Below are 55,758 nucleotides of genomic sequence, written 5' to 3' on the forward strand. Positions count from 1 at the left end.
CCGGGTCCGACGAGTATCAGGTCCGAAGCTTAAAGAACGCTTAAGCGCCCTGTTTGGCAGCGGCGACCTGGGCCGCGACCTCGGCGGCAAAGTCGTCCACCTTTTTCTCGATGCCTTCGCCGACCACGTACAGCGTGAACGATTTGACCGTGGTGCCGCGCTCTTTCAGCATCTGCTCGACCGTCTGCTTGTCATTCTTGACGAACGCCTGGTTGTACAGCGAGACCTCCTTGAGGAACTTCTGCACGCCGCCCTCGACCCGTTTGGCAACAATTTCGGCCGACTGCACGGGCTTGCCAGCGGCTTCTGCCGTCTTCTTGTCTTCTTCGGCCTTGGCGGCCGCTACCGAGCGCTCCCTGGCCACCAGCTCGGCGGGCACATCGGCGCTGGACAGGGCCACCGGCTTCATGGCCGCCACATGCATGGCAACGTCCTTGGCCGCGGCCTCATCGCCCTCGAACTCCACCACCACGCCGATGCGCGTGCCGTGCACGTAGGAGGCCAGCCTGGCGCCCGAAGCAAAGCGCTTGAAACGGCGAAAGCTCATGTTCTCGCCGATCTTGCCGATCAGCCCCTTGCGTACATCTTCCAGCGTCGGGCCAAAGCCGTCCTGGCTGTAGGCCAGCGCGCCCAGGGCCGTCACGTCAGCCGGATTGTTTTTGGCGATCAGTTCGACCGCGGCCCGGGTCAGCGCCAGAAAGCTGTCGTTCTTGGTCACGAAGTCGGTTTCGCAATTGACTTCGAGCAAGGCCCCCGTGGTGCCCTCGATAAAGCTGGCGACCACGCCTTCGGCCGTGATGCGGGCGGCGGCCTTGCCGGCCTTGTTGCCGAGCTTGACGCGCAGCAGCTCTTCGGCCTTTTCCATGTTGCCTTCGGCCTCCGTCAGCGCCTTCTTGCACTCCATCATCGGTGCGTCGGTCTTGCCGCGCAGTTCAGCCACCATGCTTGCGGTAATTGCAGCCATTTGTTTCTCCGTCACTTCAGTTCAATTCAATTAACAAGGGAGTTAAAAAAAAGGGGGCCATGAAGCCCCACTTTTTCCGCGTCGGTTCGCGTCAGGGGGCGCGCTTCAGGCCGCCGTTTCGTTCACTTCCACAAACTCGTCGCCGCTCTCGGCCGATACCGCCTTCACCATGTCGGTCATGACGTTGGCACGACCTTCCAGGATCGCGTCCGCGATGCCGCGGGCATACAACTGCACCGCCTTGGAGGAGTCGTCGTTACCGGGGATCACGTAGTCGATGCCCACCGGCGAGTGGTTGGAATCCACCACGCCAATCAGCGGGATGCCGAGCTTCTTGGCTTCGGCAATGGCAATCTTGTGATAGCCGACGTCGATCACGAAGATCGCGTCCGGCAGGGCCGTCATGTCCTGAATGCCGCCGATGTCTTTTTCGAGCTTTTCCATCTCGCGGGCAAACATGAGCTGCTCTTTCTTGCTCATGGCGTCCAGGCCACCTTCCTGCTGGGCCTTCATGTCCTTCAGGCGCTTGATGGAGGTCTTGACCGTCTTGAAGTTGGTCAGCATGCCGCCGAGCCAGCGCTGGTCGACATAGGGCACGCCGGCGCGCTTGGCTTCCGTCGCGACGATGTCGCGGGCCTGGCGCTTGGTGCCGACCATCAGGATCGTGCCGCGGTTGGCGGACAGCTGGCGCACAAACTTGGCCGCCTCCTCGAACATCGGCAGCGATTTTTCGAGGTTGATGATGTGGATCTTGTTGCGATGGCCGAAGATATACGGGGCCATCTTCGGGTTCCAGAAGCGCGTTTGGTGACCGAAATGGACACCGGCTTCCAGCATTTCACGCATGGTGACGGACATAATGAACTCCAAAGGTTGGGTCTAAAATCCAGTCCGCTATTGCAACTCCGGGATTGATCCCGAAGGCCGCAATACCTTTCGCAGCGAATCCGCTGCAAACACCTTATTCGAACTGGTTTGCGATTTGCCTCGCCAAGCAGCTATCAACCACTCAGCGAAACCCAAAGATTCTAGCATACGGACCCCTTGACGCCATGCTCGCCGACCTCCACACCACCCTGCAACACATCCGCTCCGGCCAGACCAGCGCGAGCGCGGAAATTGAAAAATCCATTGCCGCCGCCCGGTCCCCCGCCTGCGACCACGCGTTCCTCAAAACCATGTTCGACGAGGCCCGGGGCGTGGTCGCCGATGTCGATAGCCGGCACCAGCCGCTGGCCGGCCTCGCCGTCTCGGTCAAGGACCTCTTTGACATCGCAGGGCAGACCACGGCCGCCGGATCGGCCGTGCTGGCCGACGCGCCGGCCGCCGTTGCGGACTGCCCCGCCGTGGCGCGCCTGAAGGCGGCCGGCGCCGCCCTGATAGGCCGCACCAACATGGTGGAATTCGCGTTTTCGGGTATGGGGATCAACCCGCATTTCGGCACCCCGGCGGCATGGGACGGACGCTTCGACCAGCCTGCGGGCGGCGCGGCCTCGCCGGCCCGCATTCCCGGTGGCTCCTCCTCGGGCGCCGCCGTGTCGGTCGCGACCGGGGCTGCGTTTATCGGTCTGGGGTCCGACACCGGCGGCTCGATCCGCATCCCGGCCGCGCTGAACGGCATCGTGGGCTTCAAGAACACCGCGCGGCTGGTCCCCACGGACGGCGCCCTGCCCCTGTCCACTACGCTGGACACTGCCTGCGCCATGACGCGCTCGGTGCAGGGCGCCATGCTCGCGCACCAGATCCTGGCGGCGCGGCGCATCATCCGCAGCAACGCTCCGCTCTCGAGTTACCGCCTGGCAGTGGTCACAACGGGCATGCTGGATACGCTCGACGCCACCGTGGCGCGCGCGTTTGCACGCACGCTGCAGGTGCTGCGCGCGGCCGGCGCCCGCATCGAAGAGATTCCGCTGACCGCCATTCGCGATCTCGGCGCGCTCCAGTCCACGGGCGGTTTCTCCGCGGCGGAAAGCTACAGCTGGCACCGGCCCCTGCTGGAACGCCACGCGGCCGGTTACGACCCGCGCGTAGCGACCCGCATCCAGCGCGGCGCGGCCATGAAGGCGTACGAATACATCGACCTGATGCAGGCCAGGGGCCGCTGGATTGCCGGTGTGGAAGCCGCGCTGCAAGGCTTTGATGCCGTGCTGTCACCGACCGTGCCCATCGTGGCGCCCTTGATCGCCGACGTGGCCCCAGCCCTTGGGCTGGACGCGGCACAGGATGCGGCGCGCGACGCTGAGTTCTTCCGCGTCAACGCCCTGCTGCTGCGCAATACCAGCGTGGTCAACATGCTCGACGGCTGCGCCATTTCGATTCCATGCCACGCCGCCGACGAGTTGCCCGTGGGTCTGATGCTGTGGCACGGCGCGCTGCGCGACGACACGGTGCTGAATCTTGCCCTGCAGGCCGAGCAGGCGCTTCAATAAGCATAGCGCATTGCCAATGCCCTTCATGGGCTGGAGGCACTTTTCATGCTGAATCTTGCGGGCCGGCGAGCGGCCGGCTCAAGCCCGGTGCGGCGCACGGCCTGGCGCTGACCGCGGCCGCCTTGGTGCTGCTGCAGCGCCGGCTCCGGTAAAGCCCGCGCCTGGCCACTCGTATATCCTCGGCACCTGTCTGGCGGGCCGCAGCCCGCTTTTTTAACGACCCCCATCCATGAAAATCGCGATCATCGGCGCCGGCATCATCGGCGTCACCACGGCCTATGAGCTGGCCGCCGACGGCCATGAAGTGACCGTCTTCGAGCGACACGCCGCCGCCGCCGAGGAAGCCAGCTTTGCCACCGCCGGCATGGTCGCGCCCGGCTCCGTGACGCCGTGGGCCGCGCCGGGCATGCCGGCCAAGGTCTTGCGCTCGCTGCTGAGCCGCCACGCCGCGGTCCGAATCGGCCGGCCGCTCTCGGCCGGCGACCTGGCCTGGATATGGAAGTGGCGGCGTGCCTGCAAACTGGAGACCTATCTGGCGAATCGCGCGCGCCTGCAGCGGCTGGCTTTTTACAGCTCCGAGCGGCTGCGCCAGCTGAGCGCCGACCTGCCCCTGGAGTACGAACGCAGCGAGGGCTACCTGATGCTGCTGCGCTCCGGCAAAGACCTGCAGCTGGCGCAGCCCGCACTACAGGTGATCCGCGACGCGGGTGTGGCCTTCCGGGAAATCGACGCGGCAGAAGCACGCCGGATCGAGCCCGCGCTCAACGCCGACACCGCGCTGGCAGGCGCCATCCACCTGCCGCGTGACGAAGTGGGCAACTGCCGCCAGTTCGCGATGGGGCTCAAGATCGGGGCCCAGTTGCTGGGCGCCCGCTTTCTGTCCAACACCACGGTCACCCGCATCGGACGGTCCGTACCCGCGACGCTTTATGTCGCAGGCGAGGCCAGGCGCAGGCGCTTTGATGCGCTCGTGCTGTGCGCCGGCGTGGCCTCGGCGTCACTGCTCAAACCGCTGGGCCTGTCGGTCCCCATCGCGCCGGTGTATGGCTATTCGATCAGCGCGCACATCCGCGAGCCGCTCAATGCACCGCTCAGCGCCGTCATGGACGAGCGCTACCAGGTCGCCATCACGCGCCTGGGCCAGCGCGTGCGCGTGGCCGGCGGCGCCGAGATCGGCGGCGCGCCCGGCCACAAGCGCGCCGCCTCGCTGCAGACGCTGTACAAGGTGCTGCACGACTGGTTTCCCGGCGCCGCCCAGTTGTCCAATGGCGTGCAGGAATGGAAGGGCGCACGCCCCATGCTGCCCGACGGGCCGCCCGTGCTCGGCGCCAGCGGTGTGCCGGGCCTGTGGCTGAACATCGGCCACGGCGCCAGCGGCTGGGCGCTGAGCTGCGGCAGTGCACGTGTCGTGGCCGATCTGATCGCCGGCCGCGCGCCTGCCATCGATCTCGAAGGGCTGGGGGTCGAGCGCCTGTTGCGCTGACGCGCCGGCCGGTGCACGCACGGCCCGAACTTGCTTGGGGCGGCGCTTCGCGGCCTTGGGCACAATCGGCCCATGCTTCGCATCACCCCCGATCACCCGCACCCGCTGTTCGACATCGCCGCGACCCGTCGCCTTGAACAGGCGGCCACGGCGACGTTGCCGCCGCACACGCTGATGCAGCGCGCCGGACTCGCCACGGCCCGGCTGGCGCTGGCGCTGGCGCCGCATGCGCGCACCGTCTGGATCGCCTGCGGGCCGGGCAACAACGGCGGCGACGGGCTGGAGGCTGCCGCGCAGCTGCAACGCTGGGGCAAACAACCCGTGGTGACCTGGCTGGGCGATGAGGCCAGGGCCCCGGCAGACAGCCTGGCCGCGCTGGCGCGGGCGCGGCAGGCGGGCGTGGTGCTGGCCACCGCGCCGCCCACCGACCTCACGCGCCAGGACCTGTGCATCGATGCCTTGCTCGGCATCGGCAGCACCCGGGCGCCCGAGGGTCGCATGGCCGAGTGGATCGCCCGGTTCAGCCGCGGCGCCGCGCCCGTGCTGGCCGTCGATGTGCCGTCCGGGATGAATGCCGACACGGGCACGTTTGCTACAAACTCAATAGCAGAATCTTCACGTTCCATAAGGGATTCAGATGGTTTTAATGCTCAGCACACGCTGAGTCTGCTGTCATTGAAACCGGGCCTGTTCACCGCCCACGGGCGCGACGCCGCAGGCCAGGTCTGGTTTCACGACCTGGGCGTGGACAGCGCCGCACAGACCCCCGCCGCCGTGTTGCAGGGGCCGCCGCTGGACGGCCCGCGCGCGCACGCCACGCACAAGGGCAGCTACGGCGACGTTGCCGTCATCGGCGGCGCACCCGGCATGGCGGGCGCGGCGCTGCTGGCGGCCAGCGCCGCCTTGCACGGCGGTGCGGGCCGCGTCTTCGTGGCGCTGCTGGACCCGCAAGCCATGGCGGTCGATACGAGTCAGCCGGAACTCATGCTGCGCCGCGCCACGTCGCTCGACCTGGCCTCCATGACGGCGGTCTGCGGCTGTGGTGGCGGAGACGCGGTGCGCCACCTTCTTCCCAAGGTATTCTCGACCGCAGCCCATGCCGTGATTGATGCAGACGCTCTCAATTCAATAGCAACCGACACGCAGTTGCAAACGCTGTTGCGCGCGCGGACCGGGCGTGATGGCGGCGCCCGCGCGACGGTGCTGACGCCACACCCGCTGGAGGCCGCGCGGCTGCTGGGTGCCAGCGCGGCCCAGGTGCAAGCCGACCGCTTGGGCGCCGCGCGGCAACTGGTGGAACGCTTCGGCTGCGTGGTTGTGCTCAAGGGCTCGGGCACGGTGATCGCGGCGCCGGGACAGATTGCAGCGATCAACCCCACCGGCAACGCGCGGCTGGCCACCGCGGGCACCGGCGATGTGCTGGCCGGCATGATCGGCGCGCGGCTGGCGGCCGGCCGGCCGGCGTTCCAGGCCGCGTGTGAAGCCGTCTACCAGCACGGGCTGGCCGCCGACCGCTGGCCCGAGGACCGCGCCCTGACGGCCGGGGAACTCGCCGCGGCGGCCGGCCATTAGCTTGTCTGCCGCGCCCGGGGAACGGCGATCAGCCGCGCCCGGCAAACGGCATCTTGGTCGCCATGACGGTGTGGAACATCACGTTCGCGGTCAAAGGCAGACTGGCCATGTAGACCACGGACTGCCCCACGATGCCCACGTCCATCAGCGGCTCGACGGCGATCTCGCCATTGGCCTGCAGGATGCCGCTCGCCATGCGCTCGGCCATCTCGGTGGCGGCGTTGCCGATGTCGATCTGGCCCACTGCAATGTCGTACTTGCGCCCGTCCAGCGACGCGGTCTTGGTCAGGCCCGCCACGCCATGTTTGGTGGCCGTGTAGGCAATCGAATTCGGGCGCGGCGTGGTGGCCGAGATCGAACCGTTGTTGATGATGCGCCCGCCCCGGGGGATTTGCGCCTTCATGGTGCGAAAGGCCGCCTGGATGCACAGGAACATGCCTGTGAGGTTGATGTCCACCACGTTCTGCCACTGCGCCAGCGTCAGGTCTTCGAGTGGCACGGGTGGCGCGCTCACGCCGGCATTGTTGAACAGCACATCGACCCGGCCAAAGGCTTTCACGGTCGCATCAAACAGCGCCTGCACCGAGGCGGGGTTCGTCACGTCGGTGGAGACTGCGAGGGCCTGGCCGGGCGCGCCGGACTCGGCAATCACCTGCTCCAGCGGCGCCAAGCGGCGCCCCGCCAGCGTGACGCGGTAGCCGTCCCCCAGCAGCGCCAGTGCGGCGGCCTTGCCGATGCCGGTGCCCGCGCCGGTCACGATCGCGACTTTGTTGTGAGTGGTCATTTGCAACGTTCTCCTGCCTGTCGAGTGGGGTGATGTGGCGCCGGCCCGCTAGCGCCTGGGCTTGCGCCGATTGGCCTCGGCCTTCTTGGCCACGGGTTTGGGTATTTTGGGGGAGCGTTTGCCCGAAGGCGGGCCGGCGCGCTCCAGCGCCGCCACCTGGCTTGCGCCCTCGCGCGCCACGCCCTTGTCTTTCATGGCGCGCGGCAGCAGCTCTTCGTTTTCCTGCACCAGCCGGAAGTCGATCCGCCGGCCATCGAGGTCCACGCGGCTGACCTGCACCCGCACGCGTGTGCCGATGGCATAGCGGGTGCCGGTGCGCTCGCCGCGCAGTTCCTGCCGGGCCTCGTCGAAGCGGAAGTATTCGCCGCCGAGCTCGGTGATGTGCACCAGGCCTTCGACGTACATGGCATCCAGCGTGACGAAGATGCCAAAGTTCGTGGCCGCGGTGACCACGCCGCCGTACTCCTCGCCAAGGTGCTCGCGCATGTACTTGCACTTGAGCCAGGCCTCCACATCGCGGCTGGCCTCGTCGGCGCGCCGCTCGTTGGCGCTGCAGTGCAGGCCCGCCGCCTCCCAGGCCAGCATCTCGGGGCCGAGTTTTTGCGGTTTGTGATCGGGCTCGCCGGCCTGCTTCGGGATGCGCGAGGTTTGCCCTTTTTGCAGGCGCTTGGCCAGTTTGGCATGCGCCTCGCCCGGTGTCGGCAGCACGGGCAGCTGGTACTTGGTCTGCCCCAGAATCGCCTTGATGACCCGGTGCACCAGCAGATCGGGGTAGCGGCGGATCGGGCTGGTGAAGTGGGTGTAGGCGTCGTACGCCAGCCCAAAGTGGCCGCTGTTGACGGGCGTATAGATGGCCTGCTGCATGGAGCGCAGCAGCATCGAATGGATTTGCTGCGCGTCGGGGCGGTCCTTGGTGGCGCTGGCGATGGCCTGGAAATCGCCGGGCTTGGGGTTATCGCCGATGTTCATCCCGAGGCCGAGGGCCTTGAGGTAATTGCGCAGAATCTCCTGCTTTTCGGGCGTCGGACCTTCGTGCACCCGAAACAGGCCGGGGTGCTTGCTTTGCATGATGTAGTCGGCACTGCACACATTGGCCGCCAGCATGGCCTCTTCGATCAGGCGGTGCGCTTCGTTGCGGGTGCGCGGCACGATTTTTTCAATGCGGCCGTTGTCGTCGCAGATGATCTGCGTCTCGGTGGTCTCGAAGTCCACGGCACCGCGCACATTGCGCGCAGCCAGCAGGGCACGGTACACATCGTGCAGGTTCAGCAGGTCGGTCACGCGCTCCTTGCGGCGCAACGCCTCCGGTCCGCGCGTGTTGCCCAGGATGGCCGCCACCTCGGTGTAAGTGAAGCGCGCGTGGCTGAACATCACGGCCGGGTAGAACTGGTACGCATGCACGTCCCCCTTGGCCGTCACCAGCATGTCGCAGACCATGCACAGCCGCTCGACGTCGGGATTCAGCGAGCACAGCCCGTTGGACAGTTTCTCGGGCAGCATGGGAATCACGCGGCGCGGAAAGTACACGCTGGTGGCACGGTCATAGGCATCGATGTCGATGGCGCTGCCGGTCTGGACATAGTGGCTCACATCGGCGATCGCCACCAGCAGGCGCCAGCCCTTGCCACGGCCGACCCTGGCGGGTTCGCAGTACACGGCATCGTCGAAATCGCGCGCGTCCTCGCCGTCGATCGTCACCAGCGGCACGTCCGTCAAGTCAACCCGGTGCTGTTTGTCCTGGGGACGCACCTTGTCGGGCAACATGCGCGCCTGCGCGATGCAGGCTTCGGAAAACTCGTGCGGCACACTGTATTTGCGCACCGCAATTTCAATTTCCATGCCGGGATCATCGACCTCGCCCAGCACCTCGCGCACGCGCCCCACCGGCTGACCGAACAGGGCCGGCGGCTCGGTCAGTTCCACCACCACCACCTGGCCCGGCTTGGCGGTGCCGGTCGCTCCCTTGGGAATCAGCACATCCTGGCCGTAGCGCTTGTCTTCGGGCGCGACCAGCCAGACGCCGCTCTCTTGCAAAAGCCGGCCAATGATGGGCTGCTTGGGCCGCTCGACAATTTCAACCACGCGGCCTTCGGGCCGGCCCTTGCGGTCGCTGCGCACAATGCGCGCCTTGACGCGGTCCTTGTGCAGCACCGCGCGCATTTCGTTTGGGGGCAGGTAGATGTCGGCTTCACCGTCATCGCGGATCACAAACCCGTGGCCATCGCGATGCCCCTGGATGGTTCCTTCAACTTCGTCCAGCAGGCCGCTGGTTTGGCTCATATTTTTGATACAATCTCTCTCTTTCCTGAGATGCCCAGGTGGCGGAATTGGTAGACGCACTAGTTTCAGGTACTAGCGAGTAACTTCGTGGGGGTTCGAGTCCCTTCCTGGGCACCAATATAAATTAATTTTTATGCATGCAAGCCACTGAGTATTCAGTGGCTTTTTTGTTGTCTGGACGCGGCTCAAAAAGGCACGGCAACGAGGTCGTGCCCTTGTGTTCCAACAATCCGCGCTTTGGTGAATTCCCCGACCTTCAACGTCTTGCTGATCTTCTCGGGTGGCAGCAGCTTCACCGTGCCATCGATCTCGGGCGCGTCGGCGTAGGTTCGCCCGATACCGCCCTTTTTCCCCATGCCCGGCGCTGAATCGACCAGCACCTGCATCGTGGCGCCCACGCGCCTTTGCAGCTTGGCCGCCGACACGGCCTCGGCCACCGCCATGAAGCGCGCGCGCCGTTCCTCGCGCAGCGCCAAAGGCAGCATGCCGGGAATGTCGTTGGCCGCCGCGCCATCCACCGGGCTATAGGCAAAGCAGCCCGCGCGGTCAATCTGCGCCTCGCGCATGAAGTCCAGCAGGTGTGCAAACTCCTCCTCGGTCTCGCCCGGAAACCCCGCGATGAAGGTGCTGCGCACCACGATCTCGGGACACATCTCGCGCCAGCGCGCCAGCCGCTCCAGATTCTTTTCGCCGCTGGCCGGGCGCTTCATGCGCCTGAGCACATCGGGATGGCTGTGCTGGAACGGCACGTCCAGATAGGGCAACACGCTGCCGGTGGCCATCAGTGAGATCACCTCGTCCACGCTCGGGTACGGATACACATAGTGCAGCCGGACCCAGGCGCCGTAGGGCTCCGCAATCTCGCCCAGCGCCTGGACCAGCTCCAGCATGCGCGTCTTGACCGGCTTGCCATCCCAGAACCCGGTGCGGTATTTCACGTCGACACCATAGGCCGAGGTGTCCTGGCTGATCACCAGCAGTTCCTTCACGCCGCCCGCGAACAGCGCACGCGCCTCGCCCAACACATCCCCGATGGGGCGCGAGACCAGATCGCCACGCATCGACGGAATGATGCAAAACGTGCAGCGGTGGTTGCAGCCTTCGCTGATCTTCAGGTACGCGTAGTGCCGCGGCGTGAGCTTGATGCCTGCGATGCCGAACGAGTTGGGCACCAGGTCCAGAAAGGGATCATGCGGCTTGGGCAGGTTCAAGTGCACCGCATCCATCACTTCCTGTGTGGCGTGCGGACCCGTCACGGCCAGCACGCTGGGATGCATCTTTCGCACCAGGTTCACATCGCCCTCGCCCGCAGCGCCCGAGACCTTTTTGGCACCGAGGCAGCCCGTCACGATGACCCGGCCGTTCTCGGCCAGCGCCTCGCCGATGGTGTCCAGGCTTTCCTTGACGGCGTCGTCAATGAAGCCGCAGGTATTCACGATCACCAGATCGGCGCCTTCGAAGGTCTTGGAGGTCTGGTAGCCCTCGGCACTGAGCTGGGTGAGGATCAATTCGGAATCGGTCAGGGCCTTGGGACAGCCCAGGCTGACGAAACCCACCTTGGGGATGGCCGACGATTTGCGCACGGGAGATATAGCTTCACTCATCCTGCTATTGTCCCAGTTCTTGGACGGTCAAGCTCTTCGCCTGGCGCCCGGGTCAGCGTTTCAATCCGAAGGCTCCCAGCATCTGCTCCGTCTGTTTGCGCATTTGCTCCTGCATTTGCACAAACATGCTTTTGGACTGTTCGACGTAGCTGCCCATCATGCCCTGCATCATCGGCGACTGCATATTCATGAGTTGCGCCAGCATTTCAGGCGTCAAGCCCTTGGCCTGCTCGCTCATCTTGGTTTGCAGGTCCATGAAGGCCTGCACGTTTTTCTCAAGGTAGGTGCCCATGAAGCCCTGCATCGCGTTGCCGTAGAAACGGATGATGTTGGCCAGCACCGCTTCGGTGAACATGGGCGCGCCGCCGGCCTCCGCCTCCAGGATGATTTGCAGCAGGATGCTGCGCGTCAGATCCTCGTTGGTCTTGGCGTCGCGCACCACGAAGGGCTCGGAATCCATCACCAGGTGCCTGACTTCGGCCAATGTGATGTAGGTGGAGGTGTCGGTGTCGTAGAGCCGCCGGTTGGGGTATTTCTTGATGATGCGGGGTACCGGTGTGCCTTGTCTGGCACCACTGGGCTTCTTGTTTTGCACTGCGTGAATTCCTCCGTTTTGGCTCGCCGTGCAAGGTGTATTGCACCGCAACACATTTTAGGGAGCCGCTCCAGCCATAACCCCAAGGTTTACCCTGAGGATGGCTTGTGAAGCAGAGGAAAATTGGTAGGCGCGATTGGACTCGAACCAACGACCCCCACCATGTCAAGGTGGTGCTCTAACCAGCTGAGCTACGCGCCTAAGGGTGTTCGAGAGGGCTAATTGTAGCAGCAAGAATGGCTGTTTTCGGCGCAGGTGCCACAGCGCATCCGATTTTCAGCGCCGCCGGGCCGACCTGACACCCGCCACCTCGGCCACCACGCCCAGCACCTTGTTCAAGCGGCCCGAGTCGGATGTTTCCACCGTGAACGTCATCCAGGCCGTGCCCTTGACCGACTGCGTCTGCACGCCAATGACGTTCATTTTTTCCTTCGCAAAAACTTCCGAGATGTCACGCAGCAGACCTTGCCGGTCGGCCGCCTCGACGGCCACGTCCACGGGATAAACCGCCGCGTCGACCGACTTCGGCAAGCCCCACTCGACCTCGATGACGCGCTCCCCATTGCGTGCCGCCATCTCGCGGAAATTGCTGCAATCGGCGCGATGCACACTGACGCCCTTGCCGCGTGTCACAAAGCCGCGGATGTCGTCGGGCGGCGCCGGCTTGCAGCACCTGGCCAGCTGCGTCATGAGCGACTCAACGCCCACCACCAGCACGCCGCCCTTGGGGGTCTTCTCGGTGTTGCGCGCCTTTTTCAGCAGCAGAAAATCGTCCGGCTGCATGGGCGGCTCGGTCGGACGCAGCAGCGTTTCGATGTTGCGCAGCGAAAACTCGTCCTTGCCCACCACCTCGAACAGATCATCGGCACTCTTGAAGCCCAGCTGGGACGCCAGATCGTCCAGCTTGATGGCCGTCCTGCCTTCGCGCTGCAGCAGCTTTTCCACCGCCTCTCGGCCGCGTGCCACGGTCTCGTGTGTGGCCATGGCGTTGAACCAGGCACGCGCCTTGGCCCGGGCACGCGGGCTCACGAGGTAGCCCAGTTCGGCGTTGAGCCAGTCGCGCGAGGGCCCGCCCTCCTTGGCCACGGTGACCTCGACCGTCTGGCCGTTTTGCAGCGGCGTGTTCAGCGGCACCATCACGCCGTCGACCCGCGCGCCGCGGCAGCGGTGCCCCAGGCTGGTGTGCACGCTGTAGGCAAAGTCGACCGGCGTGGCACCCTGCGGCAGTTCCACCACCGCGGCCTCCGGTGTCAGCACGTAAATGCGGTCTTCGAACAGCCCCTGGTGCTGTGCGGTGCCCGAGAGTTCGCGCTCCCAGGCCAGCAACTGGCGCAGCACGGCGATCTTGGCGTCGTACTCGCCCGCGGCGGACACGCCGGCATAACCCTTGGCGCCCGCCTCCTTGTAGGCCCAGTGCGCGGCCACGCCGTGCTCGGCGTAGTTGTGCATGGCCTCGGTGCGAATCTGGATTTCGATCGGCAGGCCCGCGGCGTCGGTCACGACGGTGTGCAGCGACTGGTAGCCATTGGCCTTGGGTTTGGCGATGTAGTCGTCGAACTCGTCCGTCATGGGGGCGAACCGGGAATGCACCCAGCTCAGCGCCGCGTAGCAGTCGCGCACCTGCGGCACCACGACGCGCAGCGCGCGAATGTCAAACACCTGGTCGAAATCCAGCGACTTGCCACGCATCTTCTTGACGATGCTGTAGATGTGCTTGGGCCGCCCCTGCACCGTGGCACGGATGCCCTGCGACTTGAGCTCGGCTTCGAGTTGCGTGCGCAGCTGGCGCACATAGTTTTCGCGCTCGGCGCGCTTTTGATCCAGCAGCAGCGCCACCTCCCGGTAGGTCTCGGGCTCCAGAAAACGGAACGACAGGTCTTCCATTTCCCACTTGATTTGCCAGATGCCCAGGCGATTGGCCAAGGGCGCAAACACCTGGAGCGACTCGCGCGCCAGGCTGGGCGACACCGGCCTTTTGCTGGCCGCGTAGTAGCGCAGCGTTTGCAGGCGCGACGCCAGCCGCAGCATCACCACGCGCAGGTCGCGCGAGAAAGCCAGCAGCATCTTGCGCACGTTCTCGGTCTGCACCGCCGGGTCGACCACCAACTGCGCCGACGCATCCGCCCCGCGCGAACGCTTTTGCACGTGCATCAGTTTCGTGGTCTCGACCGCCAGCGTGGCGAAGCTGTCGCCAAAGGCCTTGGCAATGACCTCCTGCGGCCTGTTCAGGTGGTCGCAGGCATGCACCAGGTAACAGGCGGCCTGCATGGCTTGCGAGCCACCGATGGCACCCAGGATCGCCGCCACCGCGTCGGCATGTGCCAGGGTGTTCTCGCCCGTATCCAGCGTTTCACCGGCAATCAAAGGCTCCGCAAAAGCCCGGGCGCGCGCCAGCGCATCAGTCTGGCCGGGCAGGCTCTTGCCGGTGACCGCAATCAGTTCGGGAATCGGCTCGGCGCTTTTGGACGCGCCGGAGGGCGCAGCCTTGACACTTTTCATGGCGTGCCTTGCAAGTTTTCTCTCACCCTAAAAGGAAAGAAGCCACCGCCTCGACCTGATCCGCCGCGACCAGGGTCGGCGCATGCCCCACCCCTGCGAACTCCACCAGCCGCGCCTTCGGACCACGCCGCGTCATCGCCAGCGCCGTCTCGCGAGTCAGCAGGTCCGACTGCGCGCCGCGCAGCAGCAGCGTATCGGCCTTGATGCCGTCATACAGCTGCCACATCGCGGCCTCGCCCTGCGCGGCGGCCTCTTGCGTCAAACCGCGAAACGGCACCGCGATGGCCGGGTCGTAATGCAGGGTCAGGGCGCCCCGCACGTCATCGCCGACGGGCTTGACCATGTGCGTCGACAGCGCCAGCCACTGGGCGGGTGTATGCGGCCCAAAACTTTGGGAGACGGCCCACATGGCGTCCGCCGCCTGCTGCAGCGACTCGAATTGCCCGGTGTTGCCCAGATACTGGCCAATGCGCTCTAGCGCCGGCCACTGGATGGCGGGGCCGACATCGTTGAGCACCAGCCGGCGCACCGGTGCGGGCAACGGCAGATTGGGCTGCCCGGCCAGCACTATGCCGATCAGCCCGCCCATGCTGGTGCCGACCCAGTCGAGCGTGGCGGGCCCCAGCTGCGCCAGCAGGGCCAGCATGTCGGTGGCGTAGGCCGGTATCTGGTAGCCCGTCGGGTCCTTCAGCCAGTCGCTCTGGCCGCGGCCGACCACATCGGGGCATACCACACGCACCGCGCCGCACAGGGCGCCGGCCAGCACGTCGAAATCCCGACCCTGGCGCGACAGGCCATGGCCGCACACCACCACATGCGGGTTGGCGGGGTCGCCCCACTCCCAGTAGGCCATGCGGTGGCCGCCGTTGGCATCCGGGCAGGCGACGTAGTTCAGCGTGGGTTCACTCATGGCATCGATGGTCGCGGTTCAGGGTTGGATAATGGGGGCCAGTGCATCGTAATTCATCCGGAGAAACAACATGCCGCCCGAAGGCAAAACGGCCGCCCCCGGCTCCCGCAACAACATCCGCAGTGCAGCCCCGCGGCTATCCGGATGTCTCGCCGCATGAATGCGATTGAAGCGCCCATGCCGGCGCATTCCCTGTCCCTGCCGGCGTCCAGGGCGGGGCGGCAGCTCTTTCTGTTCGGGCTGGCCTATCTTGTCTTGTGGACCGTCTGCGCGGCGCTGATCCCGCGCGCCATGCACATCGACAGCATCGAGCAGGTAGTGTGGTCGCAGAGCCTGCAGTGGGGCTACTACAAGCATCCGCCCTTGCCAAGCGCCCTGATGCACGTCCTGAATGCGGCGTTCGGCGGGCCGTCGCAGGCGCTGACGGCTTTTGCCGCGCAAGGCTGCAGCGTGGCGGCCATGGTCTACGTGTGGCTGCTGGCGCGCCGGATGGTGCAGCCCCGGGTCGCCATCGTGGCGGTCGTGCTGACCTCGCTGCTCTCGTACCACACCATCAACGCGTTGACACTGAATCACAACACGGTCTCGCTGCCGTTCACGGCGGCGGCGCTCTACCACTTTTACCGCGGCGTGGTCAGTGGCAAACGCACGCACTGGCTGGCGCTCGGCGTGGCCGCCGGCCTGGCCATGCTGACCAAGTACAGTGCCGCGCTGGCGCTGTCCGCCCTTTTCGTCTTTGTCATCACACAGCGCCTGTGGGCCGACGCGCGCGTGCTGCGCGGCATCGCGCTCAGCCTGGTGGTCTTCGCGGTCGTCCTGTCGCCGCATGTGCACTGGCTGGTGGTCAACAATTTCCCGCCGATTCATTACGCCGAGCACCAACTGGAGTCGTCGACGAACCGCTTTGTGGTGCTGATGGGCTTCCTGATCAACCAGGCCAGCCGTGTCAGCGTGATGGCGCTGGTGGCCTGGCTGCTGTTGCGCCGGGACCCGGCACGCGGCGCCAGCGGCGGCTCGAAGGGGCTGGCCACGGAGCGGGAGCGCTTCGACCGGCACTACCTGCTGGTCACCCTGTGCACACCCCTGGCTCTGGCGATCGCGCCGGCATTGCTAAGGGGCGATGCGCTCGACAGCAACTGGGTCAGTGCGTATTTCCTGCCGGCAGGCATTTTGCTGGTGCACTGTTTTTTTCGTGGCAATCGGGACCCCCTGCTGCTGAACCGGACCTGGAAGCTGGCCGCGCTCGCGCATATCGGGATTCTGGTGGTGTTTTTCGCGGGGGCCGCCGTCGTTCCGGAAATCGTGGGGCGCAATGCACGCTTCAACTTTCCCAGCCAGCAACTGGCGGACCAGGCGGCGGCCGTCTGGCGCGCGCACGAAAGTGGCCCCATGCGTCTGGTCGTCTCCGACACCTGGACCGGTGGCAACCTGGCGCTGCACCTGCGCCCCGAACCCCTGGTGTTCATGGACCATGACACGGGCAAGTCACGCTGGCTCGAGGAGAGCGACCTGAGCCAGTGCGGCGCCCTGGTCCTCACGGCCGTGGCGAACCGTGCGGCACCCGCGTATGCGCCCCTGTTCAGCCAGGCCAGCGCCAGTGGAGAATTTTCGCTGGACTGGGGTTTTGGGGCGCGCGGCCAGGTGATGCACTACGCATGGGCCACCTTGAGCCCGGTCCAGGACGGCCAGCTGTGCCGCTTCAAGCCGGGATAACGCGTCATTTCAACTGCACGGTCCCCGACACCGTCACCAGCACCGTGCTCTGGCCCGCCTCCACGGGCACCGGGGCCTCCGCCATCGAGGCTTTGGCTTCCATGGCCATCATGCGCGGGCGCGGCGCCACGCCCTGATCGTTGGCGTTGACCGACACTTCGCGCAGCGAGTAGCCGGCAAAGCCGAAGCCTTTGGCAATGTCCGACGCGCGCGCCTTGAAGCGGTCGATCGCCATCGTCTGGGCTTCGCCCTCCACCTGGGCGCGCTGCCCGCGGCTCAGCCCGAACGTCACGTTGCCCATGGTCAGGGTCTGGATTTTTCCGGCGGTAGCGCTGATCCGGGCAAAGTCCCGGCCCTCCAGCACCAATTCGACAGAGCCTTGCCAGCCGCTGATCTTGCCGTCGCGGCCGTAGCGCGGAGACAGGCTGAAGTTGCCGGTGCGCACCTCCATCTGGCCCGGCTGGGCGGCCCGTTTGGCCTCGGCCAGTGCCACATCCAGCGCCGCCTTGAGCTGGTTCTGCACCGTGCCTGCGTCCGGCCCCTCCCGGGTCGTGTTCATCGTCATCGAGAGTAAATCCTGCTGGACTTCAGCCGACCCCTGGGCCGCCAGGTGCACCACGTTTTGCGGCGGCGCATACGGCATATTTTGGGAAAAACTGCTGCCAGCCCACACCGCCATTACACAAGTTACTATTATTTTTGTAGCTGTCTTCAATTTTGACTTTCGGCTTTTCAAAAAATTACACACTCGGGCCGGCCGGCGCATGCGCCTCAAGGCCTGCCGGTATTGTGCGGCCGTCCCTGGTACTGCTGGCGCACCTGCTCACGCAGCTCGGCGCGCTCTTCGGGCGACAACCGACGCTCGGTGGCGGGTTGCTCCAGCGCATTCTGCTGGGACTGCAGGATGGCACGCAATTCGATGCGCCGCTGCGCCGGCGAATCCTGTATCGGCAGCACGCCTGCCTGCTGCGCCGCGGCTCCCGCGGGGCCGCTCTCCACTGGGGGATGGGCAGCGCCCGCAGGAACACGCGGCGGTTGTGCAAAGGCGCCCGCCAGACAGAGGATTTGTGCCCACAGGAAAACAATTTTCTTCATGATCGATCCGTAACGCGAGTGTGTGCGCGCATGTTCACATCAGTTGCGCGAAGGTCATGCAGAGGCGGGCAACAAATGTAACCGTGTGTCAAACTGTGGCAAAAACCCCGGTTTCGGCGTGCCATGTGGCTCAGAATTGGTTCTGTTACAAATTCAACCGCAATCAACCATGACCTCAACGACAACAAGCCGAGTCGATAAAATCGTGGTCGTCGATGACGACGCCCGCATCCGCGACCTGCTGCGCCGCTACCTCACGCAGGAAGGGTTCGAAGTCATCGTTGCCGAGGACGGCAAGGCGCTGAACCGCATTCTGCTGCGCGACACCGTCGACCTGATCGTGCTCGACCTGATGATGCCCGGCGAGGACGGCCTGTCAATCTGCCGGCGGCTGCGCGCGGCGAACGACCGCACGCCCATCATCATGCTCACCGCCAAGGGCGAGGACGTGGACCGCATCGTCGGCCTGGAGGTCGGTGCCGACGACTACCTGGGCAAGCCCTTCAACCCACGCGAACTGCTGGCACGCATCTCGGCGGTGTTGCGCCGTCGGCCACCCATCGAGGCGCCCGGTGCGCCGTCGACCGAGAACGAGACGGTGGTGTTCGGCCCGTTCACGTTCGACCTGGGCGCGCGCACGCTGCGCCGCAACGATGAGGACCTGCCGCTGACCACCGGCGAGTTCGCCATGCTCAAGGCGCTGGTGCGGCATCCGCGCCAGCCGCTGTCGCGCGAGAAGCTGGCGCAGCTGGCGCGTGGGCGCGAGTTCGAACCGTTCGACCGCAGCCTGGACGTGCAGGTGTCGCGCCTGCGCAAGCTGGTCGAGCTCGACGCCTCCGCACCGCGCTACATCCAGACGGTGTGGGGGGTGGGCTACGTGTTCGTTCCGGACGGCGCGGGCTAAGCACCAGCCGAGCACCAGCCCCCGACCCGGCCGCCTCGCATGTCCGACGTCCTGAGCGACTTCAGCCGCCCCACGCAGCTGGACACGCTGCCCGCGCCGCTGAGCGCGGCGCAACGCAAGCATGGCCTGAGCCTGTTCTGGCGCACCTTCTTCCTGCTGGCGCTGCTGCTGATCGGCAGTACCGTGGCCTGGTTTCAGACCTTCCGCTCGCTCGAATACGAGCCGCGCGCGGTCCAGACGGCACAGCAGATTGCCTCGCTGGTCAACCTGAGCCGGGCCGCGCTGGTGTATTCGGACTCGATCACCCGCGTGTCCCTGATCAAGACGATGGCCGAGCAGGAAGGCGTGCGCATCCTGCCGCGCGAGCCCAAAGACCGGTTCGAGCTGTTCGCCAAAAGCGCACTGGATGAGCGCATCACCGAGGAGCTGGCCCAGCGCCTGGGGCCGACCACCATGGTGGCGAGCAGCGTGAACGGCCAAAAGGGCCTGTGGGTGGGTTTTTCGATCGATGGCGACGCCTACTGGCTGCTGATGGACCGCTCGCGCGTGACCCCGGTGGACAGCAAGACCTGGCTGATCTGGCTGTTTACCGCGGGCGTGCTGTCGCTGGCCGGGGCCGCGGTGATTGCCCGCCTCATCAACCACCCGCTCAAACAGTTGTCGTTTGCGGCGGGGCGCGTTCGCGATGGCGACTTCGATGCCGGCAAGCTCGACGAGCGGGTCGCGACCAGCGAAATCCGCGAGGTCAACATCGGCTTTAACCGGATGGCCGAGCAGTTGGCCAAGATCGAGCAGGACCGCGCCGTCATGCTGGCCGGTATTTCACACGATTTGCGCACTCCGCTGGCGCGGCTGCGGCTGGAGACCGAACTCAGCGTGGCCGACGCGGATGCGCGCGACCACATGGCGGCGGACATCAGCCAGCTGGACGCCATCATCGACAAGTTTCTGGATTACGCGCGCCCCGATCACGTCGATCTCAAACCGGTGCGCCTGATCGACGTGGTGCAAGCCTGCACCTATCCCGTGAAGGACCAGGACGACATGCGCATCAAGGTGGACGTGGCGCCCGATCTGCACGTGATGGCCGACGAGGTGGAACTCACGCGGGTGATTTCCAACCTGCTGGAGAATGCGCGCCGCTACGGCAAATCACCGCAGACGGGCATTGCCTCGATCGATATCGTCGCCAAGGTGCGCGACCCGTGGTTGATGATCAAGGTACGCGACCACGGCCCGGGCGTTCCACCCGACGTGCTGCCCAGTCTTGTCAAGCCCTTTTTCCGCGGGGACGCTGCGCGCACGGCCGCCACTGGCGCCGGACTGGGCTTGTCCATTGTTGACAAAACCATTCAGCGCATGGGAGGCGTGTTCACACTTGCCAACACCAGCAGCGGCGGCCTGGCGGCGCACATCAGGCTGCACAACGCTCCCGCTGACCAGTTGTCAAGTACAAGGCAGGCTGAGCCCAGGGTAGATATACGCCTTTAGCTGCTAAAGCAATAGCACGACCGCCCGGGCCTCGATGCTCAATCCCTGCCCTACCGGGCCCATTTTCTCCGCCGTCTTGGCCTTGACGTTGACCTGACCCAGTGCCAACCCGAGCGCTGCCGCAATGCGCTCGCGCATCGCCGCAATGTGCGGCATGAGCCGCGGCGCCTGCGCGATGACGGTGCTGTCGACGTTGCCGATCTGCCAGCCCTGCGCGCGCACCAGGCGTGCCGCCTCGGCCAGCAGCGCGATCGAATCCGCGCCCTTGAAGCGCTCGTCGGTGTCCGGGAAATGCGTGCCGATGTCACCCAGCGCGGCGGCACCCAGCAGCGCATCGGTGATGGCGTGCAGCAGCACGTCGGCGTCCGAGTGCCCGAGCAGACCCAGGGGATGCGCAATTTCCACGCCGCCGATGATGAGCTTGCGCCCCGCCACCAGCGCGTGCGTGTCCCAGCCTTCGCCAATGCGAAACGTCATGTCCGGCTCCTCAATATGATTTCTGCCAGGGCAAAGTCTTGCAGGTACGTGACCTTGAAGTTCTGCGCATCGCCCGGTACCAGTTTGGGCCGGTGGCCCATGGCCTCCATCGCGCCGGCCTCGTCTGTGACCTGGTCGCCGGCCTGCCGGAGCGCCTCGATCAGCGCGCCGATGCGAAACATCTGCGGCGTCTGGGCCAGCCATTTGTCACTGCGCTCCAGCGTGGCGGCCACCCGCCCGCCCGACTCGCATTTGAGCGTGTCCGCCAGCTTGTGCGCCAGCAGGCCACCGACCTCATCGTGCTCGCAGGCGTCGATCAGGGCATTGATCTGCGCGGGTGTGACCAGGCAGCGCGCAGCGTCGTGCACGAGTACCCAATCGGCGGGGGTGGCGCCTTGCTCAAACAGCTCAAGGAGGCCATTAAAAACGCTTGCAGCCCTTGTGGCGCCTCCACAGTTCGCTATTAAACATGGAGCGCTCTGCTGTTCAAAAAAATGATCTTCGGGCGCCACCACCACCAGCAGGTCGGCAATGCGCGGCACCGCGGCGAAGGCCGCCAGGGTGTGCAGCACCATGGGAAAACCGGCGAGCGGCTGGTATTGCTTGGGCAGCGCCGTGTTCGCGCGCGATCCCGTGCCGGCGCACGGGATCAAGGCAAAAAAACGGGGATTTTGGGCGGGATCGGTCATAACGGTGTCCCGCATTCTAAAATCCAATCCATCGCACCCCCCGCCTATCGTGGCGGGGGGTGCTTCGTATTGGCGCTATTCATGGATTTACCCAAACTCAACCCCGGCAAGCGGCATGCCCTGCCCCGCCCTGCCGGCTCGGCCGATGCCCTGCTGCTGGCCCGGTTGGCACAGCGTGACAAAACCGGCAACAGGCTCACGGCCATCGTGACCGCCGATGCGAACGACGCACAGCGGCTGATGGAGGAGATTGCCTTTTTCGCGCCCGAGCTGCGCTGCGCCCTGTTTCCCGACTGGGAAACGCTGCCCTACGACACGTTCTCGCCGCACCAGGACCTGATCAGCGAACGGCTCGCCACCCTGTGGCGCATTTCGCAGCGCGAAGTCGATGTGGTCATCGTTCCGGCCACCACGGCGCTGTACCGGCTGGCGCCGCCCGGTTTTCTCGCGGGCTACACCTTTCACTTCAAGGTCCGGCAAAAGCTCAATGAGGCCAAGCTCCGCGCCCAGCTCCTGCTTGCCGGCTACAGCCACGTGACGCAGGTCGTCAGTCCGGGCGAATACGCGGTGCGCGGCGGTCTGATCGATCTCTTTCCCATGGGCTCGCCGGTGCCCTACCGCGTGGATCTGTTCGACGATGAGATCGACTCGATCCGCACTTTCGACCCCGACAGCCAGCGCAGCCTGTACCCCGTGCCCGAAGTGCGGCTGCTGCCCGGGCGCGAGTTCCCGATGGACGACGACGCGCGCGCCAAATTCCGCAGCCGCTGGCGCGAACTGCTCGACGGCGACCCGACCAAGAGCCGCATCTACAAGGACATCGGCAACGGCGTGGCCACGGCGGGCATCGAGTACTACCTGCCGCTGTTTTTTGACGAGACCGCCACGGTGTTCGACTACCTGGGCGGCGGAACCGCCGGGCCGCCCCAAGGTTCCGCGCTTCCCTCGGGGGACGGCGGGCGCGAAGCGGGCGCCAAGGGGCACTTTCCTGCCACCGTGGTGCTGCACGGCGACCTGGAGCCCGCCTTCGCGCGCTTCTGGCAGGACACCAAGGACCGCTACCGGCTGGTGCAGGGCGACCCGGAGCACCCCGCGCTGCCGCCGCAGGCGCTGTTCCTGAGCGCCGAGCAGTTTTACGCGCGCGCCAACGAACATCCGCAGCTGGCAATACGGCCTGCCATTGAAGATGTGGCGGATAGCGCCCTGTTTCAAAAACTGGGCGAACTGTCCGTGGTGCGCGGCGCCGAAGACCCGCTGGCCCGGCTCAAGGCCCACCTGCAGAGCACCCCTCAGCGCGTGCTGCTGCTGGCCGAGAGCGATGGCCGGCGCGAGAGCCTGCTCGATTTCCTGCGCGCCAGCGGGCTCAACCCGCCGGTGTTCGACTCGCTGCAGGAGTTCCAAAGCAGCACCGAGCCCCTCGGCATTGCCACGGCCGCCCTCGCCACGGGTTTCAGCTGGCTCGAAGAAGGCCTCGACTTCGTCACCGAGACCGAGCTGTTCGCGGCCGGCCCGACCACGCGCCGGCGCAAAAAGCAGGAGCAGGTCAGCGACGTCGAAGCGCTCATCAAGGACCTGAGCGAGCTCAACGTCGGCGACCCGGTGGTGCACAGCGCGCACGGCATTGGCCGCTACCGGGGACTGATCCATCTCGACCTGGGGCAGCTGCAACCCGACGGTACGCACGCCGTGCAGGAGTTTTTGCACCTCGAGTACGCCGACAAGGCCGTGCTGTACGTGCCCGTCAGCCAGTTGCACCAGATCAGCCGCTACACCGGCGTGAGTGCCGACGAGGCGCCGCTGCACAAGCTCGGCTCCGGCCAGTGGGAAAAAGCCAGGCGCCGCGCCGCCGAGCAGGTGCGCGACTCGGCCGCCGAGCTGCTCAACATCTATGCGCGCCGCGCCGCGCGCGAAGGCCACGCGTTTAGATACAGCGCGCAGGATTACGAAACGTTTGCCAACGACTTCGGCTTCGAGGAAACCGCCGACCAGAGCGCCGCCATCCACGCCGTGATCCAGGACATGATCAGCCCGCGCCCCATGGACCGCCTGGTCTGCGGCGACGTCGGCTTCGGCAAGACCGAGGTGGCCTTGCGTGCCGCGTTCATTGCCATCACCGGCGGCAAGCAGGTGGCGTTCCTGGCGCCCACCACGCTGCTGGCCGAGCAGCACTACCAGACGCTGGTGGACCGTTTCGCCAAATGGCCGGTGAAGGTGGCGCAAGTCTCGCGCTTTCGCTCCGGCAAGGAAGTCACGGCGTCGCTCAAAGGCATCGCCGACGGCACGATCGACATCGTGGTCGGCACGCACAAGCTGCTCAGCGAATCGACCAAATTCAGGAATCTCGGCCTCTTGATCATCGACGAGGAGCACCGCTTCGGCGTGCGCCACAAGGAGGCCATGAAGGCGCTGCGCGCCGAGGTCGACGTGCTGACACTGACCGCCACGCCGATCCCGCGCACGCTGGGCATGGCACTCGAAGGACTGCGCGACCTTAGCGTGATCGCCACAGCGCCGCAGCGTCGCCTGGCGATCAAGACCTTTGTGCGCACCGAGGGCAACGGCGTGATCCGGGAGGCCGTGCTGCGCGAACTCAAGCGCGGCGGGCAAGTGTACTTCCTGCACAACGAGGTGGAAACCATCGAGAACCGCCGGCAAAAGCTCGAAGAAATCCTGCCCGAGGCGCGCATTGCGGTGGCGCACGGCCAGATGCCCGAGCGCGAGCTGGAGCGCGTGATGCGCGACTTCGTGGCGCAGCGCTACAACCTGCTGCTGTGCTCGACCATCATCGAGACCGGCATCGACGTGCCCACCGCGAACACCATCGTGATGAGCCGCGCCGACAAGTTTGGCCTGGCGCAGCTGCACCAGTTGCGCGGCCGGGTCGGACGCTCGCATCACCAGGCCTACGCCTACCTGATGGTGCCCGACCTGGAGGGCCTGACCAAACATGCGTCGCAGCGGTTGGAGGCCATCCAGCAGATGGAAGAACTGGGCAGCGGCTTTTACCTCGCGATGCACGACCTGGAGATCCGCGGCGCCGGCGAGGTGCTGGGCGAAAACCAGAGCGGCAACATGATGGAGATCGGCTTCCAGCTCTACAACGAGATGCTGGGCGAGGCCGTGCGCTGCCTCAAGGCCGGCATCGAGCCCGATCTGCTGGCCCCGCTCAACGCGACCACCGAGATCAACCTGCACGCGCCGGCGCTCCTACCCGACGACTACTGCGGCGACGTGCACCTGCGCCTGAGCTTCTACAAGAAGCTGGCTACCGCCAAAAACACCGACCAGATCGACGCCCTGCTGGAAGAAATTGTGGATCGCTTTGGCAAGCTCCCCACGCAGGCGCAAACCCTTATCGACGTGCACCGCCTGCGCGTGATCGCCAGGCCCTACGGCGTGGTGAAGGTCGATGCGGCACCAGGCGTGATCCACATCACCTTCAAGAAAGACCCGCCGATCGACTCGATGCGCATCATCGAGCTGATCCAGAAGAACCGCCACATCAAACTCGCCAGTAATGAGAAGCTGCGCATCGAGCGCGACCTGCCCGACCCCAAGGCCCGCGCCCAGATGGTGCGCGATGTGCTGCGCTCGCTGGGCCAACCCACTACCGAAACCATGACCGCATGACCGCACAAGAAATCTCCCCCGGCCTCGTGATCCGGGGCATCACCCCGCCCTTGAGCCTGCATGACTTCAGGCTCATCACGTTCGACATGGACTCGACCCTCATCAACATCGAGTGCGTCGACGAGATTGCCGACGCGGCCGGGCGCAAGGCCGAGGTCGCCGCCATCACCGAGGCCGCCATGCGCGGCGAGATTGCCGACTACAAGGAAAGCCTGCGCCAGCGCGTGGCCCTGCTCCGGGGCGTCACAGTGGCGAGCATGGAAGCGGTGTACGCGACGCGCCTGCAACTCAACCCCGGCGCCTTTGAGCTGGTGGCCGCCTGCAAGCAGGCTGGCCTGAAGCTGCTGCTGGTCAGCGGCGGCTTCACCTTTTTTACCGACCGCATCCGCGACCGGCTGGGCATCGACTTCACGCGCTCGAACATGCTGGAAGTGCAGGACGGCCTGCTGACCGGAAGAATGGTGGACCAGCCTTGGGGCGATATCTGCGACGGCGACGAAAAACGCAAGATGCTGCTGGAGACCTGCGCGAAGCTGGGCATCCAGCCTAGGCAGGCGATTGCCGTGGGCGACGGCGCCAACGACTTGCCGATGATGGGCAGCGCCGGCCTGTCGGTGGCCTACCACGCCAAGCCCACCGTGCGCGAGCAGGCCATGGTGGCGATCAACAGCGGCGGGCTGGACCGCCTGCTCGAGCTGATGGACAAAACGCCGATGCGCGCAGTACGATAGAGCATGGCTCTGCCACACGCTCAACCACTGGATGCGATCGACATTCGTCCGCTCGGTGCCGGCCTGCGCACGGCAAAAACCCACAGCCTGATCAAGACCGAAAAGCTCCAGTTGATGCAGGTGGTGCTGGCGGCCGGCCAGGGGCTGCCCGAACATCGCGCGCCGAGCGAGGTCACAGTGCAGTGCCTGGAAGGCGAGGTCGAGGTGGCCACGCCCAATCGCCTGTGTCGCCTGCAGGCGGGCGAGGTCGTCGTGCTGCCGGCAGATGAGCCCCACGCCGTGCTGGCCCACCGCGACGCGACGCTGCTGGTGACCGTGCTGCTGCACGCCTGACACGCGCCGGCATGTCGTCGCGCAACCGTCAGAAGTTGGCTGGTGTCAGGTTTTTTCCACCACGGGCCGACCCGCCAACACCGTAAAACTCGCCAGCGTTTCGATGCGGGTGTCCCGGCGCGTCACGTCGTCCAGCACGCGCAGGGTGGTGGTCAGCTGCCGGGGCGTGAACTCGACCACACCGTAGCCCTTGCGCTGCGCATCGGCAAACACGAAGTGCGGATTCTCGGCCAGACGCTCGGCCGTTCTGGCATTGCCGCTCGAGCGCGAGGTGATGCTGGTACCGCAGAACTCCACACCTACGGCGGGACTGCTCGCATCCGCGTAATCGGCCTTGACATGGCCAACCCAGTTCTCGTGCACGTCGCCGCCGAGCAGCACGGCGTTGGCCACCGCGTGCCGGCGCAGTGAATCGGTCAGGCGTGTGCGCGCCGCCGGATAACCGTCCCAGCCGTCGTTCCACAGGGTTTGGCCGGGGCCGGGTTTGAAGTCGCGCTGGCCGAACAGGGTCTGCTGGCCCAGCACATTCCAGGTCTGGCCCGCCCGGGCAAATTCCTGGCCCAGCCAGCGCTCCTGCGCCATCCCGAGCAAGCTGCGCCCGGCGTCGTTCCAGGACGGGCAACTGGCCGGATCCACCGTGCTCGACCCCAGCATGCCATCGCGCGTGCAGACCTGCGGGTCTTTGTACTGCCGCGCATCGAGCAGGTACAGCGAGGCCAGCCGGCCGTATTGCATCCGGTTGTAGATGCGCATCTCGGCGCCGGGGTCCCGATGCACCAGGCCGGTCATGCCGCGGGTCAGCACGGACGCACGTATCGGCATGTGTTCGTAATACGCCTGGTACGCCGCCGCGCGGCGCGCGGTAAAGTCGGCGGGCGTTGAGGGATCGAGCCGGCTGCTGTAACCGGCCTGCGCGCCCGCGTAGTCGTTCTGCACCTCATGGTCGTCCCAGGTCACCAGCCAGGGGCAGGCGGCGTGCATGGCCTGCAAATCAGCCTCGCCCTTGTACAGGGCGTAGCGCCGGCGGTAGTCGTCCAGCGTCAGTACCCAGCCACCCGGCGGCACGCGCACGGCGTGGGCGGCGCCCGGGTATTCGTAGATGTAGTCGCCCACGAACAGCACCGCGTCCAGATTCTCCTCGCGCATGTGGCGGTAGGCGCTGAAATAGCCATGCTCCCAGCGCTGGCAGGAGGCGTAGGCCAGTCGCAGCCGCGCCACGATGGCATCGGGCGCCGGGAACGTGCGCGTGCGCCCCACCGGACTGCGGGCATCGCCCACCATGAAGCGGTAGAAGTACCAGCGGTCCGGCGTCAGCCCGGCCACCTCCACGTGCACCGAATGCGCCAGTTCGGGCTGCGCCTGGGCCTGGCCGCTTTGCACGATGCGGGTGAAACCCTCGTCGTGCGCCACTTCCCAGCGCACGGTCACGGCGCCCTGCCCCACATTCGCGTCCCACAGGTCGGCCGGTGCCAGCCGGGTCCACAGCACCACCGAGTCGTGCGTGGGCGAACCACTGGCCACCCCGAGCGTGAATGGATCGGCATCGAGCCGGGGCTGGCTCCAGGCGCTGCGCGGCAACCACAGGGTCGTGGCAGCGGCGCCAGCCAGTTGCAGCAGACGGCGACGGTCGTGGGCCGCAGACGGGATGGATGTTTTCATGGTGGTGAGGCCCGGCCGCACAGAGCGCCTGGCAGCATGCCGGGCCATTCCAGCGGGACTATGTTTTCCATAGCAATGAGTGCATCTCCATCAAGGGCTACAGGCTCTTTTCTCTTGCATCTGGCGCATCAAAAAGCCCCGGTGCGCCGAACGCCGCGCCTTCGATCAACAGCATGCGCAGCTTGGTTGTGACACCGCCGCGGGCCGAGAAGCCGCCCGCCCCGCTGCCAGCCGCCAGCACCCGGTGGCACGGCACGACGGGCGCAAACGGGTTGTGCCCCAGCGCCTGCCCCACTGCACGCGCCGCGCCGGGCTCGCCGATGCGCGCGGCGACCTCGCCATAGGTGAGCGTCGCACCGGGCGCAATCGCGCGCGTGACCTCGTAAACGCGGCGGTTGAAGGGCGGCACGCCTTGCATGTCGAGCGGCGCGGCACCAAGCACGTCAGGCTCGCAACGCTCGCCGCGCAGCAAGGCCACCACGGCGTCGATGACGCACTGCACCGCGGGCGGCGGCAGCGCTTCCTGTGCGCCCGCAGGCCGGCGCAGACGCACGCGCGTCGCGTGATCATTCGCCTCGGGCAACTGCACGCCGTAGATGCCGTGTTCACCCCATGCGATGCCGCAGCGCCCGATGGCCGTGTCGAACAATGAAAAGCCGGATGTCGCCATGGTCACAGGACGCTGCGGCGCAGCAGATGACTCCCGCGCCGGGCCCGGTAGAGCAGGAATCCGACAATGCTGACGTTGAGCAGGTTCCACACCGTTCCGTTGAGGAAGGCAGCACGGTAGGAGCCCGTGAAATCGAAAATCACACCCGACATCCAGCCCCCCAGCGCCATGCCGAACAGCGTCGCCATGAGCACGGTGCCGACACGTGCGCCGGCCTCCCTGGGCGCGAAATACTCGCGCACGATCAGCGCATAGGCGGGCACGATGCCGCCCTGGAACAGGCCGAACATGCCGGACACCACGTACAGAGGCGCCAGTCCCTTGAACGGCAGAAACATCAGCAGCGCAATGCCTTGCAGTACGGAGCCGAGTAAGAGCGTGCGCAGGCCGCCGATCCGGTCGGAGATCCAGCCCGAGGCGAGCCGGCTGATGATGCCCATCCCCAGCATCAGCGACAGCATTTCGGCGCCGCGCGCCGCGCCAAAACCCAGGTCCCCGCAATACGCCACGATATGCACTTGCGGCATCGCCATGGCCACGCAGCAGGCCACGCCTGCGATGCACAGCAAGCCCTGCAGCGCGGCGGGCGACAGGCCCAGCGCACGAGCCGGGTCGACGCCGGCCAGCCAGCGGGCTCGCTCCGGCGGCGCCGCTGCGGTCGCCAACTCCGCCGGCGGCGCCTGCCGGCGCAGCACCAGAGCGAGCGCCGGCATGATCAGCAGGCTGAACACCCCGATGCCGATATAGGCCTGGCGCCAGCCAATGCTGTCGATGTAGTGCTGCAGAATCGGCGGCCAGACGGCGCCGGCCAGGTAGTTGCCGCTCATGCAGATGGCCACCGCGATACCGCGCCGGCGCGCAAACCACTGCGAGGTGTCGGCCACCAGCGGCGCAAATGTGGCCGAGGTGCCGAACAGCCCGATCAACACCCCATGCGCCAGACTGAACTGCCACAGACTGCCCGCCAATCCCGCGACGATGAAACCGGCGCCGAGGCCGGTGGACCCGATCAGCACGGTGACCATCACGCCAAAGCGGTCGGACAAGCGCCCCATCAGGATGCCACCCAGGCCGAAGCCGACCATCGTCAGTGTGTACGGCAGCGATGCATCGGCGCGCGCCACGCCGAAATCGGCCTGAATACGCGGCAGCACCACGGTGACCGAATACATGCCGGCGCTACCGATGGTCATCAGCAGCAGCGAGACGAGCAGCCGCATCCACGCGTAAGGGGATTCAATGTCCTGAGGGGATCCAGTGCGCGATTTCATGGCCGCTATTGGAACGCAGAATGCCGGCGTTGTCCCCATTGGCATGGGGCCGCGCCACCCAAGCATCAGGCCCAGTCCACCGGCTTGGAAAAATACCTGAAATAGCGCCGAAACTCCGGGCTGACGCGTTTCAGCTCCACCCGGTGCGCCACCGACAGGCGCTTGAAGACCTTCTCGCCGTGCGCCGTCAACTTGACGCCCACGCGGCGCCGGTCCTGCTTGGACGGCTTGCGGCTGACAAACCCTTCCTTTTCCAGGCGATCCACGAGACCGACGGCACTGTTGTGCTTGATCAGCATCCATTGCGCCAGCTCGGTGATGGTAATCACCTCAGCCTCCGGGTGCCCCTTGATCGCCAGCAGCGCCTGGTACTGCTGCGGCGTCAAGCCCAAAGCGGCACACTCCTGTTCACTGAAGAAATTGAACTGGCGCAGCTGGGCGCGAAACTCCGCCAGCATCTTGAATTCGTCGCTTTTCATTGTTCTGCCCGGCCGATGCGCCTCGCCTCTTCTGCCTTTTCCATTACGTGTACCTGACAGCATGCGCGCTCCAGCGCAGATCTTTCTTAGGGTTTTCGAGAGTTGGCCAATGTATCGTACCAAGATATATTCGCCACTATACCGTGCAAGGAATGCACAAAGCTGTTTTTTCTGGTAACGCGTTATTACCACTTTGGTGAACGTCGACTTGGAGGGGCGACGCGCCGACTTGCTGCCAGGCGCTGAAAGAAAAATTTGCAAGCCAATGGCTGTGACCCGGGCCAAGATCAGGATCAATTTCCAAGAAAGGAAGCACATGTCAAAGTTCAAGCTCACCAACGAGGCGACATCCGCCATCTCGCGCCGTGCCGCGCTGCATCGCAGCGCAGGCGTGGCTGGCGCCACATTGCTGGCCAGTTTCGGGGGCATCCAATGGGCCTACGCCGAAGACAAACCGGCCATGGGGACCTGGCCGGCCGGGTCGCAGGGCGACACGGTTTTCATCGGTGCAGCCGTGCCTCTCACTGGCACCTATGCGGTGCAGGGTGAGGACGAGCGCAAGGGCATGGAGCTCGCCGTCGAGCACATGAACACCAATCACGAGCTGATGAAGAAATTCGCGCCAAAGGTGAACAACGGCCTGCTCGGCAAGAAAGTGAAATTGCTCTCGGCCGACTCGGCCGCCAAGCCGAACCAGGCGCTGCAGGTGGAACAGACTTTCATCAACCAGAGCAAGGTCATCATGATGACCGGCTCGACCTCATCGGCCGTGGCGGTGGCGCTCAACAAGTTTGCCGATCGCGAGAAGATTCTTTATCTGGCCGGCATCTCCGGCTCCAACGACACGACCGGCAAGGACTGCGTGCGCTACGGCTTCCGGCAAGGCTTCTACGGTGAGACGGCGGCCAATGCGATCGGCCCGGTGCTGGTCAAGCAGTTCGGCAAGAACCGCAAGGCCGCGTTCATGACGCCGGACTACACCTATGGCCACACCACGACGAAATCTGTCAACGACTACCTGACCAAGAACGCGGGCTGGACCATGGTGACCAATCAGGTGTCGCCGCTCGGCACCCAGGATTTCAGCCAGTACCTGACCAATATCGCGAATTCGGGCGCCGAATTCCTGATCAACGTCAACTGGGGGCGTGACGCCGTGTTGTCGACCCAGCAGGCCAAGCAGTTCGGCCTGCTCCCGAAGATGACGCTGGTTCTCCCGTACCAGATTCCATTTATCGCGAAGGAGGTTGGACCGGACATCACGGCTGGCGTTTTTGCGGCGACCGATTTCTGGTGGACGCTCGAAGACAAGTATCCCCTTGCCAAGCTGTTCGTGGACGCGTTCCAGAAGAAGTACGGCTATCGACCGGAATGGGGTGCCGAAAACTCCTATGTGAGCTTCGCCCAGTGGGCGCGGATGGTGACCGAAGCCGGCAGTTTCTACCCACCCGACGTCATCAAGCAGTACGAGAAGGGTGAAACCATTCCGTCGCTCCTTGGTGATGTGCACTATCGGCCGCAGGATCACCAATGCATTCGTCCGGTTGTGATTGTTCGCGGCAAAGCCAAGAAGGACATGAAGAACAACGAGGACTTCTGGGAAGTACTCGAAATCGTGCCCGGTGAAAAGGTCACGCAGCCAGCCGACGCGTTTGGCTGCAAGCTCGGCAGTTACACCTGACAGACAAGGACGCCCTCTGGCCGGTGCAGGATCGGAGTGCTTGCTGTCGCACATGATGGCAAGCATTCATGATGCTGGCGGCCCGTTGAGGGCGGGACAAATCCTGACGCAAACATGACATGTTCGAATTGATCGACGACCAGGGCGGGACAGCGTGATTAACTGGGCCAACTTCATATCGCAATGCTTCAACGGCCTGGTGCTGGGCGCGTTGCTGGCGCTGATCTCCTCGGGCCTGACGATCATCTACGGCACGCTCGGCGTGCTCAACCTCGCGCACGGCGCGATGTTCATGCTGGGTGGCTATGCCGGCTGGCTGGCCTACACCTACTCCGGCTCTTTCATCGTCGCGGTCATTGCCGGCTCGCTGTTCGTGATGGTGGTGGGCGTGGTGACCGAGCGCTTGATCATTCGTCATTTCTACGCACGGCCGCCTGAAGATCAGCTTCTCGTCACCTTCGGCCTTGGCATCGTCTTCGTCGAAGCTGTGCGCTTCGTCTTCGGCAGCCTGTCGCAGACGGTGCCCCCGCCGGCACCGCTGGCCGGCATCACGTCGCTCGGCTTCATGCTTTACCCGACCTATCGGCTCGCGTTGCTCGGCATCGTCGCGGTTTCACTGCTTGCGCTGTATTTTGTGCTCTACCGCACCCGCATCGGCATGATCGTGCGTGCCGGGATCGAGGATTCGATGATGGTCAGCTCGCTCGGCATCAACGTCTACAAGATTTTCATGCTGGTGTTCGGCATTGGCGCGATGGCGGCGGGCTTTGCCGGCATCATCAACGCCCCGGTAGTCTCGATTGCGCCCGACGTCGGCGAAGCGATTCTGGTGCAAACCTTCGTCGTCGTCGTCATCGGCGGCGTCGGCTCCTTCCCGGGCGCGGTGCTCGGCGGCCTTATCGCCGGCGAGCTCATCAGCCTGACCTCGATGGTCGATCCCGCCTATTCCTATGTCGTGCTGTTCGTGGCTATGACGCTCGTGCTGGTGTTCCGTCCTCGCGGACTGCTCGGCACAGCGGGTCGCGAATAAAATTAATTCACCGATGTCCAGACCACGTCGCTTCCATGTCGAAATCCTGACGGCCGTCGGCCTGATTGTGGCGCCATTCGTACTGCCCTATCTCGGCTTCTCTCCGACCACGATCAATCGGATCCTCATTTGGGGCCTGGTCGGGATCGGTTTCGACCTCCTGTTCGGCTACACCGGCCTGCTTTCGTTCGGCCAGTCCGCATTCTTCGGCTCGGGCGGCATGTTCGCGGCCTACCTGCTGACGCAGACCTCGTTCACCAATACCATCGTGGCCCTCATTCTCGGCACGATCGTGGCCGGTGTCATCGGCTATCTGGTTGGCCTGGTCGCGCTGCGGCGCACCGGCATCTATTTCGCCATGATTACCGTGGCGATCGCCGAAGTCTTCTTCTTCGTCGAATTCAACCCGCTGTCAGCCTACACCGGCGGCGAGAATGGCCTGCCCGGCGTGCCGCCGCCGAACCTGAGCCTGGGCTTCACGAGCATCGAGTTCACCAGCAACCTGTCGATGTATGCCTTCTTCGCGTTCTGGTATTTCGTCGGGCTGGTGATCGCGCTGCGCATCGTGCGCTCGCCCGTCGGCCTTATGCTGCGCGCCATTCGCGACAATCCACTGCGCGCGCAGGCGCTGGGTCACAACATCCACAGCTACAAGCTGCTGGTTTTCGTGATCGCATCCATGTATGCGGGTTTCGGCGGTGGCCTGCTCGGCCTCATGCAGGGCTTCATGCCGCCCGACGCCTTTATGTTCGACACCTCGGGGCAAATCGTCATCATGACCGCCATCGGCGGCGCGGGCACTCTGTTTGGGCCGCTGCTCGGTGCGGCGGTCTGGCTCTACCTGAGCGATTTCTTCCAGACGATCCTGAACCTTGGCGCCACCTGGAAGCTAATCCTTGGGATCGTGTTCGTGCTTCTGGTGGTTTTCCTGCGCCGCGGCCTGGCTGGTGCGATCGTCGATCTGTACGACCGGGCAAGAGGTGGCAAGAAGACGGTGGCGTCGCCGATTGCCGCAGCGCCTGCGGCAACCACGTCGGCGCGGGTCACGGGGGGTGCGATGTCGGTCGGATACAAGGCGACCGCCAGCAAGACCGGCCCGATCCTGCAGGCGAGCGGCCTGACCAAGCGTTATGGCGGCCTGGTCGCCAACAGTGAAATCGACTTCATGGTTAAACACGGCGAGATACGAGGCATCATCGGGCCGAACGGCGCTGGCAAGACGACCTTCTTCAAGATGCTGACCTGCGAGATCGTGCCGACCTCCGGAAAAATCGTGTTCGATGGCCGCGACATCACTGACCTGGGCGTGGCCGATGCCTGCCAGCTCGGGCTCACCAAGAGTTACCAGATCAATCAACTCTTCGAACGTCTCACCGTCAGGCAGAACCTGCAAATCGCTGCACTCGGTGAGACCCGGGGCAAGTTCAGGCCCGACCTGTTCAAGAGCCTTTCAAAGGTTTCCGGTCTGGACGCGCAAGTCGAGGGCACTGCCGCTCTGGTTCATCTGACGGAGCGGCTCGATACGCCTGTGTCCGAACTGGCCTATGGCGAGAAGCGGCGGCTTGAGATCGGGTTGGCGCTTGCGACTTCGCCGAGCCTGTTGCTGCTCGACGAACCGCTTGCCGGCATGAGCACGCAGGAGCGGGTTGACACGGTGGCCCTGCTGAAATCGATTGCCCAGGGCCGCACGATGATCGTCATCGACCACGACATGGACTCGCTGTTCGAACTGGTCGAGAAAGTCACCGTGCTGCAGGAAGGACGTATCCTCGTTGAGGCGGCTACGCCCGATGAAATCAAGACCAACGCCGCGGTGCAGGAAGCCTATCTCGGCGGCGTGCATGAAGAGGTAGCGTTGGTATGAGCCTGCTTGAAGTCAGCGGCCTGAACAGTTACTACGGTGACAGTCACATCCTGTTCGATGTTTCGCTTCGCGTCGAGAAAAACGAGGTGGTGGCACTTCTGGGCCGCAACGGGGCCGGGAAATCCACAACGCTCAAGAGCCTGATGGGCGTGGTCAAGCCCAGAGCCGGGAGCGTCAAGCTCGAAGGTAAGGAGATTGCCGGCAAGAAGGCGCATGACATCGCCCGGGTCGGCATGCAACTCGTCCATGAAGACCGCCGCATCTTTGGCAGCCTCAATGTGGAGGAAAACATCATCCTTGCCGGGCTGACCGCCGACAACAAATGGCCGCTGGAGCGCATCTACGACATGTTTCCGCGGCTAAAGGAGCGGCGCACCAGTCGCGGCACGGACCTCTCCGGCGGTGAGCAGCAGATGCTGGCGATCGCGCGAGCGCTGGTGCGGGATCCGAAGATCGTGCTGCTCGACGAGCCATTCGAGGGGCTCGCCCCGGTCATTGTTCAGGATCTCGTGCGCGTCTGCCGCAGCCTGGCGCAGGCCGGCCAGACCATTGTTCTGGTCGAGCAGAACCTCGCCGCCACGCTGGCACTGGCAAGCCGCGTCTACATCATCAACAATGGCCACATCGCGCATGAAGGCCCGGCAGGCGAACTCAAGACCCAGCCGGATCTGCTGCAGCGCTATCTCGGCGTTTAGGTGAACGGCCGTCACGGGGCCGGGGGTTCAACGCAGAAAACTCCCGCGTGTCGGCGTTGTCCGACAGCAAAGCAGGCGCTCTGTCTGACATTCGGGGAGGGGCGTCGAGACTAGACTGAGGTATCCATTGGCGGAACCACAGGAGTCATCCATGCTCACACTCAATACATCCATCTCTTGTCGCAGCCTCACGCTATGTGCCTTGGGGGCCTTGCTGGGGGCGTCCGCGCTGGCTGCTGGCAGCCACGACTCATCCAGTGCCCAGGCGCAGTACCTGCAGGACCGTGCAGCCTGCAACGCCGGCCAGTCCAACGAAGATCGCGCTACCTGTCTGAAGGAGGCTGGCGCTGCGCTGCAGGCCGCCCGGCGTGGCGGCCTCACCAGCACCAGCCCGACTGAGTATCAACGCAACGCCCTGCTTCGGTGCAACGAACAGCCACCCGAAAACCGTGACGATTGCGTGGCGCGCATGCAAAGCCCCGCCCAGGGCGATGTGGGCGCAGGCGGCCTGCTCAGGGAAGCAGAGACGCCCGCCAAATAACGGCATGGGCCAGGGCCGCCCCCGGCAAGGGGAATTCTCGCCCCAGCCCGCCCGATTCAAGGCAGGCGCGCAGCACAATCCGCTCGCCCGTGTAAATACCGGTAACAGCATGAACCGATACACCGATCCTGTCGTCGCAAGTGCAGGTATCGCCGTTGCAAGATGAGTTCACTTCTGGAGAAACTGATGAAAAAACTGATTGCGCTCGCCCTGGCTGCTTGCGTCATAGCCCCCGTCTACGCGCAGGTGGGGGTATCCATTGGCATCAACCAGCCCGGTGTTTATGGCCAGATCAACATTGGCGGCTATCCCCCGCCTCCGGTGGTTTACCCGCAACCGGTGATCGTCGCGCCAGGGCCCGTTGCCGCGCCGCCGATGTACCTTTACGTTCCCCCGCTCTACCAGCAAAACTGGCGCCGTTATTGCGGTCGCTACAACGCCTGTGGCCGACCCGTGTATTTTGTTCAGGAGCAATGGGTTCGGGACCGTTACCAGCGTGCGCATCCCGGATGGCGCGGCAATGGTCACGATCGTCGCGACTGGCATGGTGGTCCCGACCGCGACCACCGTGGCGACGCAGGCCGGGGTGACCACCATGGCGACAGAGGCCGGGGCGACGACCGGCGGTAGTTGACGCCCTTTTAAGCGTCAGCCTTCGGCCAGACAGGCAATCGCCTGTTGCACCCCATCACGACCAAACGGAATGCCCTGCACCGTCAGGGCGGCTTCCACGCCGGCCAGGCAGCCCAGAATCATCGCGGGGTTCATGTCGCCCAGATGGCCGATGCGAAAAACCCGGCCTGCGAGCGGTCCCAGACCACCCGCGATGGCGACCTGGAACCGCTCCCGCGCCACCTCGCGCATCGCTTCGGGGTCGATCCCCGGCTGCACCAGCACAGTGGTGACCGACACCGAGCGGGCCTCGGGTACCCGACCGAAGAACTGCAACGCCCCACCCTCGCTCCAGCAGGCCACGGCGGCATGCACCGCACGCGCGATCAGCCGATGCCGCGCAATGACCTCGTCGACGCCTTCGCGAAAAATCAACGATAGCGCCGCGTCCAGCCCCATCAGCAGGCTTTGCGGCGGAGTGCCGCAAAATTTGCGATATACCAGATCGCTGCTGCGCCGGCTCCAGTCCCAGTAAAACCGGGGCGCCGGATTGCGGCTGGCCACGGCCATCGCCACGCTATCGACCGCCACAAAGCCCAGCCCGGGCGGCACCATCAGTCCCTTCTGCGATGCCCCAATTACAACGTTGGCGCCGAGGGCATCCATGGCAAACGGCGAAGCACCGAGCGAGGCCACCACATCGACCACGAACAAGGCCGGATGACCGGCGGCGTCGATGGCCGCGCGCAGCGCGCGCAGGTCGCTGGTCAAGCCGCTGGCGGTATCGGTGTGCACAGCGAACACGGCCACGATTTCATGCCGGGTGTCGGCACGCAGCGCCTGCTCCACGGCATCAACGTCGATGGGAAAGCCCTCAACGCAAGGCGTGCGAACCACACGGCCGCCGAGCGCCTCGGTCTGCACGGCCCAGGATTCCGAGAAGTGCCCGGTCCCCGGCACCAGAACCGTCTGACCCGGCGCGATCAGATTGACAATCGCCGCTTCCCAGGCGCCGTGACCATTCGCGGAGTACATGAACACCTGTGCCTGCTTCGTCTGCAACAGGCGTTTGAGTCCGCTCTCGCAAGCCTCGATGACCGCCTCGAGCCGCGGATCGGCCAGGTCCATGGGCTGACGGCTCATCGCATGCACCACCTCGTCGGGCACCCGGGTCGGGCCGGGAGAATGCAGGGATCGGTGGCCGGGAATGCGTTTCGGTGCGTTCATGGTGTCATTGTCCGCGAGGTGAATTTCATCTTAATCGACACGGAGGTTTTGCACCGACACATCGGCTTCCCGAGGCACCCTGGCGCCGCGCTGTAAAGTCACGGTCTGAACGAAAGATCCATCCAATGTCTCATCCAAGTGTGTGGGCGCCCAAGGTTCTGGCGCTGCTGCGCGGCGGCAATGCCACGGCGGCGCTGGCCCAGATCAAGGTGGCCCCCAGCGTGAAGGACCTGCAGCAGTTGCGTGCGGCTTTCGGTGCCGCAAATCTCGCGCCGCGTCTGCCCCATGTCGATGAGGCGATCGCCGACCAGATCGACGCCATGTCGGCTCCGCGCCTGCACCGCTCGCCCTAGAGACAAAACCACCCTCGCCCTTCAGCCTGCCCTCGGAGACGCCGTGTCCACCCCCATCTCAGACATCCACATCGCACGTGCCGATCCGCTGCCGGAACCACGGCTGTTGCAGGGCGAACTCCCCGCGAGCGAGGCGCAGGCCGCCGGCATCGCGGCCGCGCGTGCCGCGACCCGCAACATCCTGCGCGGCCTCGACGACCGGCTGCTGGTAGTCGTGGGCCCATGCTCGATCCATGAGCCCGAGTCGGCGCTGGAATACGCCGCGCGCCTGCGCGAGGTGGCGCAGCGCCTGGGCGAATCGCTGCTGCTGGTGATGCGCGTGTATTTCGAGAAGCCGCGCACGCGCATGGGCTGGAAGGGCCTGATCTACGACCCGGACCTCGATGGACAGGGCGACATCGGCGAAGGCCTGCGCCACGCGCGGCGCATCCTGCTGGCGTGCGCGCAGCTGGGGGTGCCGGCGGCTTCTGAAATCCTCGACCTGGTCACGCCGCAGTACTACGCCGAACTGCTGACCTGGGGCGCCATTGGAGCCCGCACGGTGGAGAGTCCGCTGCACCGCCAGATGGCGTCTGCCCTGTCGGCGCCGGTGGGCTTCAAGAACGCCACCAACGGCAGCGTGGCCGCCGCCATCGACGCAATCCACGTCGCCACCCAGCCGCACCGCTTTCCCACCATCTCGCTCGAAGGCCGGGCCATGGTCATCACGACCACGGGCAACCCCGACGGCCACCTGGTGCTGCGCGGCGCCAGCGACGGGCCGAATTTTGACGCGGCCAGCGTACGCCGCGCCACCGACGCGCTGAGCCAGGCGAGCTTGCCCGCGCGGCTGGTGATCGACTGCAGCCACGGCAACAGCAGCAAGGACTACGCACGCCAGCCCGCGGTGGCGGCCGACATCGCGCGGCAAATCGGCAGCGGCTCGGCCGGCATCTGCGGCGTCATGATCGAGAGCCATCTGGTGGAAGGCCGGCAAGACATTACCGAAGGCCGCAAGGGCCTGCGCTATGGCCAGAGCGTGACCGATGCCTGCATCGGCTGGGACACGACTGTGGAGGTTCTGGACAACCTCGCGGCAGCGGTTCGCCAGCGCCGAGCGGCTTCCGGGTTTGCATCAATTCAGAATGAAATAGGCTCGTAGCCCAATCACTATATGCCCGTGTAGCTATTATTTTGATAGTTAACACAATCTCTGCCGCCGGCGCCAGACCACGTCCCTTCGTTGGCCTCCCGGTCAGCTTTTTCCCCGCAGCGGGTCCAGCAGCGCGGACAGCCCGTTGTGATCGATCTCGTGCATCAGCACCAGCAGGCGGCCGATGTCGCCCGCCGGAAAACCCTCGCGCGCAAACCAGTTGAGGTAGTTGCCAGGCAAGTCGGCAATCAGCCGGCCCTTGTACTTGCCGTAGGGCATCTCGGTGGTCAGCAGGCGCTGCAACTGCTCGGAATCCATGCGCCTAACCTCCCGCCCGCTTGACCGTGCGGCCCTGCGCCTTGAGCATCTCGATCACGCGGTCGCAATGATCGCCCTGCACCTCAATCACCCCGTCCTTCACCGCGCCGCCGGAACCGCACGCCGCCTTGAGCTGCTTGCCCAATGCCGCGAACGCCGGCGCCTCCAGCGCCAGCCCCTTGACCAGCGTCACGACCTTGCCGCCGCGGCCCCTGGTTTCGCGCGAGACGCGCACGATGCCATCCGTGGCCGGGATGGGCGGCTTGGTTTTGCAGGCGCACAGCGCCACGGGTTGCCGGCAGGCGGGGCACATTCTGCCGGCCTCGGTAGAGTAGACGAGGCCACCGCTGGCTTGACGGCTTTTCATGGGCTCAATCCGGCACGAAGCGGGTCGTGAACTTCGCCGCGTCGGCTTCGAGTTCAAAGGTCACCAGTTGCCCCATCTTCATGTCGGCCGTCCGGCACGCGGCGAACAGGCTGGACTTGCCCTTGAGGTGAAAGCTCGGCAGGTCGATCAGCGCATAAGGGTGCGGCACAAAAACCTCATGCAGGAAGACCTCGCGGTGCACGTTGCGCGGCGAGGGAAAGAGCTTGTAGGCGTCGGTGGTGATCGTGCGTGAGGCCATGATGTGTTCTCAGTGTTGCCCGCCGATCACGCGGGCCAGAAAGGCTTGCGTCCGCTCGTGCTGCGGACGCGACAGCACCTCGCCCGGTGGTCCCGACTCGACGATGACTCCGCCGTCCATGAAGGCGATTTTATGGCCGGCGTCGCGCGCGAAGGCCATCTCGTGGGTCACGACGATCATGGTCATGCCGTCCTCGGCCAGGCCGCGCATCACGGCCAGCACTTCATCAACAAGCTCGGGGTCCAGCGCGGAGGTGGGCTCGTCGAACAGCATGAGCTTGGGCTGCATGGCCAACGCCCGCGCGATCGCGACCCGCTGCTGCTGCCCGCCGGACAGGCGGCTCGGGTAGACGTCCGCCTTCTCGCGCAGGCCCACGCGTTGCAGTAGCGCGCGCGCGCGCTCGACCGCCTCGGCCTTCGATTCGCGCTTCACGTGCAGCGGTGCCTCGATGATGTTTTCCAGCACCGTCAGGTGCGGAAACAGGTTGAAGCGCTGGAACACCATGCCGATGCTCGCGCGCTGGCGGCAGACCTCGCGCTCGTGCATTTCGTACAGGAGATCACCGCGTTCGCGGTAGCCGATCAACTCGCCGTCGACCGACAGCCGCCCGGCGTCGATCTTCTCCAGGTGATTGATGCAGCGCAAAAAAGTGCTTTTGCCCGAGCCCGACGGCCCGATCAGGCACAGCACCTCGCCAGGGGCGACGTCGAGGTCGATCCCCTTGAGCACCTCGTCGCGCCCGTAGCGCTTGTGCACGTCCTGCGCGCAGACCATGGCGCCCGTTCCTGCCGCCGCCCCCGGCTTGGTGTCAGCGCGCGCCATGCAGCCCCGTCCCAGAGCGGCCAAGCCGGCGCTCCACAAAATACTGGCCGATGCTGGTGATGGTCGTGAGCACCAGGTACCAGAAGGTCGCCACCAGCATCAGCTCGAGGGTGTGCAGGTTGGCCGACGAGATGTTCTGCGCGGCCGTCAGCAGATCGCCGCCCGCGATCACCGAAACCAGCGAGGTCGCCTTCAGCAGCGAGATGAACTGGTTGCCCGCCGGCGGGATGATCACGCGCAGTGCCTGCGGCAGGATGATGCGGCGCATGGAAAGCGTGCGCGGCATGCCCAGCGCGAGCGAGGCTTCATATTGGCCGCGATCGACCGCCAGGATGCCGGCGCGCACGATCTCCGCCATGTAGGCGGCCTCATTCAGGCCGAGCGCGACGACCGACGCGACAAACGGCGTCATGACCGCGTTGGTGTCGAACGGGCCGATGTGCTGGAACAGCAGCGCCAGGTTGCCCCAGATCAGGATCTGCACCAGCAGCGGCGTGCCGCGCAGCAGCCAGGTGTAAAAGCCGCTGCCCAGGCGCAGCACCGGGCTCGCCGACAGCCGCAGGATGGCCAGCACAACGCCCAGCACCAGACCGATCACCGTTGCCAGCAGGGCAAGCACGATGGTCGTGCGAAGCCCCGCCAGGATGGCCGGCGCGAACTGGTACTGCACGATCACCGAATGAACGATGTTCGGGTTGCGCCAGACCGAGGCCGCCAGCAGCACCAGCAGCGTGCCGACCACGGCGCTAGTGAGCCAGAGCCCGGGCCGGCGCAGCGGCACTATGCGCGTCATCGCGGGCCCCTGCTGCCGGAGCGTTTGTGGCTCGTCACAACTTGAGGTTGGCGCCGCCGTTGATCGTCGCCGACGTCACCGCGCCGCCTTCGACCCCGTGCTTCTCGAGAATCTTGCGGTAGCTGCCGTCGGCGATCAGCGCATTGAGCGCCTTTTGCAAGGCGTCACGCAGCGGCTGGTTCGTCTTGGACACGGCAATGCCCAGCGGCACCGGCTGGTACTCGTGGCCGGGCACCACATCAAAGACCTTGCCGTCACCCGCGGTCCTGGCCAGATAGACCATCACCGGCGAATTGCCGAGAAATGCCGCGACGCGGCCCGTCTGCACCTGCAGCCGTGCATCCGAGGGTTGTGCGTACTGCAGATTGGCAATTTCGGGCTTGCCGGCGCTGCTGCACCTGGCACTCATCTCGTTGACCAGCATGATTTGCGTCGACCCCTGGACCGTGGAGACGGTCTTGCCGCACATCGTCTCCAGGCTCTCGATGTGCTCGGGGTTGCCTTTCTTGACCAGCAACATCGTGCCGAGGTTGAAGAAGTCGACAAAGTCAACCACCTTCTCGCGCTCGGGGGTGTCGTTCATCATCGTGAACGTAATGTCGATGTGCTTGGCCTGCATGGCCGGCAACAAACCGCCAAAGGGAATCGCCTTGAAGCTGATCGTCTTGCCCAGCTGTTTGCTCATGGCCGCAGCCAGATCGACGATCGCGCCCTGCAGCGTGGTGCCGTCGGAGGCGTAGGAGATCATCGGCGGGCTGTTCGTGATCGAGCCCGCCACAATGTCGTCAGCGGCCAGGGCCGGCGAAAAAGCGGTGGCCAGCCAGACTGCCGGCAAAACGGCAACGAGGGTGAGTTTGCGAACGGATTGCATGTTTGCTCCTGTTGTTTCAGACGCCATGGCTTCGCGCCATGAAGCAAAACATTGTAGTGGCGTCACTGCGCGCCGGAGTTGGCCGGATCGCCCGGCGCCGGACCCGCTTGCGACGGCGCGGGTCGGGCCACGCCCGGCGCAGGCGCAGCATCCGGGGACACGGAATAGGGCACCAGCGGAATCAACGGCGCCAGTTCGCCGCCGGCGCCGGTATCGGCCGGCGGTGCGGCGCCGGTCGGGCTCTGCTCCTCAGTCGCGAGTGCACCGCTGGCTTCATCCGGCGCTGGTGGGGCGGGCAGCGGGAACGCCCTGGGCGCCGCAAAGCGCGCGCGCGGATCGATCACGCGGCCGTTCAGGGCGCGCTGGAAGAAGTTGCCCACGATGGGCAGCGCACTGTGCGCACCCTGCCCCCAGTAGTCGTTCAGGGTCACACGGTTGTCGTTGAAGCCGACCCAGGCGCCGGCCACCAGTTGCGGCTGCATCAGGATGAACCAGCCATCGGTGTTGTCCTGCGTGGTGCCGGTCTTGCCCGCCACGTCGGCCGTGATACCGAAGGTGCTGCGAATGCCGGCACCCGTGCCGCGGTCGATGACGCCGCGCATCACGTCGAGCAGCGTTTGCGCGGCGGCGACGGGCAGGGCCTGCTGCGGCGCCGCGTGATGAAACTCTTCGAGCACCTTGCCGTTTCTGTCCTCGATGCGCGTGACCATCATCGGCTCGATGTAGGCGCCATCGTTGGCGATGGTGCTGTAGCTCGATACCATTTCCTTCAGGGTCACGGGGCTGGTGCCCAGCGCCAGCGAGGGCACCTGCTCGAGCTTGCTCTGGCGCACGCCCATGGCCCGGGCCAGACTGGCCACCTTGGCCGGGCCCACGGTCTGCATGACCTGCGCCGTGATGGTGTTGATGGAATGCACGAGCCCGTCGCGCAGGGTCATCGTGCGCCCGCTGGGCCCGCCCGCGTCGCTCGGCTGCCAGACGGCGCCGCCCCCGAGCGGAATCTCCACCGCCTTGTCCACAAACGTGTCGGTGGGGAGCGCACCCTGCTCGAATGCGGCGCCATAGACAAAGGGCTTGAAGGTCGATCCCGGCTGCCGGCGTGCCTGCTGCACATGGTCGAACGGGTCCTGCGTGAAGTCGCGGCTGCCGACCCAGGCCATGACATGCCCATTCCTCGGGTCCATCGCCACGAAGCCGGCCTGCACACGGGTCGTCTTTTGCCGCAGCTCGCGCATGAAGTCCGCGTCGGACTGCAACTCCTTCAGCGCCTGCTCGTCCGTCAGGCCCGAATCGACCGCTACCTTGTATTCGGAAGTGGCGCGCACAAAGGCGCGCACCAGATTCTTCTTCGCGCTCCAGGCACGCGGCCCCCACTCGGCATTGGCCACACCCTGCAGCCGGTCGGCCTGGCGCTTCACCGCCTGGTTGGCCATGGTCTGCAACCGCGAGTCGATGGTGGTGTGCACCACAAGCCCGTCGGCGTAGATGTTGTAGTCGTTGCGGTCGGCCCAGTCGATCAGCCAGCGGCGCAAATACGCCGTGAAGTGTGGCGCCGGGCCCTGCTGCTCGATCTGCCGCTCGAAATCCACCTTGAGCGGCTTCTTCTGGAGCGCCCCCAACTTCGCCGGGCTCAGCTTGTTGTACTTGGCCATCTGGGCCAGCACCGTGTTGCGGCGCTCCACCGCACGCTCGGGGTTCAGCACCGGGTTGTAGTAGCTCGTGCCCTTGAGCATGCCGATCAGCGTGGCGCTCTCCAGCACATCGAGCTTGTCCGCCGGCTTGTCGAAGTAGGTGCGCGCCGCCATTTCAATGCCATAGGCGTTGTACAGGAACGGTACGGTGTTGAGGTAGGTCTCCAGAATCTCGCGCTTGGAATAGACGGACTCGATCTTCAGCGCCGTGATGGCTTCCTTGATCTTGCGTGTCAGGGTCTGGGCGCGGCCCACCTGGTCGGGATACAGGTTGCGCGCGAGCTGCTGCGTGATGGTGGAGCCGCCCTGCGTGTCGCCGCCAAAGGTGTGCAGCGCGGCCGAGGCCGTGCGCTTGAAGTCGATGCCGTGGTGCTGGTAAAACCGGTGGTCTTCCGTGGCGATCAGCGCATCCACCACATGCGGCGAGATGTCGCCCAGCTTGGTCCAGTGCCGGTTGGCGCGTTTGAATACGGCCAGCTCCATGTTGTCGCTCGACAGCACGATGGCAGGCTGCTGCACCCTGGCCTTCTCGATGTTCTTGATGCTCGGGGTAAACGGAATCAGGATCAGGACGTACAGCAGCACCAGCACCGGCAACGCAGCCAGCGACTGGGCGATGCCACGCCGGGTGGGGTGCCGCAGGCGGCGAAGAATCTCCGCCAGCAAGGGCTGGACTCGGGTCATGTCGATTTTCATGAAGTCCCAAGTCTAGAGCAGTCGCCGCCCTGCCCCGGCATATGGCGGACAACCCCGGATTCCGTCTTCCTCAGGGCACCCGCGTCATATTCCCGTCAAGCCCCTGGCGCCGCAGGAACCAGCCCGTATTGCGCCATGACGGAGAGCAGCATCGCACGATCTGGCGGGCCGCCTGCATTGATGACGGCGGCGACATCCCGAAAGTACTGCGCGCCGATATCGGGCGTCTGGATGATCAGGGCGCGCGCGACTTCTGTGTGCGGATTGTCGAACTGGTGAACCGAGCCTTTTGGTGAAAACATCCAGTCTCCGGGTCCCAGATCGCGCGTGACCTCGTCTACGCGATAGCGCAACGTCCCCTCGACAACGTACAGGCATTCATCATTCTTCGAATGACTGTGCGGCGGCGGAACGTTTGCGCCTGGCGGCACGGTTAATTCGAACATGCCCATACCGCCGCTGGCAGAGCCATCGACGAAGTATTTGATTTTCAGTTGGCCGACCTGGATTATTTCGGAATGCGCCATCGCTTGCCTCCCGTGGTGGGGTTAATGGCCCGGTGGAAACGCTTACAAGGTCGCACAGGCCGCCGATATCATGCGCCGGCTGGACCAGCGGTGCAAGCGCACTTCCCACTTGCGCGCATCCCTTGACGGCAAGAAGTGCGCCTCGCAGTCCCCGTTACACTGGCCTGCCCCCACCATGCCTTTCACCTCACTCGGCCTATCCCCCGCACTCGTTGCCGCCGCCGGCGAGCAGGGCTTTGCCACGCCCACACCGATCCAGGCGCAAGCCATTCCCGCCATTTTGCAGGGCGCCGATCTGCTGGGCTCGGCGCAGACCGGCTCGGGCAAGACCGCCGCCTTCGCCCTGCCCCTGTTGCAACTGTTGCAAGAAGGCCGCCAACACACGCCCCGCCGGGTTCGCGCGCTCATCCTGGTGCCCACGCGCGAACTCGCCGCGCAGGTCGGCGAGGTGCTGCGCAGCCTGGCGCAGCATTTGCCGCAGCCTCTCAAGGTCGCCGTGCTGTTTGGCGGCGTCTCGATCAACCCGCAGATGATGGGCCTGCGCGGCGGCGCCGACATGGTGGTGGCCACGCCCGGGCGCCTGCTGGACCTGGTGGCGCATAACGCGCTCAAACTCCAATCTGTCAGCCTGCTGGTGCTGGACGAGGCGGATCGCCTGCTGGACCTGGGTTTTGCCGAAGAACTGAGCCGCGTGCTGGCCTTGCTGCCGGCCCGGCGCCAAAACCTGTTTTTCTCGGCCACATTTCCACCCGCGGTGCAAGCGCTGGCCGAGGGCCTGCTGCGCGAGCCGGTGCGCGTTCATGTCGACGCCACTCCGGCGAACGAGCCCGCCATCCTGCAACGCGTGATCCAGGTGGATGCCAGCCGCCGCACCGAGCTGCTGCGCCACCTGATCAAGACCCACGGCTGGCAGCGGGTGCTGGTATTCGTCGCCACCAAATACGCCGCCGGACATGTGGCCGCCAAGCTCTACGACCGGGGCGTCTTCGCCACGCCTTTTCACGGCGACTTGAGCCAGGGCGCGCGCAAGCAGGTGCTGGACGAATTCAAGGCCGAGCGATGGGAAGTGGTGGTCACCACCGACCTGGCCGCGCGCGGCCTCGACATTACGCAGTTGCCGGTGGTGCTGAACTACGACCTGCCCCGCTCGGCCGTGGACTATGTGCACCGCATCGGCCGCACCGGCCGCGCCGGGGAGAGCGGCCTGGCCGTCAGCTTTGTGAGCGCGGACACCGAGGCGCACTTCCGCCTGATCGAAAAGCGCCAGCACCTGAGCCTGCCGCGTGAGCAGATTCCCGGCTTCGAGCCCACCGAGTTGGCGGCAGACGCAACGAGCGTCGCCGCGCCCGGCACCGGCGGCATCAAGGGCAAGCGCCCGAGCAAGAAAGACAAGCTGCGCCAGAGCCTGAACCGTTCGTCCTGAGCCTGTCGAAGGACTTCGACAGGCTCAGCCCGAACGGACCTCAACCGCCGGCGGCTGGCTGCTTACGACCCGTCTTCGTCCAGAAAATTGGCGGCAGATTCGGCGGAAGCCGCCGAGGCCGCCGCGCCGCGAGCACCTGCCGGCCGGGCAGTGCGATGGCCCGGTTTGGCCAAAATCTCCACATAGAACTGCGCGCCCCCGTCTTTGGCCACGCCATCGATCAGGCCGGTCAGCGTGGCGAAGTGCACCACCTCGGCCTTGTCTTGCGCGAGACCAAACCTGCAGTCGAAGTCCCAAAAATCCGCACCCGCAGGCAGTTCGCGCCGGCGCTCGCGCTTGACGTATTTGCGGATCTCGTGCTTGACCGCGTCGAGCACCCGGTCGCGGTTCTTGCCTTCGATGTTGAGCTGGAATGTTTTCTTCATGGGCCATGGTACCGCGGGTACGGCGCCCCCTCAGGCCTTGCCCGGCACCTGCATGCGGGTCGAGCCCAGGTGCAGGCCGGCATCCAGCAGCAACAACTCGCCCGTCACGGTGCGTGCGCCGTCAATCAGCCAGACGATGGCGTCGGCCACGTCTTCGGGCGTGCTGGCCCGGCCCAGCGCGGTGTTCTGCTCGGTCAGGGCCTTGACCTTGTCGAACCCTTCCTGCCCCAGCCCGTCCACGAACCAGCGCGAGGTGATCATGCCCGGGCACACCGCGTTGACACGGATCTCGGGCGCCAGGGCGCGCGCCAGGTACAGCGTCATGGAATTGACCGCGCCCTTGGACGCGATGTAGGGCACCGACGAGCCAATGCCCAGCGACCCCGCCACCGACGACACGTTGACGATGGCCCCCTGCGCGGCCTTCAGGTGCGGCGCGCAGGTGCGCACCATCTGGAACGGGCCGACCGCGTTCACCCCAAAGATGCGCTGGAAGGTCTGCGCGTCCAGCGCGTCCCAGTTGGCCGCGCCGCCGAAGGTGGAAATACCCGCGTTGTTGACCAGCGCATCGATGCGCCCCCAGCGCGCCACGGCGCCCTGCGCCAGCGCCTTGCAGTCGGCATCAAGGGCCACGTCGCCGCGCAGCAGCAGCGTGTCGGCCCCCGCCTCGCGGCAGGCGGCCTCGCTCTGACGGGCCTCGGCCTCGCTTTTTGAGTAGTTGATCAGCACGTCGTAGCCGCGGCGCGCCAGCAGCAGCGCCGTGGCGGCGCCCACGCCGGTTGCCGAGCCGGTGACGATGGCGACTTTGCGTTCAGTCATGGTGAGTCTCCAGGGTTGTTTCAGCGATTGTGCCCGCAGCGGGCGCGCCGGCCCGGCTATGCTGCCCCCATGCACAACCACCAAACCACGGCCTCGAAGGAAGAAATTGCCCTGCTCGAACCGTTCGACCGCCTGGGCCTGGACCGCATCGAGCTCGTCGCCACCAAGGCGCAGGCCGAGCAGGCGCGGGCCGAACTGGCCGGCGCACCAGCCTGGGGCTTCGATACCGAATCGAAACCCACCTTTGTCAAAGACCAGGCCTCCGAAGGACCGCACATCGTGCAGCTGTCCACGCTGGACAAGGCCTACATCTTCCAGCTGCAAGACCCGGGCTGCCGCGCCGTGACAGCCGCCCTGCTGGCACTGCCCGGCGTCACCAAGGCCGGCTTCGGCCTGGGCGACGACCGCAAGCGCATCATCCACAAGCTGGGCGTGGAGCCCCAGGGTGTGCTGGAGCTCAACACCGTCTTTCGCGAGCGCGGCTACCGCAAGGACATGGGCGTCAAAGGTGCCGTGGCCGTGCTGTTTCAGCGGCGCTACATCAAGTCGCGCAAGGCCACCACCTCAAACTGGGCCCACCCGCGGCTCACCGAGGCGCAGCTGATTTACGCCGCCAACGACGCCTGGGCCGCGCTGCGGGTGTTCTACGCGCTGGGCTTGCGCTGACCGGCCCCCCTGAGCGGCCCCGATTCCCCTGCTGGCGTCGGACTACTACCAGCTGCTGGCCGACTACGTCGCTACGCAGCATCGCGGGCATAGGACCGTTTTCCTCGGACCGCACCATCGGCGAATATGCCGACGACATCTGGAACGCACATCCGCTGTTCCCCGAAGTGGACACCGCCTGAGGCGGGCGACGACGGACACGCCGATTCCTCCAAGAAACCAGCACTTTCCAGCGTCGAGTGGTCCTGTTTTGCGATGGATCAAGCGGCTGCGATCATGCCTGGCGCACCATGGCGGCATGGGGATTCAAGCCCATGCACCGCACTGCCGAGGAGGATTTCACCGATGCCAAGCCCCGAGACGATGCGCATCCTGTCACTGGCCGGAGGCGGTTACCTTGGCCTGTTCACGGCCGTGACGCTGGCGGCGCTGGAGGCGCGCGTGGGCGAGCCGCTGGGCCGGCGCTTCGACCTCATCGCCGGCACCTCGGTTGGGGGCATCCTGGCCATCGGCCTGGCGTATGAAGTGCCGATGCAGTCCATGGTCGACCTGTTCCGCGAAAAAGGCCGGCAAGTGTTTTCCGCGCGCGCCCTGCCCTCGGGCGCCATCGGGCGGATGGTGGACCTGAGCCGCTCGGTGCTCAGCCCCAAGTACAGTGGCGAGGCGCTGCGCCTGGCGCTTGAGCAAGAGCTGGGCACGCGCACGCTGGGCGAAGCGCTGCACCCGGTTGTTATCCCGGCGGTCAATGTCACGCGCAGTCTGACCAAGATCTTCAAGACGCCGCACAGTGCCGCTTCGCGCGGGGACGAGGCGCTGCGCGCCGTGGATGTGGCCATGGCCACCTGCGCGGCGCCAGGGTACTTCCCGGCAGTGCGCATCGGTGACGACCTGTTTGCCGATGGCGGCATGTTCGCCGTGGCGCCCGACATGGTCGCGTTGCACGAGGCCGGGCATTTCATGAAGGTGAGTGCTGCGCGGGTGCGCATGTTGTCCATCGGCACCGCCACCGGCGCTTACCGGCCGTCGGGCGGCGCGCGCAGCGACGACGGCGCCGTTGCCTGGTTCAGAGACGGACGCCTGCTGCTGACGCTGGTGTCGGTGCAGCAGCAGCATGTGCAGGCCATGATGGAGGACCGGCTGGGTGAACGTTATCTGCATATCGACGCATCCTGGCCGGAAGATGCGGGGCTGGGCATCGACGTGGCAACCCCTGAAGCCTCGCAGATCCTGTCGGCACTGGCGCGCGCGGCCGTCGACGGCACGGACAGCCAGGCACTCGAAACCTTTCTGCAGGCACGGCCACGTGCCGTGCGCTCGGCGCCACCCCATATTTCCTTTCCTTGACGCAGCGCAATCCGGCGTGCATGCGGCAGCCGTAGCATGGTTCGAAGTCACTGTGGCGCTGTCTCCGTCTGCCTGGTGGCCGGGTCCGGTCCTGTGAACTTTGAAATGGGTGAACTCATGAACACTTTGACCAAGATGGCGCTGGGCCTGATCGGGCAGTTCAAACCCGCGCCCGCCGAGGGTTACGCAGTCAGCACGCTGCCGCTTCCGCCGGCGCAGACCACGGGCGGCCAGCCGCTGATGCACGCACTTCAGCAGCGCCAGTCGCAGCGCGAGTTTGACCCTGCGCCGCTGCCCTTGCAGACGTTGTCGAACCTGCTCTGGGCCGCTGGCGGCGTGAACCGGCCGGCGCTGGGCGGGCGGACCGCGCCCAGTGCGCTGAATGCGCAGGAGATCGACATCTACGTGGCCTTACCGGGTGGCCTGTACCGCTACGACGCACCCCCACACCGGCTGCGCATGGTCGGCGCCATCGACGTGCGGCGCGTGACGGGGTACCAGGACTTCGTCGATACAGCGCCGCTGGACCTGGTGTATGTGGCGCAGCACCGGCGCATTGCCCTGGTGCCCGCGAGCCAGCGCGACTCCTATGCATGGTTCGCTGCCGGTGCCATGGCGCAGAACGCCTACCTCTACTGCGCCAGCGAGGGGCTGTCCTGCGTGATCCGGGCCTGGATTGACCGCGGCGCGCTCAGCCAGGCGATGGGACTGTCACCCGATGAGCAGGTATTGGTCGCGCAGACCATGGGCTCGCCGCGGACGGCTGCGGCGAGCTGACGCCCCTCCCACCCCCGAACCCGCAAGGCCTCCATCATGAATTCCGCTCCCCGCTACATCCGCTGGTTCAATCAGATCGGCGACGCCGATGTACCCCTGGTTGGCGGCAAGAACGCTTCGCTTGGCGAGATGTACAGCCGGCTCACGGCGCAAGGCGTGAAAGTTCCGAACGGATTCGCCATCACGGTGCAGGCCTACCGCGCCGTGCTCGATCAGGCCAACGCCTGGCCGGCGCTGCACCAGGCGCTCGACGGGCTGGACGTGGGCGACGTCAATGACCTGGCGCGTCGTGCCCGGGCCGCCCGTGACGTGGTCCTGGCCGCCCCGCTACCCCCCGACCTGGCGGCCGAGATTCTGGCCGCATACCGGAAGCTGCGCGACGAGTACGGCGACGCGCTCACCCTGGCGGTGCGCAGTTCCGCCACCGCGGAGGACCTGCCGACGGCGAGTTTCGCGGGCCAGCATGAAAGTTATCTCAACGTGGCCGGCGAGGCGCGCCTGCTCGACTCGGTCCGCCAGTGTTTCGCCAGCCTGTTCAAGGACCGGGCGATCAGCTACCGCGTGGACCACGGTTTCGACCATTTCAAGGTGTTCCTGTCGGTAGGCGTCATGAAGATGGTGCGCTCCGACCGCGCCGCCAGCGGCGTCATGTTTTCGCTCGATACCGAGACCGGGTTCCGCGACGCGGTGTTCATCACCGGCGCCTACGGACTGGGCGAGAACGTGGTCCAGGGAACGGTCGATCCGGACGAGTTCTACGTCTTCAAGCCGACGCTGCGCAGCGGCCACCGCGCAGTGCTGCGGCGTCGGCTCGGCGGCAAGGAAATCCGCATGGTGTATGCATCGGCGGCCGGGCGCGACACGACGCGCAATGTGCCCACACCGCTCGAAGAGCAGCAGCGTTTCTGCCTCAGCGACGCCGAAGTGCTGACGCTCGCCGACGCCGCGGTGACGATCGAGAACCACTACAGCCGTGAGGCGGGGCGACCCACGCCGATGGACGTCGAGTGGGCCAAGGACGGCCTGGATGGCGAGATCTACATCGTCCAGGCGCGTCCGGAAACGGTGGCATCGCAAAAGCCGTTGAGCCTGGTGCACGAGTACCAACTGGCTGCGCGCGGCGTAGTGCGCGTCAGCGGGCGCGCGGTCGGCACGTCGGTGGTGACCGGAAAGGCGCGCGTCATCACCCACGTGGCACAGCTTGACGAGTTCCAGCCAGGCGAGGTTCTGATCGCCGACACCACCACGCCGGACTGGGGTACGGTGCTGAAGATCGCCGCTGCCGTGGTCACGAACCGGGGCGGGCGCACCTGCCATGCGGCAATCGTGGCGCGCGAGCTTGGCATCCCTGCCGTGGTCGGCTGCGCCAGCGCCACCAGCAGCATCGCCACCGGCGAGGAGATCACGGTATCGTGCGCCGAAGGCAACACCGGCCATGTCTATGCCGGCGCCATCGCCTTCACCCGCACCAGCACCGACGTCTCGTCCCTGGCCCGCCCGCGCACGCACCTCATGGTCAACCTGGGTAACCCGGACCTGGCTTTCCAGACTGCGTCGCTGCCGACTGACGGCGTCGGACTGGCGCGTATGGAATTCATCATTGCCGAGGACATCAAGGTGCATCCGATGGCGCTGGTGCACCCGGAAAAGGTTGCAGATGAAGCCGTACGCGCGCAGATCGAGCGTCTGACGCGGGGTTATGCCCGCCCGCAGGACTATTTCGTGCGCCAGTTGTCCGAGGGCGTGGGAACCATCGCGGCGGCCTTTTATCCGAAGCCGGTGATCGTGCGCATGTCCGACTTCAAGACCAATGAATATGCCAGCCTGCTCGGCGGGAGCTGGTTCGAGCCGGCGGAATCCAACCCGATGATCGGTTTTCGCGGCGCATCGCGTTATTCACATCCGGCCTACGCGCGCGGGTTCGAGCTCGAATGCGCGGCCATGAAACGCGTGCGCGAGGAGATGGGCCTGGACAACGTGCGGCTCATGATTCCGTTCTGCCGCCGTGTGGAGGAAGGCCGGCGGGTGCTGGACGCCATGGCGGCGCAAGGGCTGCGCCGCGGGGTCAACGGGCTGGAGATCTACGTGATGTGCGAGATTCCCAACAACGTGATCCAGATCGACGCCTTCGCCCGGCTGTTCGACGGTTTTTCGATCGGCTCCAACGACCTGACCCAGCTCGTGCTGGGTGTGGACCGGGATTCAGAGATTGTGGCGTTCGACTTCGACGAACGCGACGAGGGCGTCAAGGAGATGATCCGCCAGACCATCGCCGGCGCCAAGCGCAACCAGCGCCACGTCGGGATCTGTGGCCAGGCGCCGTCGGATTATCCAGAGATCGCGCGTTACCTGGTGGAACTCGGCATCGACTCCATGAGCGTGACCCCGGACACCTTCCTGCGGACCACCCGCGACGTGTTGGCGGTGGAACGGGAACTCGGGCGCCCCGCGCGCGGCGTGAACGACTCATTCGCGAAGGAAACATCATGAAAACACCCATCTCGTCCATGATGCAGCGCAGCGTATGGACCGCCAGCATGGACGACAGCATCGAAGTGGTCGAGCGTCTGGTGGCGGAAAAAGGTCTGTCATGGGTGCCGGTACAGGACCCGGGTGGCGCCATCGTGGGCGTCATCAGCGCCTCCGACCTGCTGCAGTTCCACGCCACACGGCGCGACGCGAAACAGGTCTGCGCCTGGGAGCTCTGCACCTACAAGCCGGTAACGGTGACGCCTGACGCCGACGCCAGCAGCGTGGCCTCGATGATGGCAACGCACGGGATTCACCATGTGGTGGTGATGGAAGGGGGCTTGCTGCAAGGGGTTGTCTCGTCGCTCGACTTCGTGCGCCGCTTCGCGGCCGAAGGCGCCGCCGCGCCCGATCAGGAAAGCGGGAACTGAGCGCCGTTGCGCCGCACCGAGCGGCCCCGATTGCCCCTGCTCGCGTCGCAACTGTAAGAAACGCCCGGCCGCGCCGACCAATCCTTGAAGCCACAATGGCTCAAGCGAAAGGAAGCCCCATGAAGAGCCGAAGAAATATTCTGTTAGGCCTTGGCGCTTTGACCGGCGTTCTGGCGGGTGCGCGCGGCCTGTGGTCGAGCACCCGCGCGTATGCGGCGCAAGCCTTCGAGGTGACGCACACCGACGCCGAATGGCGAAAACTGCTCACGCCCGACCAGTACCATATCCTGCGCCAGGCCGGCACGGAGCGGCCTTTCAGCAGCCCGCTGGACAAGGAAAAGCGCGCCGGCGTGTTCAGCTGCGCGGGCTGCGCCCTGCCGCTGTTCTCGTCCGCCACCAAATTCGACAGCGGCACCGGCTGGCCCAGCTTCTGGCAGCCCCTGGACCATGCCGTGGTGGAACAAAGCGACACCAGCCTGTTCATGAAGCGGACCGAAGTGCTGTGCCGCCGCTGCGGCGGGCACCTGGGCCATGTGTTCGACGACGGCCCCAAGCCCACCGGACTGCGCTACTGCATGAACGGTCTGGCCCTGAACTTCAAGGCGGCATGACCATGCGTAATTCACTCCTTCTCATCGTCGGCGGCGTGCTCGCCATGTCTGCCTGGGTTTACATGGGCGGCGGCATGCGCAGCGCCGCAGCAGAAAGCGCCGTCAGGCTGCCCGCGCCGGCGTTCGACATGCCGGCCAACGCCCAAGCGACTCGTGAGACCGCCGTGTTTGCCGGCGGCTGCTTCTGGGGCGTGCAGGGCGTCTTTCAGCACACCAAGGGCGTACTGGACGCCGTATCGGGCTACGCCGGAGGCAGCAAGCCGACCGCCAGCTATGAAATTGTGAGCACCGGCACCACGGGTCATGCCGAATCGGTGCAGGTCACGTACGACCCCAAACAGATTTCCTACGGCAAGCTGCTGCAGATTTATTTCTCGGTGGCGCACGACCCGACCACGCTGAACCGCCAGGGCCCGGACTCGGGCACGCAGTACCGCTCCGCCATTTTTTACGAGAACGCCAGCCAGAAGCAGGTGGCCGAGCGCTACATCGCGCAACTGGACGCCGCCAAGGTATTCCCCCGCAAGATCGTGACGCAGCTCACGGCGCTCACGCCCCCGCTCGCCTTCTACCCCGCCGAGACCTACCATCAGGACTACGCCACGCTGCACCCGAATTCACCTTACATCGCGACGTTTGATCTGCCGAAGATTGCCAACCTTAAAACCATGATGCCGGAGTTGTATCGGGACAAGCCGGTGCTGGTGTCCGAGGTCAGGAATTAGAGTTTGGATGGCGTGGACACACCCAACGCACGCCAGTTTTCTTTCGTACAACGCATAGAGCGGTAACTGCGGCAGTCTACATGCAGACACTCACCCAATTGAGAGATCAGACCAAGTCAAGTTGGGTAATGCCTGCATCAATACGGCCGGAGGCTGAATGGTTCTTGTAGGTCGGCCAATCTGGCGCGTAGTCATCAGCCTGGTTTCCCCATGTGGCCCAGCCGTTTCGCGAACCTCGTGCAAACATTTCAAGATACGCGCCCGGGCTACACGCCTCCACAATGTCATAGAGTTCGTCTGGCTTGCGCGAATGTTCTCGTTTTTGCG

53 protein-coding genes and 2 tRNA genes (1 of these 55 cut by a window edge) are annotated in these 55,758 nt (G+C 65.5%); 26 read left to right on the forward strand and 29 right to left on the reverse strand.

Features of this window, described 5'->3' with window-relative positions; all coding sequences use genetic code 11:
• Positions 1-40 precede the first annotated feature (40 nt).
• Together tsf and rpsB are read right to left on the reverse strand one after the other, a co-directional pair.
• Complete coding sequence (gene tsf / locus B0E49_RS14330) at positions 41-964, reverse strand: translation elongation factor Ts (RefSeq protein WP_077562882.1); 924 nt, start codon at positions 962-964, stop codon at positions 41-43.
• Between the two features lie 105 nt (positions 965-1,069).
• Positions 1,070-1,822 carry a 30S ribosomal protein S2 gene (gene rpsB, locus B0E49_RS14335; protein ID WP_077562883.1) on the reverse strand — a complete coding sequence of 251 codons (753 nt, stop codon included), beginning with the start codon at positions 1,820-1,822 and terminating at the stop codon, positions 1,070-1,072.
• Between the two features lie 194 nt (positions 1,823-2,016).
• Between rpsB and B0E49_RS14340 the strand changes: the two genes are divergently transcribed.
• From B0E49_RS14340 to B0E49_RS14350, 3 genes are all read left to right on the forward strand, one after another.
• Entirely contained in the window at positions 2,017-3,393 is a 1,377-nt protein-coding gene (locus B0E49_RS14340) for an amidase (RefSeq protein WP_077562884.1), read from the forward strand.
• 229 nt (positions 3,394-3,622) lie between these two features.
• Positions 3,623-4,876, forward strand: a complete 1,254-nt coding sequence (locus tag B0E49_RS14345; protein ID WP_077562885.1) for a D-amino acid dehydrogenase — start codon at positions 3,623-3,625, stop codon at positions 4,874-4,876.
• Between the two features lie 72 nt (positions 4,877-4,948).
• Positions 4,949-6,448: an NAD(P)H-hydrate dehydratase gene (locus B0E49_RS14350; protein WP_077562886.1), complete on the forward strand. Its 1,500-nt coding sequence runs from the start codon at positions 4,949-4,951 to the stop codon at positions 6,446-6,448.
• A gap of 28 nt (positions 6,449-6,476) precedes the next feature.
• On the opposite strand, the gene B0E49_RS14355 is transcribed toward B0E49_RS14350, so the two are convergent.
• Positions 6,477-7,232 carry an SDR family oxidoreductase gene (locus tag B0E49_RS14355; RefSeq protein WP_077562887.1) on the reverse strand — a complete coding sequence of 252 codons (756 nt, stop codon included), beginning with the start codon at positions 7,230-7,232 and terminating at the stop codon, positions 6,477-6,479.
• Positions 7,233-7,280: 48 nt separating this feature from the next.
• A complete protein-coding gene (gene rnr / locus B0E49_RS14360) occupies positions 7,281-9,512 on the reverse strand; it encodes a ribonuclease R (RefSeq protein ID WP_077562888.1) in 2,232 nt (743 codons plus the stop codon).
• Positions 9,513-9,544: 32 nt separating this feature from the next.
• Here rnr and B0E49_RS14365 point away from each other — a divergent pair.
• Positions 9,545-9,629 (forward strand) — tRNA-Leu (locus B0E49_RS14365).
• Positions 9,630-9,697: 68 nt separating this feature from the next.
• Here B0E49_RS14365 and rimO read toward each other — a convergent pair.
• The 5 genes from rimO to B0E49_RS14390 all read right to left on the reverse strand — a co-directional run bounded on the left by rimO (position 9,698) and on the right by B0E49_RS14390 (position 15,120).
• Positions 9,698-11,116 (reverse strand): 30S ribosomal protein S12 methylthiotransferase RimO, encoded by a 1,419-nt coding sequence (gene rimO / locus B0E49_RS14370; protein WP_077562889.1) that lies wholly within the window; start codon positions 11,114-11,116, stop codon positions 9,698-9,700.
• 52 nt (positions 11,117-11,168) lie between these two features.
• A complete protein-coding gene (gene phaR / locus B0E49_RS14375; protein ID WP_077562890.1) occupies positions 11,169-11,711 on the reverse strand; it encodes a polyhydroxyalkanoate synthesis repressor PhaR in 543 nt (180 codons plus the stop codon).
• 124 nt (positions 11,712-11,835) lie between these two features.
• Positions 11,836-11,912, reverse strand: a tRNA-Val gene (locus B0E49_RS14380).
• Positions 11,913-11,987: 75 nt separating this feature from the next.
• Complete coding sequence (locus B0E49_RS14385) at positions 11,988-14,210, reverse strand: RelA/SpoT family protein (RefSeq protein ID WP_077562891.1); 2,223 nt, start codon at positions 14,208-14,210, stop codon at positions 11,988-11,990.
• 22 nt (positions 14,211-14,232) lie between these two features.
• Positions 14,233-15,120, reverse strand: coding sequence for an alpha/beta fold hydrolase (locus B0E49_RS14390; protein WP_077562943.1), 888 nt, complete (start codon positions 15,118-15,120; stop codon positions 14,233-14,235).
• Between the two features lie 156 nt (positions 15,121-15,276).
• Here B0E49_RS14390 and B0E49_RS14395 point away from each other — a divergent pair, with 156 nt between their 5' ends.
• Positions 15,277-16,833: a glycosyltransferase family 39 protein gene (locus B0E49_RS14395; protein WP_168175060.1), complete on the forward strand. Its 1,557-nt coding sequence runs from the start codon at positions 15,277-15,279 to the stop codon at positions 16,831-16,833.
• A 4-nt stretch (positions 16,834-16,837) separates the two neighbouring features.
• Here B0E49_RS14395 and B0E49_RS14400 read toward each other — a convergent pair whose 3' ends face one another.
• Positions 16,838-17,512 carry an SIMPL domain-containing protein gene (locus B0E49_RS14400; RefSeq protein ID WP_286138021.1) on the reverse strand — a complete coding sequence of 225 codons (675 nt, stop codon included), beginning with the start codon at positions 17,510-17,512 and terminating at the stop codon, positions 16,838-16,840.
• Positions 17,513-17,604: 92 nt separating this feature from the next.
• Positions 17,605-17,928, reverse strand: a complete 324-nt coding sequence (locus B0E49_RS14405) for a hypothetical protein (RefSeq protein ID WP_077562893.1) — start codon at positions 17,926-17,928, stop codon at positions 17,605-17,607.
• Between the two features lie 169 nt (positions 17,929-18,097).
• On the opposite strand from B0E49_RS14405, the gene ompR reads away from it, so the two are divergent.
• Together ompR and B0E49_RS14415 are read left to right on the forward strand one after the other, a co-directional pair.
• Positions 18,098-18,832: an osmolarity response regulator transcription factor OmpR gene (ompR, locus tag B0E49_RS14410; RefSeq protein WP_077562894.1), complete on the forward strand. Its 735-nt coding sequence runs from the start codon at positions 18,098-18,100 to the stop codon at positions 18,830-18,832.
• A gap of 39 nt (positions 18,833-18,871) precedes the next feature.
• Entirely contained in the window at positions 18,872-20,323 is a 1,452-nt protein-coding gene (locus tag B0E49_RS14415) for an ATP-binding protein (RefSeq protein ID WP_077562895.1), read from the forward strand.
• A gap of 3 nt (positions 20,324-20,326) precedes the next feature.
• Here B0E49_RS14415 and ispF read toward each other — a convergent pair whose 3' ends face one another.
• Both ispF and ispD read right to left on the reverse strand, forming a co-directional pair.
• Positions 20,327-20,800: a 2-C-methyl-D-erythritol 2,4-cyclodiphosphate synthase gene (ispF, locus tag B0E49_RS14420; protein WP_077562896.1), complete on the reverse strand. Its 474-nt coding sequence runs from the start codon at positions 20,798-20,800 to the stop codon at positions 20,327-20,329.
• The gene (gene ispD / locus B0E49_RS14425; RefSeq protein ID WP_077562897.1) at positions 20,797-21,489 is read right to left on the reverse strand and encodes a 2-C-methyl-D-erythritol 4-phosphate cytidylyltransferase; all 693 of its coding nucleotides are present in this window, start codon (positions 21,487-21,489) and stop codon (positions 20,797-20,799) included. The genes ispF and ispD overlap by 4 nt, the downstream gene beginning before the upstream one ends.
• 81 nt (positions 21,490-21,570) lie before the next feature.
• Here ispD and mfd point away from each other — a divergent pair, with 81 nt between their 5' ends.
• Genes mfd through B0E49_RS14440 form a run of 3 tightly spaced genes read left to right on the forward strand, consistent with a single transcriptional unit; the run spans position 21,571 to position 26,183 of the window.
• The gene (gene mfd / locus B0E49_RS14430; RefSeq protein ID WP_077562898.1) at positions 21,571-25,119 is read left to right on the forward strand and encodes a transcription-repair coupling factor; all 3,549 of its coding nucleotides are present in this window, start codon (positions 21,571-21,573) and stop codon (positions 25,117-25,119) included.
• The gene (gene serB / locus B0E49_RS14435) at positions 25,116-25,850 is read left to right on the forward strand and encodes a phosphoserine phosphatase SerB (RefSeq protein WP_077562899.1); all 735 of its coding nucleotides are present in this window, start codon (positions 25,116-25,118) and stop codon (positions 25,848-25,850) included. The genes mfd and serB overlap by 4 nt, the downstream gene beginning before the upstream one ends.
• A gap of 3 nt (positions 25,851-25,853) precedes the next feature.
• Positions 25,854-26,183, forward strand: coding sequence for a cupin domain-containing protein (locus B0E49_RS14440; RefSeq protein ID WP_077562900.1), 330 nt, complete (start codon positions 25,854-25,856; stop codon positions 26,181-26,183).
• A 45-nt stretch (positions 26,184-26,228) separates the two neighbouring features.
• Here B0E49_RS14440 and B0E49_RS14445 read toward each other — a convergent pair whose 3' ends face one another.
• The 4 genes from B0E49_RS14445 to B0E49_RS20735 all read right to left on the reverse strand — a co-directional run bounded on the left by B0E49_RS14445 (position 26,229) and on the right by B0E49_RS20735 (position 30,592).
• Positions 26,229-27,842, reverse strand: coding sequence for an alkaline phosphatase D family protein (locus B0E49_RS14445; protein WP_077562945.1), 1,614 nt, complete (start codon positions 27,840-27,842; stop codon positions 26,229-26,231).
• 97 nt (positions 27,843-27,939) lie between these two features.
• Positions 27,940-28,512, reverse strand: coding sequence for a methylated-DNA--[protein]-cysteine S-methyltransferase (locus B0E49_RS14450; protein WP_077562901.1), 573 nt, complete (start codon positions 28,510-28,512; stop codon positions 27,940-27,942).
• 2 nt (positions 28,513-28,514) lie between these two features.
• A complete protein-coding gene (locus B0E49_RS14455) occupies positions 28,515-29,783 on the reverse strand; it encodes an MFS transporter (protein ID WP_077562902.1) in 1,269 nt (422 codons plus the stop codon).
• 65 nt (positions 29,784-29,848) lie between these two features.
• The gene (locus B0E49_RS20735) at positions 29,849-30,592 is read right to left on the reverse strand and encodes a MarR family winged helix-turn-helix transcriptional regulator (protein WP_217349248.1); all 744 of its coding nucleotides are present in this window, start codon (positions 30,590-30,592) and stop codon (positions 29,849-29,851) included.
• Between B0E49_RS20735 and B0E49_RS14465 the strand changes: the two genes are divergently transcribed.
• From B0E49_RS14465 to B0E49_RS14490, 6 genes are all read left to right on the forward strand, one after another.
• Positions 30,579-31,943 carry a substrate-binding protein gene (locus tag B0E49_RS14465; RefSeq protein ID WP_077562946.1) on the forward strand — a complete coding sequence of 455 codons (1,365 nt, stop codon included), beginning with the start codon at positions 30,579-30,581 and terminating at the stop codon, positions 31,941-31,943. The genes B0E49_RS20735 and B0E49_RS14465 overlap by 14 nt on opposite strands.
• A gap of 154 nt (positions 31,944-32,097) precedes the next feature.
• Positions 32,098-32,973: a branched-chain amino acid ABC transporter permease gene (locus B0E49_RS14470; RefSeq protein WP_077562904.1), complete on the forward strand. Its 876-nt coding sequence runs from the start codon at positions 32,098-32,100 to the stop codon at positions 32,971-32,973.
• A 13-nt stretch (positions 32,974-32,986) separates the two neighbouring features.
• The gene (locus tag B0E49_RS14475) at positions 32,987-34,837 is read left to right on the forward strand and encodes a branched-chain amino acid ABC transporter ATP-binding protein/permease (RefSeq protein ID WP_077562905.1); all 1,851 of its coding nucleotides are present in this window, start codon (positions 32,987-32,989) and stop codon (positions 34,835-34,837) included.
• Positions 34,834-35,532, forward strand: a complete 699-nt coding sequence (locus B0E49_RS14480) for an ABC transporter ATP-binding protein (RefSeq protein ID WP_077562906.1) — start codon at positions 34,834-34,836, stop codon at positions 35,530-35,532. Before B0E49_RS14475 ends, B0E49_RS14480 begins: the two co-directional genes overlap by 4 nt.
• Positions 35,533-35,683: 151 nt before the next feature.
• A complete protein-coding gene (locus B0E49_RS14485) occupies positions 35,684-36,073 on the forward strand; it encodes a hypothetical protein (protein ID WP_174571106.1) in 390 nt (129 codons plus the stop codon).
• A 186-nt stretch (positions 36,074-36,259) separates the two neighbouring features.
• Positions 36,260-36,703, forward strand: coding sequence for a hypothetical protein (locus B0E49_RS14490; protein WP_077562908.1), 444 nt, complete (start codon positions 36,260-36,262; stop codon positions 36,701-36,703).
• Between the two features lie 18 nt (positions 36,704-36,721).
• On the opposite strand, the gene B0E49_RS14495 is transcribed toward B0E49_RS14490, so the two are convergent.
• Positions 36,722-37,912 (reverse strand): pyridoxal-phosphate-dependent aminotransferase family protein, encoded by a 1,191-nt coding sequence (locus B0E49_RS14495; protein WP_077562909.1) that lies wholly within the window; start codon positions 37,910-37,912, stop codon positions 36,722-36,724.
• Between the two features lie 125 nt (positions 37,913-38,037).
• On the opposite strand from B0E49_RS14495, the gene B0E49_RS14500 reads away from it, so the two are divergent.
• Together B0E49_RS14500 and B0E49_RS14505 are read left to right on the forward strand one after the other, a co-directional pair.
• Positions 38,038-38,265: a hypothetical protein gene (locus B0E49_RS14500; RefSeq protein WP_077562910.1), complete on the forward strand. Its 228-nt coding sequence runs from the start codon at positions 38,038-38,040 to the stop codon at positions 38,263-38,265.
• 43 nt (positions 38,266-38,308) lie between these two features.
• The gene (locus tag B0E49_RS14505; RefSeq protein ID WP_077562911.1) at positions 38,309-39,406 is read left to right on the forward strand and encodes a 3-deoxy-7-phosphoheptulonate synthase; all 1,098 of its coding nucleotides are present in this window, start codon (positions 38,309-38,311) and stop codon (positions 39,404-39,406) included.
• A gap of 93 nt (positions 39,407-39,499) precedes the next feature.
• Here B0E49_RS14505 and B0E49_RS14510 read toward each other — a convergent pair whose 3' ends face one another.
• The 8 genes from B0E49_RS14510 to B0E49_RS14545 all read right to left on the reverse strand — a co-directional run bounded on the left by B0E49_RS14510 (position 39,500) and on the right by B0E49_RS14545 (position 45,741).
• Complete coding sequence (locus tag B0E49_RS14510) at positions 39,500-39,715, reverse strand: DUF3820 family protein (RefSeq protein WP_077562912.1); 216 nt, start codon at positions 39,713-39,715, stop codon at positions 39,500-39,502.
• 4 nt (positions 39,716-39,719) lie between these two features.
• The gene (locus B0E49_RS14515; protein ID WP_077562913.1) at positions 39,720-40,082 is read right to left on the reverse strand and encodes a translation initiation factor Sui1; all 363 of its coding nucleotides are present in this window, start codon (positions 40,080-40,082) and stop codon (positions 39,720-39,722) included.
• A gap of 4 nt (positions 40,083-40,086) precedes the next feature.
• Positions 40,087-40,341: a hypothetical protein gene (locus tag B0E49_RS14520; protein WP_077562914.1), complete on the reverse strand. Its 255-nt coding sequence runs from the start codon at positions 40,339-40,341 to the stop codon at positions 40,087-40,089.
• Between the two features lie 9 nt (positions 40,342-40,350).
• On the reverse strand, positions 40,351-41,163 hold the full coding sequence (locus B0E49_RS14525) for an amino acid ABC transporter ATP-binding protein (RefSeq protein WP_286138024.1): 813 nt from the start codon (positions 41,161-41,163) through the stop codon (positions 40,351-40,353).
• On the reverse strand, positions 41,150-41,956 hold the full coding sequence (locus B0E49_RS14530; RefSeq protein ID WP_077562915.1) for an amino acid ABC transporter permease: 807 nt from the start codon (positions 41,954-41,956) through the stop codon (positions 41,150-41,152). Before B0E49_RS14530 ends, B0E49_RS14525 begins: the two co-directional genes overlap by 14 nt.
• 34 nt (positions 41,957-41,990) lie before the next feature.
• Positions 41,991-42,827, reverse strand: a complete 837-nt coding sequence (locus B0E49_RS14535) for an ABC transporter substrate-binding protein (protein WP_168175061.1) — start codon at positions 42,825-42,827, stop codon at positions 41,991-41,993.
• Positions 42,828-42,889: 62 nt separating this feature from the next.
• Positions 42,890-45,202: a penicillin-binding protein 1A gene (locus tag B0E49_RS14540; RefSeq protein WP_502688709.1), complete on the reverse strand. Its 2,313-nt coding sequence runs from the start codon at positions 45,200-45,202 to the stop codon at positions 42,890-42,892.
• 107 nt (positions 45,203-45,309) lie between these two features.
• On the reverse strand, positions 45,310-45,741 hold the full coding sequence (locus B0E49_RS14545; RefSeq protein ID WP_077562918.1) for a cupin domain-containing protein: 432 nt from the start codon (positions 45,739-45,741) through the stop codon (positions 45,310-45,312).
• A gap of 175 nt (positions 45,742-45,916) precedes the next feature.
• Between B0E49_RS14545 and B0E49_RS14550 the strand changes: the two genes are divergently transcribed.
• Positions 45,917-47,164, forward strand: a complete 1,248-nt coding sequence (locus B0E49_RS14550) for a DEAD/DEAH box helicase (RefSeq protein WP_077562948.1) — start codon at positions 45,917-45,919, stop codon at positions 47,162-47,164.
• Positions 47,165-47,226: 62 nt separating this feature from the next.
• Here the strand turns inward: B0E49_RS14550 and B0E49_RS14555 are convergent, their stop codons facing one another.
• Both B0E49_RS14555 and B0E49_RS14560 read right to left on the reverse strand, forming a co-directional pair.
• Positions 47,227-47,589 (reverse strand): DUF6172 family protein, encoded by a 363-nt coding sequence (locus B0E49_RS14555; RefSeq protein ID WP_077562919.1) that lies wholly within the window; start codon positions 47,587-47,589, stop codon positions 47,227-47,229.
• Between the two features lie 30 nt (positions 47,590-47,619).
• Positions 47,620-48,408 carry an SDR family NAD(P)-dependent oxidoreductase gene (locus B0E49_RS14560; RefSeq protein WP_077562920.1) on the reverse strand — a complete coding sequence of 263 codons (789 nt, stop codon included), beginning with the start codon at positions 48,406-48,408 and terminating at the stop codon, positions 47,620-47,622.
• Positions 48,409-48,477: 69 nt separating this feature from the next.
• On the opposite strand from B0E49_RS14560, the gene B0E49_RS14565 reads away from it, so the two are divergent.
• The 7 genes from B0E49_RS14565 (at position 48,478) to msrA (ending at position 55,431) form a co-directional block, all read left to right on the forward strand.
• A complete protein-coding gene (locus tag B0E49_RS14565; protein ID WP_077562921.1) occupies positions 48,478-49,074 on the forward strand; it encodes a 3'-5' exonuclease in 597 nt (198 codons plus the stop codon).
• Positions 49,075-49,419: 345 nt separating this feature from the next.
• Positions 49,420-50,418: a CBASS cGAMP-activated phospholipase gene (locus B0E49_RS14570; protein WP_168175062.1), complete on the forward strand. Its 999-nt coding sequence runs from the start codon at positions 49,420-49,422 to the stop codon at positions 50,416-50,418.
• Positions 50,419-50,535: 117 nt separating this feature from the next.
• Entirely contained in the window at positions 50,536-51,195 is a 660-nt protein-coding gene (locus B0E49_RS14575) for a SagB/ThcOx family dehydrogenase (protein WP_077562923.1), read from the forward strand.
• A 36-nt stretch (positions 51,196-51,231) separates the two neighbouring features.
• Positions 51,232-53,685, forward strand: coding sequence for a phosphoenolpyruvate synthase (gene ppsA, locus B0E49_RS14580; protein WP_077562924.1), 2,454 nt, complete (start codon positions 51,232-51,234; stop codon positions 53,683-53,685).
• Positions 53,682-54,095, forward strand: coding sequence for a CBS domain-containing protein (locus tag B0E49_RS14585; RefSeq protein ID WP_077562925.1), 414 nt, complete (start codon positions 53,682-53,684; stop codon positions 54,093-54,095). The genes ppsA and B0E49_RS14585 overlap by 4 nt, the downstream gene beginning before the upstream one ends.
• Before the next feature lie 119 nt (positions 54,096-54,214).
• Complete coding sequence (gene msrB, locus B0E49_RS14590; protein ID WP_077562926.1) at positions 54,215-54,706, forward strand: peptide-methionine (R)-S-oxide reductase MsrB; 492 nt, start codon at positions 54,215-54,217, stop codon at positions 54,704-54,706.
• Between the two features lie 2 nt (positions 54,707-54,708).
• Positions 54,709-55,431, forward strand: coding sequence for a peptide-methionine (S)-S-oxide reductase MsrA (gene msrA / locus B0E49_RS14595; RefSeq protein WP_502688710.1), 723 nt, complete (start codon positions 54,709-54,711; stop codon positions 55,429-55,431).
• Between the two features lie 106 nt (positions 55,432-55,537).
• Here the strand turns inward: msrA and B0E49_RS14600 are convergent, their stop codons facing one another.
• Positions 55,538-55,758 carry the 3' end of an MT-A70 family methyltransferase gene (locus B0E49_RS14600; protein ID WP_077562928.1) on the reverse strand. 454 nt of this gene lie beyond the right edge of the window, so only the last 221 of its 675 coding nucleotides appear in the window; its start codon lies off the right edge, out of view; it ends in the stop codon at positions 55,538-55,540.

It is taken from the genome of Polaromonas sp. C04 (assembly GCF_002002705.1).
Classification (GTDB): Bacteria; Pseudomonadota; Gammaproteobacteria; order Burkholderiales; family Burkholderiaceae_C; genus Rhodoferax_A.

What these genes read in the sequence shown, in the direction of transcription:
- tsf (WP_077562882.1), bottom strand. Translation starts at nt 964, where the DNA reads ATGGCTGCAATTACCGCAAGCATGGTGGCTGAACTGCGCGGCAAGACC.
- rpsB (WP_077562883.1), bottom strand. Translation starts at nt 1,822, where the DNA reads ATGTCCGTCACCATGCGTGAAATGCTGGAAGCCGGTGTCCATTTCGGT.
- B0E49_RS14340 (WP_077562884.1), top strand. Translation starts at nt 2,017, where the DNA reads ATGCTCGCCGACCTCCACACCACCCTGCAACACATCCGCTCCGGCCAG.
- B0E49_RS14345 (WP_077562885.1), top strand. Translation starts at nt 3,623, where the DNA reads ATGAAAATCGCGATCATCGGCGCCGGCATCATCGGCGTCACCACGGCC.
- B0E49_RS14350 (WP_077562886.1), top strand. Translation starts at nt 4,949, where the DNA reads ATGCTTCGCATCACCCCCGATCACCCGCACCCGCTGTTCGACATCGCC.
- B0E49_RS14355 (WP_077562887.1), bottom strand. Translation starts at nt 7,232, where the DNA reads ATGACCACTCACAACAAAGTCGCGATCGTGACCGGCGCGGGCACCGGC.
- rnr (WP_077562888.1), bottom strand. Translation starts at nt 9,512, where the DNA reads ATGAGCCAAACCAGCGGCCTGCTGGACGAAGTTGAAGGAACCATCCAG.
- rimO (WP_077562889.1), bottom strand. Translation starts at nt 11,116, where the DNA reads ATGAGTGAAGCTATATCTCCCGTGCGCAAATCGTCGGCCATCCCCAAG.
- B0E49_RS14385 (WP_077562891.1), bottom strand. Translation starts at nt 14,210, where the DNA reads ATGAAAAGTGTCAAGGCTGCGCCCTCCGGCGCGTCCAAAAGCGCCGAG.
- B0E49_RS14390 (WP_077562943.1), bottom strand. Translation starts at nt 15,120, where the DNA reads ATGAGTGAACCCACGCTGAACTACGTCGCCTGCCCGGATGCCAACGGC.
- B0E49_RS14395 (WP_168175060.1), top strand. Translation starts at nt 15,277, where the DNA reads ATGAATGCGATTGAAGCGCCCATGCCGGCGCATTCCCTGTCCCTGCCG.
- B0E49_RS14400 (WP_286138021.1), bottom strand. Translation starts at nt 17,512, where the DNA reads ATGGCGGTGTGGGCTGGCAGCAGTTTTTCCCAAAATATGCCGTATGCG.
- B0E49_RS14405 (WP_077562893.1), bottom strand. Translation starts at nt 17,928, where the DNA reads ATGAAGAAAATTGTTTTCCTGTGGGCACAAATCCTCTGTCTGGCGGGC.
- ompR (WP_077562894.1), top strand. Translation starts at nt 18,098, where the DNA reads ATGACCTCAACGACAACAAGCCGAGTCGATAAAATCGTGGTCGTCGAT.
- B0E49_RS14415 (WP_077562895.1), top strand. Translation starts at nt 18,872, where the DNA reads ATGTCCGACGTCCTGAGCGACTTCAGCCGCCCCACGCAGCTGGACACG.
- ispF (WP_077562896.1), bottom strand. Translation starts at nt 20,800, where the DNA reads ATGACGTTTCGCATTGGCGAAGGCTGGGACACGCACGCGCTGGTGGCG.
- ispD (WP_077562897.1), bottom strand. Translation starts at nt 21,489, where the DNA reads ATGACCGATCCCGCCCAAAATCCCCGTTTTTTTGCCTTGATCCCGTGC.
- mfd (WP_077562898.1), top strand. Translation starts at nt 21,571, where the DNA reads ATGGATTTACCCAAACTCAACCCCGGCAAGCGGCATGCCCTGCCCCGC.
- serB (WP_077562899.1), top strand. Translation starts at nt 25,116, where the DNA reads ATGACCGCACAAGAAATCTCCCCCGGCCTCGTGATCCGGGGCATCACC.
- B0E49_RS14440 (WP_077562900.1), top strand. Translation starts at nt 25,854, where the DNA reads ATGGCTCTGCCACACGCTCAACCACTGGATGCGATCGACATTCGTCCG.
- B0E49_RS14445 (WP_077562945.1), bottom strand. Translation starts at nt 27,842, where the DNA reads ATGAAAACATCCATCCCGTCTGCGGCCCACGACCGTCGCCGTCTGCTG.
- B0E49_RS14450 (WP_077562901.1), bottom strand. Translation starts at nt 28,512, where the DNA reads ATGGCGACATCCGGCTTTTCATTGTTCGACACGGCCATCGGGCGCTGC.
- B0E49_RS14455 (WP_077562902.1), bottom strand. Translation starts at nt 29,783, where the DNA reads ATGAAATCGCGCACTGGATCCCCTCAGGACATTGAATCCCCTTACGCG.
- B0E49_RS14465 (WP_077562946.1), top strand. Translation starts at nt 30,579, where the DNA reads ATGTCAAAGTTCAAGCTCACCAACGAGGCGACATCCGCCATCTCGCGC.
- B0E49_RS14475 (WP_077562905.1), top strand. Translation starts at nt 32,987, where the DNA reads ATGTCCAGACCACGTCGCTTCCATGTCGAAATCCTGACGGCCGTCGGC.
- B0E49_RS14480 (WP_077562906.1), top strand. Translation starts at nt 34,834, where the DNA reads ATGAGCCTGCTTGAAGTCAGCGGCCTGAACAGTTACTACGGTGACAGT.
- B0E49_RS14485 (WP_174571106.1), top strand. Translation starts at nt 35,684, where the DNA reads ATGCTCACACTCAATACATCCATCTCTTGTCGCAGCCTCACGCTATGT.
- B0E49_RS14490 (WP_077562908.1), top strand. Translation starts at nt 36,260, where the DNA reads ATGAAAAAACTGATTGCGCTCGCCCTGGCTGCTTGCGTCATAGCCCCC.
- B0E49_RS14495 (WP_077562909.1), bottom strand. Translation starts at nt 37,912, where the DNA reads ATGAACGCACCGAAACGCATTCCCGGCCACCGATCCCTGCATTCTCCC.
- B0E49_RS14500 (WP_077562910.1), top strand. Translation starts at nt 38,038, where the DNA reads ATGTCTCATCCAAGTGTGTGGGCGCCCAAGGTTCTGGCGCTGCTGCGC.
- B0E49_RS14510 (WP_077562912.1), bottom strand. Translation starts at nt 39,715, where the DNA reads ATGGATTCCGAGCAGTTGCAGCGCCTGCTGACCACCGAGATGCCCTAC.
- B0E49_RS14515 (WP_077562913.1), bottom strand. Translation starts at nt 40,082, where the DNA reads ATGAAAAGCCGTCAAGCCAGCGGTGGCCTCGTCTACTCTACCGAGGCC.
- B0E49_RS14520 (WP_077562914.1), bottom strand. Translation starts at nt 40,341, where the DNA reads ATGGCCTCACGCACGATCACCACCGACGCCTACAAGCTCTTTCCCTCG.
- B0E49_RS14525 (WP_286138024.1), bottom strand. Translation starts at nt 41,163, where the DNA reads ATGGCGCGCGCTGACACCAAGCCGGGGGCGGCGGCAGGAACGGGCGCC.
- B0E49_RS14530 (WP_077562915.1), bottom strand. Translation starts at nt 41,956, where the DNA reads ATGACGCGCATAGTGCCGCTGCGCCGGCCCGGGCTCTGGCTCACTAGC.
- B0E49_RS14535 (WP_168175061.1), bottom strand. Translation starts at nt 42,827, where the DNA reads ATGCAATCCGTTCGCAAACTCACCCTCGTTGCCGTTTTGCCGGCAGTC.
- B0E49_RS14540 (WP_502688709.1), bottom strand. Translation starts at nt 45,202, where the DNA reads ATGACCCGAGTCCAGCCCTTGCTGGCGGAGATTCTTCGCCGCCTGCGG.
- B0E49_RS14545 (WP_077562918.1), bottom strand. Translation starts at nt 45,741, where the DNA reads ATGGCGCATTCCGAAATAATCCAGGTCGGCCAACTGAAAATCAAATAC.
- B0E49_RS14550 (WP_077562948.1), top strand. Translation starts at nt 45,917, where the DNA reads ATGCCTTTCACCTCACTCGGCCTATCCCCCGCACTCGTTGCCGCCGCC.
- B0E49_RS14555 (WP_077562919.1), bottom strand. Translation starts at nt 47,589, where the DNA reads ATGAAGAAAACATTCCAGCTCAACATCGAAGGCAAGAACCGCGACCGG.
- B0E49_RS14560 (WP_077562920.1), bottom strand. Translation starts at nt 48,408, where the DNA reads ATGACTGAACGCAAAGTCGCCATCGTCACCGGCTCGGCAACCGGCGTG.
- B0E49_RS14565 (WP_077562921.1), top strand. Translation starts at nt 48,478, where the DNA reads ATGCACAACCACCAAACCACGGCCTCGAAGGAAGAAATTGCCCTGCTC.
- B0E49_RS14570 (WP_168175062.1), top strand. Translation starts at nt 49,420, where the DNA reads ATGCCAAGCCCCGAGACGATGCGCATCCTGTCACTGGCCGGAGGCGGT.
- B0E49_RS14575 (WP_077562923.1), top strand. Translation starts at nt 50,536, where the DNA reads ATGAACACTTTGACCAAGATGGCGCTGGGCCTGATCGGGCAGTTCAAA.
- ppsA (WP_077562924.1), top strand. Translation starts at nt 51,232, where the DNA reads ATGAATTCCGCTCCCCGCTACATCCGCTGGTTCAATCAGATCGGCGAC.
- B0E49_RS14585 (WP_077562925.1), top strand. Translation starts at nt 53,682, where the DNA reads ATGAAAACACCCATCTCGTCCATGATGCAGCGCAGCGTATGGACCGCC.
- msrB (WP_077562926.1), top strand. Translation starts at nt 54,215, where the DNA reads ATGAAGAGCCGAAGAAATATTCTGTTAGGCCTTGGCGCTTTGACCGGC.
- msrA (WP_502688710.1), top strand. Translation starts at nt 54,709, where the DNA reads ATGCGTAATTCACTCCTTCTCATCGTCGGCGGCGTGCTCGCCATGTCT.